Below are 57,671 nucleotides of genomic sequence, written 5' to 3'. Positions count from 1 at the left end.
TGTCTGATGTAAAAACAGCTTTGATTTTATTGATAATTCCTTGTAATACACTAAAAATTGCATCCGAAGAAAATCCTCCAACAAGTGCTAATACACTGCTATTGAAAACGGTTAAACTGTTTCCATCATTATAGGTAGATACGATTTCTGATAAAATTAATCCAGACATAATTCCTAGTACAATCAAACCTACGTAATAGATAGATTGTTCAGGCATTAAGGTTCCTTTTTGAATTCCTTCACTGACACTTTTCAATAAGTAAAAGATAACTCCTAAACCTGAAGTAGCACATAAAAATAGTAAATTTAATAGTAATGGTGTACCATGGTTTGACAATACGCCTTTAGCCAGCGATGCATTGTCTACTTGATTTGACAGTGAAGTTCCTATAAAAAGTGCCAAGAAAAGTAATGCTAATATGATTAAATTTCGAATAATTGGCAATCTGCTAAATATGGTTACACTGTGTTCTTCTGCGTTTAATCGATTTAAATATTTAATTGATTTTGGTGTCGCAGGAGCAATATTTTTTGCAAGAATATTATGCGCATTGATTAAATCGTCTAAATTATCGCTTTCAATCAAAGGATTCAATTCGGTATTGATCACTTTCCCGTTTCGCATCGCAAACGCAAGCATATTCTCTAATTCTTGTTTTATTTGAACCATGAGCTCATTAGAAACACCTTTCGAAATACCTTTTGGCGGTACATTTGCAGTTTCCTTAGGCTTAATTGGCGTTGAAGGTTTTGGTGTTGGATCTGGGTTTGGTTTTGGTGTCGGGTTTGAGGTTGACATAATTAATATGGTTTTGACAGTTTTACCAAACATACAATATTAAACGCGTATTTGAAAGTAGCATAAATACGCATTTTAAAATCAAGTGTTTGTACGTAGTTTTTTATGTTTGATTCATCACTTTTCTTTTTTCTGCTTTTTGATTTTTTTAAAATATCGTTTTAACATCTTGAATTCTTATATTAATTATGAAAAAGAGTGTATAAAAAAAGCCGTTTCAATACGTATTGAAACGGCTTCATTTTTAATTTTATTAGTATGCTTTTTAATGCTTATTTTCTAACAAATCTTTTTGTTACCATCGTGTCTCCTGAAACAAATCTTATAAAGTAAGTTCCGGATGCAAAATTAGAAACATCAATACTTGCATCATTATCAAGTCCTTTAATTTCTTTAACTAACATTCCAAAAGCAGAAAATATTTTTACAGTATCTACTTCTAAACCTGAAGTATTCTTAATGTTAAGAGTTCCTTGCGTTGGATTCGGATAGAGTGTAAAGCCATCCTCTTCTTCAGTACTAAGTTCATGCGTATCTATTGTTGGTTGACGCGTTTCTTTAGTAACACGTTTCGTAGTATTCGCGATACGACTTGTACTTGCATTACCTGTTATCGTTACCGCATCAATATAAACACGATCTCCATTTCCACTGGCGTCACATCTAAATCTAAAACGTGCATTGGAATTCAAGTTGTAGTCTGCTGCGCTTAATGTCACCGTAGATGTATAGAATAAGTCATTTTCAAACTCTGATCCACGCGCCCAAGTAGCCGCTGTTTGCCATCCAGAACCATCGTTGTACTGAAGCCAGAAATCTTCATTATTTTCCATACTATTTGGGAAGAAGAAAAATTCAACACTAACCGAACCATAACTAGACAAATCGAATGTTTCCGATGTCATTGTAGAACTGTTTGTGTTATCTCTTAATCTAATAGAGTAACTTCCTTCATAAGAACGTGTTCCAGCATAGCGGAAACTATCGCTTCCTCCATCAACCCAATTATCCCATCCAGTTTCGAAGAAACCTTCATGAATTACAACAGGTCCTGTAGAACAAGGATCACAGAACGAACCTCCACAGTCAATACCTTCTTCATCTCCATTTTGAATACCATCATCACATGTTGGTCCACCTGTTCCATCTTGTAACACAACTGTATAATCTTCTACTTCACCATAGGTAAAGGTTTCACAAGGTCCTGGTATTCCATTATACTTTAAAGACACACGCATTCTGGTTGCTCCGCTAGTTGCAGAAGAAGGAACTGTAAAGCTACCACTTACAGGTGTATTTGTAGTTGGTGCTTGTGTCCAAACCTGCTCTCCCGAATCTGTAAAATCACCATCTTGATTGTAATCAATCCAAACAGCATATCCTTCACTATAAATAGTTCCTGTCCACGTTGGTGTCACCGTTATTGTATATTGTGAAGCTTTGTCAAGTGTTGTTGAAATACCAGTAAAATCAGTATAGAATTGAGCTCCAGATGAGTTGTCTATCGTATTTAATTGTACACGACCAATAAATTCATCATTGATATTTGTACTTGCAGAATCACAGTAATTTATTTGTACATCTAAAGTTACAACTGTAACTGTATTGCTATTTCCTGAAGTATTTCCTGCTCCATCTTTTGCTACTACATAAAAGTCATAGCTCGTTAATGCTGTTAAGCCAGTTACTGTATATGTTGTTCCAGAAGCTGTTCCGACTAAATTACCATCTTGATAAACATCATATCCAGCAATACCCACATTATCTGTAGAAGCTGTCCATGATAAATTTGTAGTCGTATCTGTTGTATTAGATGCAGACAAGTTTGTTGGTGTCGTTGGCGCTTCTGTATCTGGCGGTCCAACTTCAATTTTAAATGCTGCTACATGACTTTTTCTAACATTATTTGGTCCTTTCATATATTCAGCAATGTGCCAGAAAGTCATATCATCAGTTGGGTCTACAGTTAACTGAGCATAATCTCCATAACGTCCATCTCCTCTATTATTTTGTGCATCTCCATCCACAATATTTTGTTCTGCTATTGTCATTGTCCCTAACGGATCGGATACTTGACGACCTGTATAACGTAATGAAGTGTATACAGTACTACTTACAATAGTATACGCAAGTCCTATATTTCCTTGTGCATCCATACTGATACTACCGCAAAAAGTACTATAGTTTGGTTGCGAATACGTTCCTTCTTGATAAATTGTCCAAGGCTGACCATCGGCAGTTTGTCTTAATTCGTACCATCGAATTCCTGCTTTACTATCATTTCCACTTACATCTACGGCAAAGTTCATCACAGCAGAATTGTAAGAGCCAAAGCGTCTGTAATTTGTCATATACATCATTGTTGCTTGTAGTGCATCAATATCAGGTCCATTTCCTGGTTCGTCTAGATTTTGGAATGATCCATTGTCAAATACAGAATCGTACGGTGCTGTATTGATAATCTGAGGCGATGATATAGAAGAGTTACTTGGCGTATTCCAATCTACACTAACATTCCATATTTTTAAATGATCTTGTGAAATACCTGACCAAGCATCATCTTGTAAATACACTATAGGTTGAGGCGTTCCAACTGGCGGTAAGTTTGGTCCGATACAGTTAAATCCTCCTGGACTATAAAAACCACTAGTTGCTGCGCTTGGAAGCGGAAATCCTACTATTTGAGCATTCGCATTTCCAGCTATCATTTCATCTCTTTCTAGTGCATATATAACATCATTGTTACTAGGATTTCCTGAATCTTTATTTGCCGTGATATAATATCCATCACTCCATACAGACATTTTTTCATAATCAGGAAAAGATCCTGTATTGAAACGATATGTGTACCAGCCATCATTTACTGGGTCTGGTCCTTGACAAACAGCGATTAAGATTCCATTTGGCGTATCACTAAATTGCATGATGATAAAACGATCTGCATAACGATCATATACTACTACAGGATCACCAAGGTCTTCATTAGGAAATAATGTTGCTAGTGAAGCTTCTGGAACTAATACATTCCCTGATCTATCCAAAATACCGAATCCAGAGTTGAATGCATACACATAATGATTTGGTCCAATTGCGCCCGTAGGATCATTAAGGACTGTTCCTGTGTGCGCAGGAAAATCTACTGTTGGTGCTCTACCCGCAGCTTTGGGAACATTTAATTGTTGTTGAATTAATGGATCGCGTCCAATAGGAAGTCCTTTACCTTCAACAAATGTGTTAGTCCCTCTTCGTTTCGGAGGTGCAACATGTTCTTGTCCTTTTGCCGCAATGATGTTATCCATTTTGGACAACGCTGGGACTTCTACCATGTAAGCTGCCTTGGCTGTAGATGTTGCCTTTAAGGAGCCTTGTTTCTGAGCCTGAGCGGTAAAAATACCCATCAAAAACAACAATAATAAATAATTTGTTTTCATAATTTTAGGTTAAATTTGGTTATGGTTAATATTTGGTAACATTTGTTTGTTTTAAAACAAATGCTGCTCTAATTTAAGCATTTTTTAACAGAAAAACTTATTTTTCCCACAATAAAGGTAAGCTCTTCACGTAATTCAATCAACAAAAAACAGCTCGTATCTAAGGTTATTATTACAGAAACTACTATCATTTATATAGAAAATAATAGCTAAAATTTCTTACTCAAAAAAAGTATATACATTTTATTAAAGGAAAGCTTTCCTAAAATATTCGAAAAAGTAAAATCCCACAGGTTTGTGAATGCTTCACAAACCTGTGGGATTTAAATTTTGATTTTGGTATTCAATTTATACTTACTAAACTGCAATTTTTATACAGTGTTCGTATACTTTATTTTTCATTTACCCAATTTAAAAAATCTTTAAAAACATCGTTCCAATGCTCTTCAAACTTTCCAGCTTCTATTTCTTTTCCAAATCCGTGATCTAAGTATGGATAGACTTTGAACGTCAAATTATCTTTTTGTTTCCTTATAAACTCTATCGGGATTAAGTAAGCTGATTCAAGTGCTACAGCTTGATCTTTTGTTCCTATGGCAACAAATATAGGTTTAGAAATCTGTATGAGGTTATCAATTGGCGGTTCTGAAAAAGTACTCCATCGATTGTAACTATTATTTTTACCCGCCCAAAATTTATCTGTCGATTTTGGATCAGCCATTATCTTTTTTAAATCTTCTAAAATTGAATTTATTTCTTTCAATCCTTCTTCTTCGCTAATTTGTCCTTTATCTATTTCCTTTCTTACGAAAGTAATGAAATCAATAAATTGTGTATTTCCTCCGCCAGACAAATACCCAAAGTGCGTAATATCTTTATTTATTGTTCCTAACTTAGCTATTACATCACTTCCTTCCGAATGTCCAAGCGCGATAATTTTCTTAAACTGATTCTTATAGGTATCTGTTAAATTATTAATTACTTGGTCGGCTTGGAAAGTTCGATACTCTAATGTTTGATTTTCATAATATGATTTTGGAATTGAAAACTTTTCATCCCATTTTGTTAAAAAAGGAATTCCTTTTTTTGATATTACTACAAATAAGCAGTCATCAGGTACTAGGTTAAAATCGATTGGAATGATTGTTTTAATATACTTTTTTCCATTTTTTTTAATTGTTTTATAAAGAGATTTAGCTCTTGAACCTTGAACATATAACAAAAGTGTTTTTGTTGAACTGATAGGTTTTTTTGAATAGGTATGATAATTTATTGTATCATTATTTATAATAATAGAATTATGTTTAAATGTTTCTACTTCTTTCATTGTCTGTCCAAAAGAGGAAAAACCAATGGTTAAAAATAGAAGTACGGTGAATAATCTCATGCTCGTTTTATTTACTTTTTTTATTAAAAAAAGGTATGTTATGAATTTTGTGAGGTTTTCGTTTTTTCAAATGTGTGTTAACTAAAAAATACTCTTAGTCACGTTTTCAACACATTATTCGAATTTTAAATATTTGATTAAATCAACTTTAGTGGCATTAAACGCTTTGATACCAACCACTACAAATACTAGAATTAATAGTATGATTGGCGCAACAATAAACGGCCACCAAGGCATGTCTATTCTATATGCGAAGTTGTCTAACCAGTTTTGCATTAAATAGTATGCAATTGGCAATAGAATGATAACTGCAATTCCTGTAATTTTGATGAAACTTTTAACGAGCTGCACTATGATTTCTTTGACAGATGCGCCCAATGTTTTTCTGATAGCAACTTCTTTTAAACGCTGCTGAATGGTAAGTGTTGCCAGAGCAAACAATCCAAGTAATGCGATAAATATGACAACTAATGTTAAAATAAAAAATAGTGTTTGTTGCTTTTTATAAATGTCATGTGTTTTACTGTAGTATTGATCTAAGTAATAAAAAGAAAATGGGTAACCAGGCTCTAATTCGGTAGTCCAAAAACGTTCTATTTCTGCTAAAGCTTCTTGTTTTTTTCCTTCTTTTATTTTGAATTGAACTGTGCTCATGGCGCCACGAACCCAATCGAAACCTGTGTAATACATGAAAAATGCTGGTCTGATTTCTTTGTCTAATCCTGCAATGTGATAATCTTTTACAACTCCTACAACGTTGAACTTTTTCCCATCGATTCCTACTTCTTTGTTCAAAGGGTCATTTGCGATTCCTAAACGTTTGGCTGCCGTTTCATTAAAAATAATACTGTTTATAGTGTCTGAAGCAAAGTCTTTTGAAAAGTAACGTCCTTTGGCAATTTTTGTATTGATCATTTCCAAGTGTCCAAAATCTAAAGGAATGAATTTTACATCAACAACAATGTCTTTATGAGTAACATCTAAAGATATATCATTGTCAGCACCTGGTACTAAAAACGTAGAGGAAATACCTTCTATATTCGGATTGTTTAAAAATACATTTTGAATCAAGTTATATTGTTTGCTTCTACTCGTTTGCGAATCATTAAACTCAACTACCAAAATTTCTTCTCCCGAAAATCCTAAATCTTTGGAACTCATATACTCTACTTGTGCATATACGACCAATCCACCAATAAAGAAGAATCCTGAAATTACAAACTGTAAACCTAGCATTACATTTCGCACCAAAATCATACTTCCGCTTCTTGAAAAGTTTCCTTTTAAAACACTTATTGTTTTAAAATTTGACACATATAATGCTGTAATAAAACCAATAATTGCAGCGATTCCAATAGCTAATAAAATTACTTGTACAATGATGGTTGTATTGTTTAATGTTAAATTTTTATTGATAAATACATTAAAAATTGGCAGCAATAATTCTACAATAATCAAGGCAAGGAAAACGGCTATAATTCCTTGTATTACAATTTCTAAAATAAATTGCATTTGTAATCCAATTTTAGAAACACCTAAGGTTTTCTTTACGCCAACTTCTTTTGCACGTTGACTTGCCGAAGCTATGGATAGATTTATAAAGTTAATACTAGATATGATAATGATCAGTATTGACAAACTCAACATGATAATTAATAATGAGTAATTTCCTTTTCCTTCCAACATACCATCATCACCTTGTCCATGTAATCGTAAGTCCGCTAGCTTTTCTAACATTGGATACGAACCTTGCATAGACACATAATCATCTACTGTAATTCCTTGTGATGCTGCTTCTTTTTGATAATATCTATCTACATATACATCGTAAATTTTCTTTTCAACCAATCCTAGATCAGTTCCTACTGGAATTTTATAAAAAGTATACACTCCGTATCCGCCCCAATTTCTACTTTTCGTAATAGGCTTGTGTATTATCGCGTTTGGCAAATACACAGAAGGCTTTTTCAACTCATATACTCCAGTAACAATGTATTCTTTTTTTCCATATTTGATTGTTTTTCCAACCGACTCTTTATCTCCAAATAATTGTTTTTCAAGATCTGTAGAGAGTACAATAGTATTTTTTGTTGCCAAAATTGTTTCTGGATCTCCTTTTACAATCGTATGTGGAAAAAATTCAAAAAAGTTTGCATTGGCACGTCCAATTTTAGTTTCATAGATCGACTGGTCTTTGTAACGTAATATTTGACTATCATAACTAGAATGCACTGCACAATAATCTGTTACTTCTGGGACAACTTCTTTTACTGTTTTCCCTTCCGGATTTGTTGCGCCGTCATAAATTTGTCCGTCTCCCCATTTGTGTGCTATTTTGTATACAATGTCTTTTTGTGTATTCCACTGATCGTAACTTTTTTCATCGTTATAATACAGCAATACAATAATCAATCCTACCAATCCGAGCGTTAAACCACTGATATTAATTGTAGTATTGAGCCAGTTCTTTTTACTATTTCTAAAGAATAATTTTAGCCAAGTTTTCAACATCTTATTCGAATTTTAAGTATTTGATTAAATCAATTTTTGTGGCATTAACTGCCTTTACTCCTACCACTGTAAACACAAGGATTACTAGTACTATTGGCGTTAAAATGTATGGCCAAATAGGCATATTGATACGATATACAAAGTTCTCTAGCCAGTTTTGCATAAAGTAGTATGCAATAGGAATTAGAATAACAGAAGCGATCACTGTAATTTTTAAAAAGCTTTTTACGAGTTGAAAAATTATTTCTTTGACAGATGCACCAAGCGTTTTACGAATGGCAACTTCTTTTAAACGTTGCTGAATGGTTAATGTAGCCAAAGCAAACAATCCAAGTAATGAAACCATAATTACAATACTTGTTAGTATAAAGAATAAGGTTTGTTGTTTTTCATACTTTTTATAAGTTCTGGCAAATCGCTTATCGACAAATACAGGATTAAAAGGATAGCCTTGTTCTATATTTTCATTCCAATACTCTTCAATAAAGTCTAAGGTTTCTTCTACATTATCAGGTTTTATTTTAAACTGAATTGTCCAGAAGTTTTGTTTCATCCAATCAAAACTATTCCAATGCATAAAGACCGTTGGTGGAATTTTGCCATCTAATCCTGTAATATGATAATCTTTAACCATACCAACTACCTCTAAATTTTTACCGTCATTATTGTCTCCCTGAAAACCTGCGCTCAATTTTTTCCCAATAGGGTCATCGTAAATATGTAATGCTTTGGCTAATGTTTCATTTATTAGCACATTTTTTGTTGTATCGGATGCAATTTCTTCTTTCAATTCTCGCCCTTTTACAAGCTTAATATTCATGACATCTAAGTAATTATAATCTATTGCATTGGCGTTAGTTTGTACCGAAATGTCTTTATAATTAAAGTTTGTTGAGTTAGAACTTCCGCCTCCAATAATAAAAGAGTTACTTGTAACAGTTTCAATATTAGGATGCTTTACCAACTCATTTTTTGCTAGTAAATAGTTTTTGTAACGATCTTTATATTTATTCATAGAAACCATCACAACCTGATCGCCTTTAAAACCAAGATCTTTTTCTATCATATATCCAACTTGCTTGTTGATAATGATTGATCCCGTAAGGAAAAAACCTGAAATCAAAAATTGAATTCCCAGCATAATGTTTCTTGCCAGCACGCCTTTTTTACTTCTTGAAATATTCCCTTTTAAAACTTCTACCGATTTAAATTTTGATAGATATAACGCAGGAATAATTCCGATAAGTAATGAAATCACAATAGCTAACAATGCTACTTTCACCAATAAATCGATCTCTAAAATGGAGATTTCTTTATCCATAAATTCATTAAAATACGGTAAAAGAAGTTCCACAAATAATAAAGAAAGTAGAAAAGCTATAAAGCTTTGCAAAACTATCTCTAAAGCATATTGTCTAACTAAAGTTGCTTTAGATAAGCCAAATGTTTTCTTTACGCCTACTTCTTTGGCTCTTTGCGTTGCTGAAGCTATGGATAGATTGATAAAGTTTACACAAGAAATTATAATTAATAAAACGGACAACGATAACATAATAAGTATCAACTGATAATTTCCGCTTCCTTCTGGTCCAGCATCATCTGAAATTGTTTTTAATCGAATATCTTCTATTGCTTCAAAAACAGGAGTTGTTCCATATTTCTCCATAAATTTTTCTGGAGTAATTCCATCTCTTTTCGAAGAAGGCAATACTTCATTTTCGTACCAAACTGCCAAGGCTTTTTCTTCTAAATCTGCCAAATTTGGATTTTCAACTGTCTTTACAAATAATGCTTTTGAAAAATTTCCCCAACGTATATCTAATGGCTGTTTTTTATATTGAAGTACCATTTCGGGCATGAAATAATGTTTTCCTTCAATCTTATAAACCGTAGTAATAGTGTATATTCTGCCTGATACATCAATCGATTTCCCTATCGCAGATTCCTTTCCAAAAAAGATCTTTGCTTGCTTCTCAGAAAGTGCTGCATTATTTCGTGTTTGCTTGAATGTCTCTGTGTTTCCTTCTACAATTTTAAAAGAAAAGAAATCAAAGAAATTAGGTTCTCCCTTTAGTATATCTCTAGTGTATAATTCTTTGTCACCTACTTTAACTAAGCTATTCTCATACCAACTATCACTTAAATAATAGTCTTTAATCTCTGGAATGTCTTCTTTATATTTTGGTCCTTCTACATTGGTACTCGTTGCCCAAACATCTCCGTCAGACATTTTATGAATTACTCTAAATATTTCGTTTTTATCGGGATTCGTCTTATTGTAACTCAATTCGTCATTGAAATACAATAACACAATAAGCAAACCTGCAAAACCAAGTGTTAATCCCAAGATATTGACTACGACATTGAGCCAATTCTTTTTGCTGTTTCTAAAAAATAATTTTAACCACGTTCGTAACATAAGTGTTGTTCTTTGATTGATGAATGATTGACTTTTGTTACTGAACTAGCACGTCTATGTCACGTGTGTTTGTTTTTTCTGAAATGATTTCGCCATCTTTCATCATCACAATTCTGCTTGAAAATTGCGCATCGTATGAAGAATGCGTCACCATAATAATTGTAGATCCTGAAGCGTGTAATTCTGCTAATAATTCCATTACTTCATTACCATTTTTACTATCCAAGTTTCCTGTTGGCTCATCGGCTAAAATCAACTTCGGATTGGTCACTAAAGCTCTCGCTACCGCAACACGTTGTTGTTGTCCTCCAGATAATTGCAATGGAAAATGTTTAGCTCTGTGTGCAATTCCGATACGTTCCATAATTTCGAAAACTCGTTTTTTGCGTTCGCTTGATGGTACTTTGTTGTAAATTAATGGCAATTCGATGTTTTCATATACAGAAAGTTCATCAATAAGATTGAAATTTTGAAATACAAATCCAATGTTTGCTTTGCGCAATAAGGCACGCTGCTTTTCGCTGTATTTTGCAACTTCTGTTTCTGCAAATAAATAACTTCCTGAAGTTGGTGCATCTAGTAATCCGATGATGTTTAATAAGGTAGATTTTCCACAACCCGAAGTTCCCATAATGGACACAAATTCACCTTCTTTTACGGTTAGGTTCAATTTGTGAATTGCTGTTGTTTCTACTTCTTCTGTTCTGTAAACTTTCGATAAATCTGATAATGTAATCATTGTTCGTTTTTTGTTGATTTGTTGTTTGTTGTTTGTTGTTTGTTGTTTGTTGTTTGTTGTTTGTTGTTTGTTGTTTGTTAAAAAGTATCTTTTTCATTTAAAATTTAGCATTCAACATTTACAATTTTGACTATTTTTCAAAACGTCTCTTCGAGTGATTTTCACTAGAAAATTGTATCGAGAAGTACTTAAATAACTGTTTGGTACTTTAAACTAATTTTTATAAAAATAATGTGACAAGCTTTTCTACTAATATATATACAAATACAAGCATGATTAATTTAAGTTTAATTCTTCCATATCTTTATAATCGTCATAGCTAGAAGTAATCACGCGATCGCCTACTTTTAAGCCTTCCAATACTTCATAGTAGAAAGGATTTTCGCGTCCGATACGTACATTTCGTTTTACTGCTTTATTGTCTGAATCTAATACAAAAACCCATTTTCCGTTTGTACTTTGAAAAAACAATCCTTTTGGTAATAATAGTGCTTCGCTGTTGTTTGATAAAAACATTTTACTTTTTAAAGACATTCCTCTGCGAATTCCTTTTGAAATAGAATCACTTTCAAACTGCAATTCTACTTGAAAACCTCCTTTAACAATCTCAGGATAAATCTTTGAGATACGAATTGGCATTTTCTCTTCGTCTATAGTAACCATTCCGCGAATATCTTCTTGAAGTTTAGAAATATAGTATTCATCAACCTTTGCTGTTAATTTATAACCATCTAACACATCGATTTTTCCAACATTGTCACCTTGATTATAGTTTTGTCCTAACGTCGGATTGAATGATGACAATAAACCATCTTTAGGCGCTTTCACAATAAAATTCTCTTTGTTTTTGCGCAATAACTCTAAGCTTTCTTCCATTTTTTGAACCGAAGCATTGATACGCGCTAACTGCACATTTCGATCACTTTTTTCATTGGAAACTTTTGACTTAATTACCTCGTTTCGTTCTTTTTGAAATTTGTATTCTTGCTCAGATGTTTCAAACTTATTGCGAGCAATCACATCTTTCTTGTATAAACGTTGATCGGTTGCGTACTGACGTTCTGCATTTTTATACGAATTGTCAATACTTAACAACTGCTCATCCAAATTTAATTGTTGATTTTTGATGGTAACACGAATGTTTCGCAAATTATTAATCTGTTCTACAATAGCAGTTTCTTGTGTTAAATAATTCAATTCTGCATTCGGATTGTACACACGTAATAAAGGAGTTCCTTTTTTTACTAGTTGTCCGCTTTCTACAAATACTTCTGAAACCGATCCGCCTTGAATCACATTAATCAATACAGATGTTTTTGGTTCTACCGTACTATTAAATAATAACACATCTTCAAAGTCACCTTTCTCCACTTTTTTAATAGAAATAGTTTCTTTGTCTAAGTTCACTTGTTTTTTACGTGTCGCGCTCATAAATATAATAACAGCTAACACGATTGTTGGAATTCCCCAAAACAACATACGTTTCGTTTTTTTATTTTTTGGTTGAATTTGCTTGTCCATCAGTACTTTAATTTTGTTTGATAGATAGAATGCCATTCTTGCGCCATGAAAAAACAATTACATAAAAAGCTAATAATCAACACTTTAATTAATTAGTCGTTTTTAGAAGTGTTCATTTTCGAACATTTTCTTGTTCATTATCAAACATCTTACTAACTATGTACTATGAGAAAAAAGGAAGCTTCCATATTAATTGTAGATGATGATGACGATATTTTGTTTTCGGCACGAATCAGTTTGAAGAAATATTTTACTGAAATCATCACGACAAACAATCCTAAGAAAATTAGTAATTATATTACTTCACAAACCTTTGATGTAGTGGTGTTGGATATGAATTACCGCATTGGCTTTGAAGATGGAAAAGAAGGTTTGTATTGGTTGCAACATGTGAAGCAAATAAGTCCTGAAACTACCGTAATTCTTATGACAGCTTTTGGAAGCGTGAACTTGGCAGTAGAAGCTATTAAACAAGGAGCAACCGATTTTATCCTGAAACCTTGGAATACCGAAAAGCTATATAGTATAGTAAATGCTGGTGTGGAATTGGCACGTTCAAAACGAAAAACAACACAACTAGAAACGGTACAAAAACAACTCGATAAAGATTTTCATCAACAAACAGAACATATTATTGGAAAGTCGGTTGCTATGAAAAAAGCGATCAATCTAGTTCAAAAAGTAGCTCCAACAGATGCAAATGTGTTGATTTTAGGCGAAAACGGAACTGGAAAATATGTGTTTGCCAAAGAAATTCATTTGCAGTCAGATCGTAAAAATCATCCGTTTATACATGTCGATTTAGGCGCTTTGAATGAAAATTTGTTTGAAAGTGAATTGTTCGGATATGCAAAAGGTGCCTTTACGGATGCGCAAAAAGATACACTCGGACGTTTTGAATTGGCAGCTGGCGGGACTATTTTTTTGGATGAAATTGGAAACTTACCATTACACCTTCAATCCAAATTATTGACGGTGATTCAAAATAGAAAAGTAACGCGTTTGGGCGAAGGAAATGAACGTACTATTGATGCGCGAATTATTTGTGCAACCAACGCACCGATTCATGAAATGGTAAACGAACAAACGTTCCGACAAGATTTATTATTCCGAATTAATACCATCGAATTACAATTGCCGCCTTTGCGTGATCGTACGGAAGATGTGGAAGTATTGGCGAATCACTTCTTAAAAAAGTTGAATCAACGGTATCGAAAACAACTTACTTCTATTTCTAGTAGCGCTATTACAGCATTGAAAAATTACAATTGGCCAGGAAATATTCGCGAACTTGAACATATTATAGAACGCGCCGTTATTATTACAGAAAATACAAGCATCGAAGCCGAAGATTTACACTTTTCTGCACGTAAAGTTGCTACAAATACACCTGTAACGCTTAATTTAGAGGAAACTGAAAAAATATTGATTCAACAAGCATTGGACAAACATCATGGAAATATTTCCAAAGCCGCAAAAGATTTAGGTCTTACACGTGCTGCTTTGTACAGACGACTTGAAAAACACCAACTCTAAATGAGTAAAAAAATATACATACAACTTTGCATTCGTATGTTGCTTATTGCATTGAATGCCGTCTTTATTTATTACTTTTTTCAAAGCGGATTTATCGTCAATGGAATCGGTTTTACATTGTTATTATTTTTTCAAGTGTTTTTGTGTTTTGATTATTTAAAAAAGCTCTTTCTCGATATTGAAAAAACGATAGATTGTTTACTACACGACGATTTCTCGAATAAAATTTCTGCTGAAAAGCAACATAACAATTTACATGCTAAAACAGCAAAACTTCAAGAAAAATACCGAACGCAAAGTCAGCAGCATACATCAGAGCAAGTTATATTCACTAATATTATTGAAAGTTTAACCATTGGCGTGTTAATTCTCCGGAAGGATACAAATGAAAAGATTGAAGTATTTCAGTTGAATAAAGCTTTTGTAGATTTCTTTCAGATTCCGAAGTTTTACAATTGGAACCTTTTGAAAGATAAAATTACGCCTTTGGTGAATATTATTGATGCAACTCCTTGGAAACGTGTAAAACACACCATCTCGTTGACCGTCAACGATCAAGTAGAATCATTTTTCTTAAAAACTTCCTTGACACATACCAACGAATACGAATATTTGATGGTAACGATGGAAACCATTCAACAGTTGATTGATAAGAAAGAAAAAGAATCTTGGTATAAATTAATGACGGTGATGTCGCACGAAATCATCAATACGATCACGCCAATTAGCAGTTTGGCAGAAAACTTAGATTCACTACTTCAAGATGAACCTGATGAAGATACGTTGGAAGAATTATCGCAAGGTTTAAAAATCATCAAAAAGCGTTCGTTACACTTAAACAATTTTGTGAATACCTATCGTCAGTTATCAGAATTGCCATTGCCAGACAAAAAAGAAATCAATCTCACAGAAACTGTACAACAAACACTTGAATTATTTGCGCAGGAATTCAAAGAAAAAAGCATTCAACTCAACTTTCAACATGAAGAAAACATTCAGTTATTAGCTGATAAACAGCAGTTGGAACAAGTTGTTATTAATTTAATTTCAAACTGTTTGTACGCGCTTAAAGAAGCCGAAAATGCTACAATAACAGTGAATTTAAGTACTGATAACAAACGTGTGCACTTAAGCGTTTCTGACAACGGAATTGGAATCTCTCAAAAAATTAAAAACAATATTTTTGTTCCTTATTTTACGACGCGAAAAGACGGTTCAGGAATTGGGTTAACCTTAACCAAAAGTATTGTAGAAGCGCATGACGGAAATATTTTCTTTAAATCTGAAAATGGTTTGACGACGTTTACATTGAGTTTTCAGAATGGCTAATATCTAACACTAAAACATAAGATTAAAATTTTATAACGGATAAGTTTATCTTTTATAAAAAATAGTTTATATCTTTGCCGCATAATACTATGAGTATGTTTTCAAAATCTTGCGAATATGGTTTACGTGCTGTTATTTTTATAGCAGAACAATCAACTTCACAAACGAAGGTTGGACTGAAGACTATTGCAAGTGCTATAAACTCTCCTGAAGCATTCACTGCTAAAATTTTACAAGTACTTACACGAAATCATATTGTTACTTCTATTAAAGGTCCGTATGGCGGATTTATGATTGAAGAACATCGCTTAAAAGAAATTACGTTGAGTGAAATTGTAAACATTTTGGATGGAGACAAAATTTATACAGGTTGTGGTTTAGGATTGAAACAATGTGATGAAAAATCTCCTTGCCCACTTCACTTTAAATTTATAGAGATTAGAAATAATTTAAAGAAAATGTTAGAAGAAAACACCTTACATGATATTTTGTTTACGGATAGTAAAAAGAACATCTTCTGGTTGAAAACATAAAAAAATTTAAAACAATAAAGGATAAAAAGGTCTTTTTATATTTTATAAAACAAAAGCACATTAAAAACAATACATATGAATATTAACAAACACACCTTAGTAAGCGATATTGTTGCTGACAACTATAAAACAGCAGCCGTTTTTAAAAATCATAACATCGATTTTTGCTGTAACGGAAATAGAACGATTACAGAAGTTTCTGCCGAAAAAGAATTGGATTGGGAAAAACTACTATCTGAAATTTTAATGACTGTTACCGATACTTCACATCGAGAAGATTATCAAAATTGGGAACTCGATTTTATGACAGATTATATTTATCAAAATCATCATACGTATGTAGAAAAACAAATTCCTGAGATTCAATTATACCTGAATAAAATTTGTAAAGTACACGGAGAAAAACATCCTGAATTACTAGAAATTCAAACGCTATTCAATGAAAGTGCTGGCGATTTAACCAAGCACATGAAGAAAGAAGAACTTATTCTTTTTCCCTTTATCAAAAAAATTGCAAAAGCAAAGAAAGAGCAAACTGAGCTTGCAAAACCTCCATTTGGAAGTATTGAAAATCCAATAAACATGATGCATCACGAACATGATGATGAAGGCGAACGTTTTAGAAAAATTGCAGCACTTTCAAATAATTATACGCCGCCAAATGATGCCTGTAACTCGTATAAAGTTGCGTTTTCATTACTAAAAGATTTCGAAGAAGATTTACACAAACACATTCACCTAGAAAATAATATTCTCTTTAAAAGAGCCATAGAAACTGAACAAACATTAAATAATAAATAGTAATGAAGAAAATTTGGATAGGATTTATCTCTGTAGTTGTCCTCTCATTTATCGCCTTAATTTGGGTAGGAACAGAAATTTATCAAACACAACCACCAATTCCTGATCTGGTCACCGTAAAAGGTAGCCAGGAAGTTATATTTACGAAAGCAGATATTCAAGAAGGACAAAATATTTGGGAATCCATTGGAGGAATGGAAGTCGGTTCTATTTGGGGACACGGAAGTTATGTGGCGCCCGATTGGTCAGCCGATTGGATTCATAAGGAAGCCGTTTTTTTATTAAATCATTGGTCGCAACAAGATTTCCATCTTCCGTATGATGATTTAGACGAAGAAAAACAAGCGGCAATTAAAGCACGATTGGTCAAAGATGTAAAGACAAACACTTTTGATCCATCAAGCAAAACAATAACGCTGTCAAAAGAACGACAATTAGCTATTGCAAAAAACGCGGCACATTATAGTAACATTTTCTCAGAAGGTCATGAACAATATGCCATTCAAAAAGGAGCACTTACAGACAAAGAGAAGTTACGCAAACTAAATGCTTTTCTATTTTGGACTTCCTGGGCAGCCAGTACCAACAGACCTGATAAAGAGTATACCTATACTTCCAATTGGCCACATGAACCTTTGATTGATAATACAATTACTGCAGATTCTCAAATTTGGTCAGGTTTCTCAGTGATTCTATTAATTCTATTTATCGGAATTTTGACGTATTACTACATTCGTAATCATGAAAAGGGAGAAGCTGTTACCAAAGCGAAATTAGATCCTCTAAAAAATCTAACGCTATTTAGATCACAAAAAGCAGTCTTAAAATATTTCTTAGTCATTACCTTATTGATTGTTTTACAAGTAGTGCTCGGAATCATTACCGTACACTACACTGTTGAAGGACAAGCATTTTTTGGATTTAATCTGTCTGAAATTCTCCCCTATTCCGTTACACGAACTTGGCATACGCAATTAGCCATTTTTTGGATTGCGGCAACTTGGCTGGCTACAGGACTATTTTTAGCACCAATGATTAGCAATAGAGAAATGAAATATCAAGTATTTGGAATTAACTTTCTGTTTGTTGCATTGCTTATTATTGTAGTAGGATCTATGCTTGGAGAATGGTTAGGAATTCATCAATTTTTAGATTTGACTACCAATTTCTTCTTTGGACATCAAGGATATGAGTATATGGATTTAGGTCGTTTCTGGCAAATACTCTTAGGAATTGGATTGGTTTTATGGGTTGTTATGGTTGGAAGACATGTGCTGTATGGAATTCGTAAAAAAGACGAATCTAAACATTTATTGATCATCTTATTAATTGCCGTCGTAGCGATTGGAATGTTTTTCTTTTCAGGATTAATGTATGGCGAAAACAGTTCGCTTCCTGTAATTAATTATTGGCGTTGGTGGCTTGTTCACTTATGGGTAGAAGGTTTCTTTGAAGTCTTTGCTACCGTAATTATTGCCTATATATTTTCACGAATGAAAGTGATTTCTATGAAAACTGCTGGTAAAACGGCAATTGCATCTGCAAGTATCTTTTTAACTGGTGGAATTATAGGAACGTTACACCATTTGTATTACTCTGGAACGCCTGTACAAGCAATTGCATTGGGAGCTACATTTAGTGCCTTGGAAGTAGTTCCGTTGACATTGATGGGATTTGAAATTAGAGAAAACTGGAACCTGCTCAAAGAAAACGAATGGATTCAACGTTACAAATGGCCTATATTTTTCTTTATAGCGGTTGCTTTTTGGAATATGGTTGGCGCAGGTGTATTTGGATTCTTAATCAATCCGCCAATTGCATTGTATTATATTCAAGGATTAAATACAACTGCCGTTCACGCACATACTGCATTGTTTGGTGTATACGGACTGCTTGGAATGGGCTTTATTTTAATCTGTCTACGTTTTTATTCTACAAGGTTGTGGAATGAAAAATTAATTAAAAATGCTTTCTGGTTTTTAAATATTGGGTTGACACTTATGGTTGTTTTAAGTTTATTACCTGTCGGAATCATTCAAGCATATACATCAATTAATGAAGGATATTCGTATGCTAGAGATGCTGAATTATTATATACTCCAACCGTTCAAACTTTAAAATGGTTGCGAATTATTGGTGATGTTGTCTTCTCTGCTGGAATTGTGTGTTTCTCATGGTTTGTAGTGAAAGAAACTTTAAACTGTATGAAAAAGAAGAAATAATCATTACTTTTTTAAGCATGAAACACTGTTCGTTATTCAATGAACAGTGTTTTTTTATGCTGTATTTTTAAGTTGTCAATTTTCGTAAAATCCATTCTAAAGGACCAATTTTTTTATAGTGCATCCAAATTGTAGCAAATACAATACAAACTGCACTAAAAATAATTGCATATACAACCGAAAATGTAATGGAAAAACTTCCGAGACTTGTTGAAGAAATTACTTCCATCAATCCGACACCAATCACAATATGTGCTACATAAAAAGTGAATGCTAATTGCCCTGTGCTTTGTAATGCCTTAATAACTAAACCATGTTGCATTCGCTTAGCAATCCAAATACAACTGCAAATGACACACAGGGCAATACTGCTTGCTGAGAACATATATATTGGTAAAGGTGGCATTGGACTTGTGTCTAATACCTGCGCTAATTCTGTGAGAATAATTTCATTGCCTTCTGATAGAAAAGCTAGCAAAGCCATTGAAAGTAACTTTATTGAAATTGCTATTCCCAAGCAAATAAAAAAGATTCTCTTTATAAATTTTTCATTATTTAAATCTTGTCTTCCAAACCATAAACCGAGCAACATAAAAGCAACCCAAGGAAATACTGGATGAAATCCGTTATAGAATAAGTTTCTAAAAAAACCGCCAAACGTCCAGAAATCTGCATAAGAATAATCGCTAAAATCCCAACCAAGATCATACCATATAAAAAACATTAAAACTGGATATAATACAACAATTCCAACAGCAAATAGCAACGAAATTATTGGTTCTAGTCTGAGAAACAATAGTGTAAACAGCATGTATATTCCGTAGAAATGAAGAATATCTGCGGGCCAAATCATGATGTATGATAATCCGATGACAAATAATAAGATTGCTCTTTTAAAAATTCTTTTTCGCACTTGACGCAATTTAGTCACATCATCATTTTTCACTGCTGAATTGGTCATAAAAGCTATGCCAACTCCGGCTAAGACAACAAACAAAGCCGCTGCTTTCCCTTCAAATAGTGCTGTAAAGTTTTGTAACCAACTTGTTCCTTCTTGTCCAAAAATCATTTTAAAATTCACGAGAATCATCCCAATAATGGCAAGTGCGCGCGCAACATCAATTCCAATGATTCTATCTTTCATTCTAAATATTTTAAGTCAACTTATAATATATCGACAAGAAAATAGTGTGAAGGTTGCATGGAATTAAGAAATCTTTAAAAATATAACCGATTTACTTCTTTTAAATCATTTAGCGCTGCTTCAATTGGTAGAAAATACTGCAATTGCCAAGCCTGTGTTTTTATAGCTTGTTTACTTGTTGGTGTGTCCCAAGATGGATATACACGAATTCCACGTTTTCCATCTTTGGTTACTGTCGCTACAATTCGCTTTTGAATGAGCATTGATTTTGGAAATATAAACTGACCGAATTGTTCCTCCTTTTGAACATTAATTACAATAAAATCAAAAGTATCTAATTCATGAAAAGGCGCAGTGACTCCTTCCGAGTTTCGTTTCCATATCGTAACAAATTGTCCAATCTTTTTAGGAGTAATTTTTGCCGCTCTACAAATTATTTGAGAAGTTTTTAATTGAAATGAACATGCTTCGTATGCTGCACTTTCTTCATCTAAACGAAAGTTTGAAAAATTGAAATTGCAAGGATCGTACAGTTCTTTTTTAACTTTTGCTAAACAGGATGGAAGTTTTTCGAGTGGTGTATTCATAGAAAACTAATCAATCTTCTCATCATATTTCATAAACTGATTTCTGGGTTCTCCACGCAACTTTAATTCGTTCTCAATTTTTGTTTTTGTAGGTTTTTGTAGTAATAAATAGATAATTAATACTCCAGAAATTGCTAAAAAGGCTGCATTACTAGTGCTCATAAACATTACAATACCTATCAATGCTGGACCTTCAATCAATGCATATTTTATAATAGAAGCTGTTTGGTATTGTGTGAGTATTTTTCTTAAATCCTGCGTTTCCTTAGTACTCTCTAATAGTTTTTGAGGAATAATTCGGCTTAGAACTAAGGCAGTAATTGCTAAAACAGGAAGAATAATCAGAAAAGTATCTTCTGTGTTAAAATCAAAATTTATTTCGCCATTACCTAAATAAAGTGAAACTCCCGCAAAGGTTACTAACCCCATAATTAATACAGAATGAATAAGTGTCAGTGTTTTAACAAAAGAATTTGGTGTCATTAGCTATCTAATTTTTAGTGATTTAAAAATAGTATTTCAAATGTAGTGAAAAAATAACCACTTTTTTATTTGGAATGATCGTTCTGTTATTTATATATTTGTATTCGGAACGATCGTTCTAAAATAAATTTTAAACTTAAAAGAGAAATAAAATATGAATACATTACAAGGAAAAACAGCAGTAGTTACAGGTGGAAACAGTGGAATCGGTTATGCTTCTGCTGCAAAATTAAAAGCGCAAGGTGCCAATGTTATCATTACCGGTAGATCGGAAGAACGTGTAGCTAAAGCTGCTTCAGAATTAGGTGTTAGAGGAATTGTCGCTGATGTAACATCATTAGATGCGATAGATAATTTAGTAAATGAAGTAAAAGAATCGCATGGAAATGTAGATGTTCTTTTTGTAAACGCAGGAATTTTTACGCCAGCTCCTGTTGGTCAAATTACAGAAGAAGTGTATGATACACAGTTTGGAATTAACTTTAAAGGTGCCGTGTTTACCACAGAAAAGTTTTTACCAATTTTGAATGATGGTGCATCTATCATTAATTTATCTTCAATTAATGCCTATACAGGAATGCCAAACACAGCGATTTATGCAGCAACAAAAGCTGCTTTAAATTCATATACTAGAACAGCTGCTACAGAATTGGCTCCAAGAAAAATTCGCGTCAACGCTGTAAATCCTGGACCAGTAGAAACTCCTATTTTTGGGAAAACGGGAATGCCAGAAGAACAATTGAACGGTTTAGCACAAGCAATGCAAGAACGTATTCCATTAAAACGATTTGGACAACCTGAAGATGTTGCAAACTTAGTCGCTTTCTTAGCTTCCGATGAAGCTTCATTCATTACAGGAAGTGAATATAACGTTGATGGTGGAATGAATGTGAATCCGTTGTTAAGCTAATGGATAAAGTTAATTAGAAATATGTATTTTTGTAGAGATGGTTTTTACCGTCTCTACAATTTTTTAGTGTATGCCAAGAGTAAAGAAATTTAATGAAGAAGAAACGCTGAACAAAGCGATGTGTTTGTTTTGGCGAAATGGTTTTCACGCGACTTCCATGCAGGATTTGGTGAATTACTTAGGCATCAACCGTGCAAGTATTTATGATACTTATGGTGGAAAAAAAGAATTATTTGATAGTGCTTTTGCGCACTACAGAACTGTGAATAGAAAACAGTTACAAGCATTTTTAGAAAGTCAAGAAAGTGTCAAAGAAGGTTTTCGAAGACTTTTTCAACAAGGTATTTCAGAAGCTGCTTGTGACGCAGAGCGCAAAGGATGCTTTGTAATTAATGTAACAACTGAGTTAGTGCCAAACGATGAGGAAATGCTCATGGTAATTCAGGAAAACAAAGCTTTTATGACTGGTGTTTTTGAAGATTTCTTAAAAAAAGGCGTAAACTCTGGAGAAATCTCAGCAGATAAAAACATCAAAAATATTGCTTCACTCCTACACACTTTTTTAAATGGATTAAAAATCATTTCTAAAACAGATTCCAACGAAGAAGAACTCTTAGCTTCGGTAGATACTGTATTAACCTTACTAGGTTAAAGTACCTAAATTTATATTCATAACTACTTATAAACTGGCGTTGATTAAGATTAAATCTTTCTGGGCAACTTTGACTTTGGGTAAGATTATTGTAGTTTTAGCCATACGTTAAATGTATAGAAAAAAACAGATTAAATCCTCTTTAAAATAATAGGAGTTCCTTTTATACATACGTTGTACATCAGTAAAAAAAAGAATAAGCAACTATGAATCAAGAAACGATACTCATCCCAACCCTAAGTACTTTTATTGAAGATCAATGGGAAATGACAAAAGGAATTACAACTCCTAAATTTTCAGGGATAAACGATTTACTACCAAATCAGGAATTTCAAGCATTAATTTTGCTAGGAAAATATGAAATTAAAGACGGAAAAATCAACTTAAAGATAAATTGTTCTCTCGAAAATAGTAGCACAGGTAAAGTTTTACCAAATTCAATTGATAAAGTTTTACTAGGTGATTTAGAAGAAAAAATCGGTTTTATTCTTTTTCCAGAACTGCTTACATTTAAGTTTACTGAAGAAGATGAAGAAGGTGTTTATAATCTTATTCTTTCTCTAGATGATACCAATTCAGAAGAAGAAAAGATAGTCATTAAGCAAGAACTTACGTTCCTTAAAAGTCAACCGAATTTATTACAAAAACCAACATCCGAATTAGAAGAATGGCGTCAAAATTATTATTTAGACCCAAAACCGACAGCATTAATTTCATATTATTTTAAAGGCTTAGAAGAAAACGATACTCTCAATAGTGACGCAAGTATTTTATTTTATGTTGAAGCACTAAATAATTCTTTATTTCTTGTCAATGAAATTAAGTCGCTTTTAAAAGCAGATAAATTTTCAAGATTACAACGAAATGGATTGATTATTTTACTGGCGCGTTCTAAGTATACAGCTGTAGATACTTTAGGGTTTTCTGAAGAAGAATTAAAAATTCTCCACGAGTTTAGAGACGAATTTTACAATCCATTGGAAAAAGAAATCAGTCATCCTTCAGAATTAGACATGTTATGGAGTTTATTTTTTGCCAATGGGAAATATGAAAATATAGAAAAAATCATTTCAGCACTTTATTATAAAAAGGATATTAGTGAGGAAGAAGCAAAAAAATTACCTCAAGAAGCATTGATAAAATACGCTATTGGAAGTGCTGTTTCATGGTCTTTGGAAACAATTGGAAGATTTCATCCCATGGTGCAAGTTTATATGATTTACACTTTAAATCAACCAAACATTTCAGAATATATACAAGGAGAACTAGGAGCGGTTTTAAATAGAATAAATGAAGAATAGTTGCTAAAATCCCAACACTAAATATATAGGAAAACATCTATTTTTTAAAAGGAATTAAAATCATTTCTAAAACAGACTCCAACGAAGAAGAACTTTTAGCTTCGGTAAATACAGTATTGACTTCATTAGATTAATGAATAAATATTGGCAGCCACATTATCACTTGTAATATGAATGCGATAAATAATGTTAGTTTAGCTTCAGCACTTTTAATGCTAAAAGTAATTCTTACATTTCTTTTTAGTAAAATATAAAAAACGACTATAAAAGAAGTTACTAAAAGCATCAATGAAAGGATAAGACTAGTATCAGCAGTCATAAAATCATCAATCATTTTATTAAACTTATGTATAGATCCAGTCATAGTATGTATAAGTGAAAGAACAAAACTTCCAATTATACACGATATATAAAATGTAGTCAAAACCCAACCAAATTTCATTCGTTTCCAAAATAAAATAGCTCCAATAACTATTGCAAAGATTTCTAGTAGATCTTCTATTGAATACAATCCTATTTCTCCATTGAACATATCTTCAAAATAAAGTCCCATCAATGAAAAATTGTTGTACAACGTATATATTGCCAATGCTATAAAAATCCAACTTAAAATACGAATTTGACGCTCATGTAATTCTAATCCTTTTAGGAAAGGGTTTATCGGATCAAAAAAAGCTTTCATTTCAGCCTTTTGTGCTTTTCTTCGTTGTTGTTGAAACTTTTGTTTTTGCTCAGTTTCTTTTTTATTTTGAACAATCAATTCATCCAATTGATCATCTTGTATTCCACGAGTTAGCAATTCATTTTTGGCTGTTTTAACAGCAATAGGCTGATAACTTGATGCATTTGCTAAGATATCGAGCAATTCTTCATTTGTTAATTCTTTATAACGTTCTGTAAATTCGGTCATATATGAATATAAGTATTCAAAGCTAGTATATTGTTACCAACTACTTTTCTTAGCACGTTGTTTTTCGTGTTCTGTTTGTAAAAATTTTAGGATCGTTTCTACTTGCTTATCTACATTTTTGATGCGTAATACACTAAAAATTAAAGTGCGTTTTCGTCCGTCGGTTAATTTATTAAAAATGGCTTCTCCGTCAGGATCTTGTGCTAAGAACACTTCTAAAACTTCTGGAATAGCTACGCCAAGTGGATTCGGATCGAGTTCTAATTTGTATGAGATTGTTTCACCAGCTTCTTTGCCAATTTCTTTAATATACTTTTTGGCGAGCATAATATAAAAATCACCATTTCCTAAATGATTTAGTCCACATTGCAGCCTAACTTTATCATCAATAGTACAAATCAATCGTGTAGCACGTTTTTTTTCATACTGATTCACAATATCAGCCGAAACAACTAAATGATAATAACTACCACTTTTCTGTAAAGCTTGTGTTCCTTCGTGAATCATTTTATTATTTTTCTTTGCGATAGGTTAATGTACTTCCACGATTCAAATAACTTAATACCATGCTTTCCTCTGAATATTCCAATAATCCATAGACCGATTCTTCACCTGAATCATCCAGTAAATTTAGATACTCTATACCATCTTTTTCAGTCAATCCATAAGAATGAACAGTATTAATGATTTTATCTCCGCTTTTATAAAACATGATAAATTTTCCATCTTTAATCTCTACTCCCGAATTTGCATCGTCTGTACTAATCCAACGTCCGTTATCCAATCTGATTGTTTTCACCTTGCCAATCCTCTCACATACATCACGTGCAGCTTTTTTCAAATTAGTAACCACATCAGCTTTCGATTTCCATTGATCGGTTATGTCTATATTTTGAACTTTAGACATATCTATTTCTCCTGATTTCACAGTTTTTTCTTTTTCCAGAACACGAATCAATTCACCATCATACATATAATAGCGCTTTTCTTTATTAGTAAATGGTCCTCTCATAGAAGCTTCACTGAATTCCTGCTCAAACACAAAAAATAATTTATTGTCTTTAAAGTAGTATGTAGTTATCATAGAACCATGTTCTCCCATTTCAGAATTCTTTACTTTAACTGGAATGTCTGGATTAAAATATCCTTCTAACTCTGTAAATCCGCCTCCAACATCTTCTTTAACTAGTTTTTTATCTAAAGCGGGAACCAGTTTTTCAACCTTTGAAAAGGTTGCTTTAATTGATACAATCTTATCATCAATTGTCAATACTTTTATAACATCTTTATTTATTTCTTTTTCTTCCTCAGTTTCAGTAGAAGTATTTGTTTTCTCTGAAGCATTTGAAGTTGTATCTGCTTTCTTTTCTTTCTGTCCACAGGCAAAAAAAGTAGCAATTACAAATGCGTATATAAATAATCGTGAGTTCATGTGTAGTTATAGTTAGTGTTTTAACAAATATAAATGAATCTCTAAATATTGACTAAATGTGAGCTATTAAACATTCTATTTTAAAAAATAAAACATAAAAAAACACTGGAAATCATAAAATTGGCAACGTTTTTGAAAATATATAACTCTATATTTACAACACCGAATATTTAAATTTTCCCGATGATCACATTTTCACATACGTTAAAACGCTATTGCTTTACGCTACTATTTTGCATAATTTCTATACAAGTATATGCCCAAAATCCTGTTACAAAAGGACAATGGTATATTATTGAAAGTTATCAAAAAAATCATGTATTACAAGTGCAAGCACCGTATGAAAATAATGGTATTGCAATAACTTTGGCTAAGCGAACAAATCAAAACAATCAACTTTTTAGGTTTGAAGAAGTTGGAAATGGTTTTTATATAATTAGATCCAAACAACATAATAAAGTATTTGATATTCGCGGCGGAAGTAGAGAAGATTATTCCATACTACAAGTATGGGATATGGCAAATGTTGAAAATCAAAAATTCAAACTAAATCTTGCCACAGGTAATGGACATTATTATATCAATGCAAAGCACAGCAATAAATCATTGGTTGTAGATGCAGGTTATCCTATTGGAAGTACAATTAAACAAAAAAGTGTTAACGGACTTTCCAATGCGATGTTTAAATTTATTCCACAAAAATCTATAAAACCTACGCCAAGTCCAGTAAACATAACCAAACAACCAAAGTTAATTTCCCCAGTTACAGGACAAGTTATAGAAAATAAAAAAGGAGTTATAATTAAGTTTAGCTGGGAAAAAGTTCCAAATGCTACTCAATATCAATTATATGTAGAGCACAAAAACAAAAAGGACAAACTTTTAAATTCGTTATTCAACGAAAACTATTATAATTTCACCTTGACAAAAGCTATTGATGCGTCGTTGGCAAAAGATGCTTGGGGATGGTGGGTTCGTGCAAAAGTTGGAAATACTTGGGGAAAATGGAGCAAACCGAATACTTTGTATTTTAAAGATTCAAAACCTACGCCTGCAATCGTGACACTAAATTCACCACAAACAAATGCAACCTTAGCAAACGGACAAGAAAATAACAGTACAAAATACAGTTGGAATTTTGATTGGACAGATACTCCAAACGCACAGCAATATGAAATTCTTGTGTCACATCCTTCCAATGCTGGAAAATCATTTCGAAAAACGGTTTCAACATCAGAATATAAATTAGTACAACGAAATCATAGAACAAGTGCCGAATTATTAGGTTGGAGTTGGAAAGTAAGACCCATCGTAAATGGCGCGTATGGACAATGGTCAACTACTAGGAAATTTACTGTAGATCAACCTGGAAAACAAGCAAAACCTACACCAAGTATGGATTTTGTAACGCAAAGTAAAAACAGTTTTTCAAAAGTTTGGAAAAATAAACACTTCGCTAAAATTTCCAATAAAATTAGTTCTAAAAATACGTTAGGCGGATACAACATGAATTCGAAGAAATTTGCAATGAATGCTACCAATACAGATTGGCATGTTCGCTCTATTGGAAACAATACGTTTCTGTTGCAAGTATTCATCAATGGAAAATTTTGGTCGCTTGCTGCTGCAAATGATAATAAAGGAAATGTAATTCTTGCCAACAATAATAAAAATGATACGTTTCAACAATGGGAAATTACACAGCAAACCGATGGCTATTATAAAATAATAAACATAGGTATGAAACAAGAAAAATATAGAATTGATGACACCTTATTTTACGATTCAAAAAATAATGACTTTTTCGTTTCCAAATGGCAAGAAGGAAAAACGGCAAATGGACTTTGGTATTTTGACGCCAAACAACAGATTAAAATCAAAAACGATCCGCTAGAAAATAGAAGCTTTAAAATATCATCTGTAGTGAATAATAAACAAATATGTTTAGGATATGTATGGACTTCTGACGCAACTGGACATAATGAATTAGGGTTTTGCAATAACAACGATAAAAGTACATTATTTAGTTTTCAAAAGACACTACGCAACACCTATCTAATCAAAGTAAGAAAATTATCAAGTAAGGATGAATGGAATTATTTAAAGGGTGATCTTGGAGAACAAGAAATTGAACGTCACAAAGATGCTCCTATCATCAAAGAATATGGTTTCGAATGGAATATTATAAATCGAGGAAACGGGCAATATATGATTGTTAATGTAGATTCAGGAAAGGCCATTGAACTCATACAACGTTCAAATGGGTTTCCAAGAGAATTTATCGAATTTAAAACCGCAACAAATAAAAGAGCTCAATATTTTAGGTTGAACTAAATTTTTTTTAGCTATTAGATAGTAAAAGTTAGGATTACTACGTGATCCTGAGTATGGAGTCGTTGCAAATTTTAAAGTCTTAACTCGCCATGCGAGTTTAGTCCTTTTTTTGTATGCATATATTTTTGAGCAAGCCTAATTATTGCAAATTTTAGGATTACTGCGTGATCCTGAGTATGAGGTCGCTGCAAATGTAAAGTCTTAACTCGCCATGCGAGCTTAGTCCTTTTTTTGTATGCATATATTTTTGAGCAAGCCTAATTATTGCAATTTTTAGGATTACTGCGTGATCCTGAGTATGAGGTCGCTGCAAATTTTAAAGTCTTAACTCGCCATGCGAGCTTAGTCCTTTTTTTGTATGCATATATTTTTGAGCAAGCTCAACATATATGCATACAAAAAAAGTCCTGCCAAAGGCAAGACTTTTTATTTGTCGGGGTGGCAGGATTCGAACCTGCGACCTCCGCGTCCCAAACGCGGCGCGATAACCGGGCTACGCTACACCCCGAATAGGTTATCCAAAATTGGATTGCAAATATAAGGCTTTTATCGAAACACAAAAGCAAAAACTATTTATTTTTAAAAAATAAATTCATTGAATAATTTACTTAATTTTGCAGCATCTAAAAAAACACGAAATATATGCTCATTATAGGTATTGGCGGAGGAACTGGAAGTGGAAAAACCACAGTAGTAAACGAAATTATAAAACAATTACCCGAAAATGAAGTTGGAGTCATCTCACAAGACTCTTACTATAACGATACTTCACACTTAAATTACGAACAGCGTACAAAAATCAACTTCGATCACCCACGGTCTATTGATTTTGATTTATTGTGTGAACATTTAAAAGAATTAAAAAAAGGAAACGAAATAGATCAACCTGTGTATTCGTTTGTAAAACACAATCGTACAGGCGATACCATTCACACATTACCAAGAAAAGTAATGATTGTGGAAGGAATTTTAATTTTAACAAATCCTGAGCTACGTAAAATGTGTGACATCAAAATATTTGTTCATGCAGATTCAGACGAACGTTTAATCCGAAGAATAAAACGAGATATTACACAACGTGGACGCGATATTGACGAAGTATTAGCCAGATATCAAAACACGTTGAAGCCAATGCACGAACAGTTTATTGAGCCTACAAAGGAGTTTGCAGATATCATAATTCCAAACAATCGATACAATACGGTAGCCGTAGATATTGTACGAACAATTATTAGTGAACGATTATCCTAATATTTAGTACATTTACAGTAGTAAAACCCTAGTATCACGCATCTAAGTATGAAATTATCTATATTCAAAAATATATACATCATCATTTCAGCAATATTTATTGTATGGATGCTATTTTTAGATGCAAATTCATGGTTTTTTACACATCGAGAGCTTAACAAGCAAATTGAACTTTTAGAAGAACAAAAAGCAAACTTGCAACAAGCCGCTGGAAAAGATAATAAGAGTATTCTAAAATTTTCAAGCTTTGAAGAACTTGAAAAATTTGCCCGCGAACACTTTTTTATGAAAAGAGAAAATGAAGTCATTTACATTATAGAATACGAGGATAGCCTAAAAACAAACACCAATGAGTAAATCATTATTTCACGAATTTGATGCTGTTTCTGCGGCACAATGGAAACAAAAAATACAAGTCGATTTAAAAGGTGCTGATTATAATCAAACCTTAGTGACAGCAACGCACGAAGGTATAGATATTACACCTTTTTATCACAGTGAAAATTTTGGTGCTACGCAATCTATCGCAACAAAAACAACCAATTGGAAAATTACACAACACATTGTAGTTACAAATGCTATCGAAGCAAATTCTATGATTAAAGATGTGTTGGCAAGAGGTGCAGAAAGTGTTGTTTTACGCATTGCAAACGAGCAAGTTTCTATTTCTGAAATGCTTGTCGATATTGATGTACAAACAGTTCCTATTCACATTGAGATGGACTTTTTATCGGTTTCGTATTGTTCTAGTATTCACGCTTTCGCGAAAGAAAACGCTGCAAACATCACCATTGGAGTTGATTTGATAGGAAACTTAGCTTCCACAGGAAATTGGTTTGACAATCTTACAAAAGATCATGAAGCGTTAGGACAAATCTTAAAGTTTGATGGTTTTAAAAGTGCATTGACTATTCGCATAGATATTTATCAAAATGCTGGCGCAACAATGGTGCAACAACTTGCATACGCACTCGCACATGCCAATGAATACTTAAATCATTTTGGTACAAACATTACAAATACAATCACGTTTAACGTAACGGTTGGTACACATTATTTCTTTGAAATTGCCAAACTAAGAGCACTACGTCATTTATGGAGTGTGTTGGCAAAAGAATACAATGTAAACCAAGATTGCATTGTGATTGCTTCGCCTTCAAAACGTAACAAAACATTGTATGATTATAATGTAAACATGTTACGAACAACGACAGAATGTATGAGCGCCGTTTTAGGTGGTGCAGATTTTGTGTACAATCTTCCGTACGATGCATTGTATCATACTGCAAATGAATTTGGCGATCGTATTTCAAGAAATCAGTTACGTATTTTAAAAGACGAAAGTTATTTTGACAAAACAGACAATCCTACAGAAGGATCGTATTATATAGAAAGTATCACACAGCAATTAGCCGAAAAAGCCTTGATTCTTTTCAAAGATATTGAAGCCAATGGCGGATTTCTACATCAGCTAAAAGCAGACACCATCCGACGTAAAATCAAAGAAAGTGACGCCAAAGAGCAAGCATTATTTGACGAAGGAAAAGAAGTACTGCTAGGAACTAATAAATATCCAAATCCAGAAGATCGTATGAAACACGATTTGGAAATTACACCTTTTTCAAAAGATGAAGTTCAAAAGGTAGTAGTCATTCCAATTGGTGTAAGACGCTTGGCAACTAAAATAGAAAAAGAACGACTTAAGAATGAATAGAGCTATCTACATTATCATACTCAGTTTTTTCTTCATTCAATGTGGAAACGACAAAGGCAAATCAGTATCTTACACAGATGTACCTGGAAAATATATTCACTTAGAAACTGAAAATATTTATCTTTTTGTACCAGAAAAAGTAAAACTATTTTCCATTAATGAATACAAGGAATTTATCAATACTATTGAAGATTCTAGAATTCGAGAAGCGGAACGTGCTCGCTATTTAAACATGAAATATGGTATTGAAAACACCTATGTCATGCGAAGTGAAGATCTAGAACTCGATATTACGTATATGTCAATTCCATACATTAGAATTGATCAATCAGTTTCACAAATGTTGCTTAAACTACTCAACAGACAACACAAAGCAAATGGGCGAATATTAGGTTTAGAAAGTTCTTTTAGCCGAGCAGGAATTATAAAAAAAGGACATGATCGAATTTTTAGAGCCATCTTTTTATATAAAGGAACCGACTTATTAACTGGCGAAGACGCACAATTTTACACCTACTTTTATGTGATAAACAGAAACGGGAAAACATTTGTACTAGGCTTCAATTCGAAAAAAGCGTATGATTTTGATTCGTACGTTCAAAAAATCAGATTATAAAATGAGCAGAAAAAATCTTCAACATATCACACTTGACAGCGTTACGAAAACGTTTGAAAAATCAGAAGCTTCTGCCCCATTTACTACAGCAGAAGATATTGAAGTAAAAACTTCGTATAGCAAAGAAGACATTCAAAATATAGAGCACCTTGATTTTGTTGCTGGAATTGCGCCAAATCTTCGCGGTCCATATTCAACAATGTACGTTCGCAGACCTTGGACCATTCGGCAATACGCAGGATTTTCTACCGCTGAAGAGAGCAATGCCTTTTACAGAAGAAACTTAGCAGCAGGACAAAAAGGATTATCGGTTGCATTCGATTTAGCAACACATCGTGGCTATGACAGCGATCATGAACGTGTTGTTGGTGATGTTGGAAAAGCAGGAGTTGCTATTGATTCGGTAGAAGATATGAAGATTCTTTTCGATCAAATCCCATTAGATAAAATGTCTGTTTCCATGACAATGAATGGCGCCGTTTTACCAATTATGGCATTTTATATTGTGGCTGCTGAAGAACAAGGTGTATTGCCTGAAAAATTAGCTGGAACAATTCAGAATGACATTCTAAAAGAATTCATGGTGCGTAATACCTATATTTATCCGCCAACACCATCGATGAAAATTATCTCTGATATTTTTGAATATACATCGGCAAACATGCCAAAATTCAACAGTATCAGTATTTCTGGATATCACATGCAAGAAGCTGGCGCAACCTGCGATATTGAGCTTGCATATACCTTAGCAGATGGTTTGGAATACATTCGAAAAGGACTTGCAGCAGGAATGGATATTGACACCTTTGCTCCTCGCCTTTCTTTTTTCTGGGCAATTGGAATGAATCATTTTATGGAAATTGCCAAAATGAGAGCCGCAAGAATGTTGTGGGCAAAATTGGTAAAACAATTCAATCCAAAGAATTCAAAATCATTATCCTTGCGTACGCATTGTCAAACAAGTGGTTGGAGTTTAACGGAACAAGATCCGTTTAATAACGTTGCAAGAACCTGTATTGAAGCGGCAGCGGCTGCTTTTGGCGGCACACAAAGTTTACATACCAATGCCTTGGATGAAGCCATTGCGTTACCAACTGACTTTTCTGCACGAATTGCACGTAATACACAAATTTACTTGCAAGAAGAAACCAAAATCACCAAAACGGTTGATCCTTGGGCAGGAAGTTATTATGTGGAGAAATTGACGCATGAAATCGCGAATAAAGCAATGCAACTTATTGAAGAAGTAGAAGAACTTGGTGGAATGACCAAAGCTATTGAAGCTGGAATTCCTAAGATGCGCATTGAAGAAGCTGCGGCACGTAAACAAGCACGAATTGACTCTGGACAAGATGTAATTGTTGGTGTCAATAAATACAGATTAGAAAAAGAAGATCCTTTACATATATTAGAAGTAGATAATCAAACCGTTCGAAATGCGCAATTGGCACGTTTGGACGAATTGAAAAAGAACCGAAATGCTTCAGAAGTTACAGAAGCATTAAACAAACTAACTGCAGCTGGAAAATCCGGAGAAGAAAACTTATTAGCTTTAGCAGTTGATGCAGCTCGTAAACGTGCAACTCTGGGGGAAATCTCGGATGCACTAGAAACCATTTTCGGAAGATACAAAGCACAAATCAAATCATTTTCAGGTGTGTATAGCAAAGAAATTAAAGACGATAGTTCGTTTCAGAAAGCAAAAGAATTGGCCGCAAAATTTGCAGAGTTAGAAGGTCGTCAACCGCGAATTATGATCGCAAAGATGGGACAAGACGGACACGATCGTGGTGCAAAAGTAGTTGCCACAGGATATGCGGATGTTGGTTTTGATGTAGATATTGGACCATTGTTTCAAACACCTGCCGAAGCTGCCAAACAAGCTATGGAAAACGATGTTCACATTTTAGGTGTTTCTTCTTTAGCTGCTGGACATAAAACCTTGGTTCCGCAAGTAATTGCCGAATTAAAGAAATACGGTCGTGAAGATATTATGGTTATTGTTGGTGGTGTAATTCCACATCAAGATTATGATTTCTTATTTGAAGCTGGTGCAGTTGCCGTTTTCGGTCCTGGAACCAAAATTAGCGAAGCTGCCATTCAGTTGTTAGAGATTTTAATCGACGAATAATTCACACAAAAAAGACTGCCTTAAACTATTTTAAGACAGTCTCTTTTTAATTCCATTTTCAGGAATCAGTTCACGGGTATTTTTATTTTGAATTAGAATACGCCTACTGCTACTGCATCAGTATTACTAATATCTGTTTTAGTACATTCCCCTCCATTTGCACAAGGAGAACAATATGGTAAATCGTGGTTATCACGATCATATTTCACCGCACACCCTGTAGATTCATGGGAACAATCGGTAGTTGTACAGGTTATTTTACGTGAAGCTACGATTGCATGCGAAGCTCCTGACGCCAATTTCCCGGGTGATTTTATGATTTTTGCATAAAATGAGGTACGATATGTTTCCCCTTCAAACATTAAATTATAATCCTCACCAATAGCTGCAACATACACACTTGTATACTTTTCGTTGATATTGGCATGTTTTTTCATGTTTCCGCTGAGTGTATTCAACGCTTTTTTGGTATCGAAAGTTAGGTATGGCATTCCATCTTTTATGTATCCAATTTCTACCCAATCGGCATCTATTGTAGGTAACTTAAATTTTGCTGTATTTTCATCATCTGAATTTGTTGCTGTTTGATCACTGGTGCAGCCAGTTAGCAAAAAGGCTAACGCAAGAACAATCACTGGTAAGTTTTTTATTATTTTTTTCATGGTTTTTTGGTTATTTTCTATCCTTTAGATAGAACGAGGTTGGCATCCAACTCACTACGCAGTTACAGAATATAATTAAAGCTCGGAATGTATTTTTTAGTTTTACTTGGTGTTTAAAATTCAATTCACCATTTTTCATAATTGTGAGGTGTCAACACACGTTTCAAATGACATTTATAACGATTTACGTGCGATACAGGAAGAGAGTTTTCTATTTTAAACACAATCAAATCTCGGGAATCTTAAAATCTGATTACTTCTAAAAGTACAAAAAAATACACTAATAATCAAATACTTACAAATGAATTCACAGTCAGAAACTTAAAATAAAACGATTTTTTTATTTTGAAAATGTTGCTTTTAGTGAAGATATTAAGACGTTTTCTGCATTAAAATTTCAGATCAGAAATATGAAGTTTATATTTTGAACCTGTTTGCAAATTATTTGGGGTTTTGATTATTTCCCATACCAATCTATTTCAAATTCTTTTAAAATAGAATCGATTGGTTTGTTTGTATGAAGTGTTTTGAATAATTCGGTTTCATGTCTACTTTGCTTTCCTCCACCAACTCGTATCAAGGCATCTATATAGCGAACAAAATCTTCAGATTCGTCTCCAAATCGATTTCCAATGATAATTTTCTTCTTTACAGGATATACGCCACTTCGTACACGTAACGCTTGCTTTGCTGAAAAACCAACCGTTACAAAACCGAATTTATCAGCCAATTCATATGCAATTTTAGGAACACCAGAATTTGTATAACCACTTACAATTTCAATAGTTACATCTGCATGTTCTTCTTTTATTTTCTGAAATTCGTCTTGTAAAATCTTATACGCAGCTTTTTCGTCAAATTGATTTCTGCTAAATCCTACAATTCCATATTTTAGTATTGGCTTCACTTTTTATATTATTTATTTAGCGTCAAAATTACACAAATAATTTTCATAAGCAAATTTGATTGTGAAATTTAGTAGAAACCCAACATAGACATGTCTATTATAAACTAAACATTAATATTTTAGCAAAAAATGTCGAATCGAGCGCAGTCGAGATTAAATAAAAACAAAATAATTTCAAAGCTTCTCGACTGCGCTCGAAGTGACAACTGTTAATTTTATTAGATTCAATAGTTATACTTAGCAATTTCTTACATCGAACTCACAATTATTTATCATTTTACATTGCTAACAGTAGTTTCTTTGTTTGTTTTTATATTTTCGTTCGACTGAATCTTATATCTTAAAACCAATCCGATGAAAAAAATACTTGTGATTACCGTTTTTATGTTGAGTTTCAGTTGGCTATCTGCACAAAATATGGACAATACCAAACTAGGAAAATTGTTAACAAAACATGCTGATACCATTCAAGGACAAGCAGGAAATTGGCGCTTTGCAATTAATGATAAATTGTTTATTTGTTTGACCGATTCAACCAATAACCGAATGCGCATCATTTCGCCAATCACAGAAGTTTCAAATGTAGACGAGAAGATGCTTAGAAATTGTTTAACAGCAAACTTCCACACAGCTTTAGATGTGAAATACGCCATTTCTGATGATGTTCTTTGGTCTGTGTTCATTCATCCTTTAAAAGAACTTTCAGATGCACAAGTAATTGATGCCATCGCACAAGTATACAATGCCAATTACACCTTTGGAACTATATATTCAAGTACTAATTTATCGTTTCCAGGCGCTATTGGACAGGAAAAAGAGAAACCGAAAGAAATTAAACTTAAAAAAAGAAAAATATAATTCATGAGTTGGATACACATTATTCCGTTTGACAAAGCTACAGGAAAACTTAAATCGATTTACAACAAAATAAAAGGTCCAAACAATCAGATTGATAATGTTTTGGGAATTCACAGTTTGCGTCCGCACACGCTGACGGGACACATGAGTTTATACAAAAATACGTTACACCATTCCAACAATACATTTCCAAATTGGTTTTTAGAATTATTAGGCACCTACACGAGTTTCATCAATAAATGTGATTATTGTTATGAACATCATTTTGCAGGCATGAAACGTTTTTTAAACGATGATGCAAAGGCAGACGCAATCAAACAACATATTGAAAATAACACGTTGGCTAGTATTTTATCTGAAAAAGAAATGTCGTTAGTAAATTATGCTCAAAAGTTAACGTTCGCTGCCGCAGATTTGACACGCGATGATATTGATATACTTCGCAGTTTCGGTTATGACGATGGCGAAATATTGGAAGTCAACCAAGTAGTTGCTTACTTTAATTATGCTAACAGAACTGTGTTAGGTTTAGGCGTAACTACTGCTGGCGAAGTTTTAGGTTTATCACCAAGTAATAAAGATGATGAAGCTTCTTGGGATCATCGTTAAGCTTTATAGCCAAAACTTTTTTCAGGAACTTTTCCAACAACACCTTCAAAAAACTTATAGATATAAGCGAAGTCCGCTTTCATATCGTCTGTTGGGTAAAATAACTTATCAATTTTGATTTCCTTTCTTCCAAAATCAAAGGCTACCAATGTGATAGGAACTTTAGCTTCTTTCGCGATGTAATAAAAACCTGTACGAAGTTCGTTCACAAGTTTGCGCGTTCCTTCTGGTGCTAGCGCAAGTCTAAACTCTTCTTTTCCTTTAAATACGGCTGCTATAGCTTGTACTTTGTTTTGACCTGGTGTTCTGTCTATTGGTGCGCCACCTGTCCAACGAAAATACCATCCAAACGGAAAACGAAATAGCGCTTTTTTTGCTACATAATTAATTTTTGTTTTGGTAATACTGCGAATCATTAAACCAACGTAGAAATCATGCCAACTTGTATGTGGAGCAACTGCAATGACTTGCTTTTTCACTTCTTTGGAAAATGAACCATTAACCTTCCAACCCATAAGTTTGAAGTAAATGAATTTATATATTGCTCGCATCATTTGGGGAAACTTTTTAAATTATTATAGCTTATCAATAGGTTTGTAAAGTTAATGAAGTTTCAAGAATTGAACTATTTAATTGCAACTTTATCTATTTTTTCGATTAATAACATATACACTCGTTTGCTCATTCAAAAGGTGTGTTTACTTATTCTTTGTTTTTTACAGCATTTGTAATGACTAGTTTTAGCTTGCAAAAAACTCTTAGATGCACGACCAAAGAATACTATTCAGTAGCTTTTCTTTTTTCTTCGATAGCGTTTCAGTTATATTTGCAGCAAACCGATAACCAATAATTCATGAAATATAAAATAGTACTACTTTTTGCTATTACACTTCTCTTTCAAAGTTGTTACACATATAAAACTGCAAGTGTTGATACTTTGGAAGTAAAAAAAAGATACTTGATCCAATTAAAACGTGGCGGAAAAGAAGTTGATGGTAAATATGTATCACGCACCAAAGATTCTGTCAAGTTTAGAGTTAATAAAACAAATACTAATTTTCCTGTAAGCGGAATTAAATCTATCAGAAGAAAAAAAGTATCCACAATTATGATTGTAGGAACTGCAACTGCTGTTGCGGTAGGAACTATACTTTTGATTGATAGTTCGAATGACGAAGATGGTGATATTGATGCTATTCCAACTCCAAATAATTAGACAATCTCAAAAATAATGTAACATTTTTCAACTATATGTTACACATAAAAAAAACACTTGTAACTTATTAAAACCACTTTTCTTTTATGAAAAATCAATTACTCACCATTTTAATTTCATTTATTAGTCTTCAAACTTTCGCTCAAATTTCCTTTGAAAAAGGATATTACATCGACAATTCGGGAGCAAAAATTGAAGGTTATATTAAAAACGTTGATTGGAAAAATAACCCAACCGAATTCCAATACAAACAATCAGAAAATTCAGAAAAACAAACCATTACTATTGAAAACGTAAAAGCATTCGAAATTTTCAATGCTGCCAAGTATGAAAGACATACGGTAAATATTGATACTTCTACCCAAAACATCAAAGACTTAGAAAGTACAGATCAGCCGAAATGGGAATTAAAACAACTTTTTTTAAAGGTTCTTATTGACGGAAAAGCTTCGCTGTATTCACATATCAATGGAAATTTAAGAAAGTATTTCTTTAAAAAAGATAATTCAGAAGTTGAGCAACTTGTGTACAAGAAATACATGGCTACCTCAACACGTATTGGAGAAAATACATTGTTTAGAAAGCAACTTTGGGATGCTTTTAAATGTGGTGATATTCCGAAAAAAATTAAAAATGTTTCATACAACAGAAGAAGTTTAACAAAAATATTTCAATCATACAATGCATGTGAAGGTACTGATATTGTTGATTATGAAGCAAGAGTTAAAAGAGATCGATTTAATATATCTGTAAAACCAGGAATTAACTTTTCTTCAGTTGAAATTGGCAATTCAGGAATTCCTAATTACAACTTTGATTTTGAAAATCAAATCGGATTTCAATTAGGTGTTGAAGCAGAATTCATTTTAAACTTCAATAGAAACAAATGGGCACTTTTAGTAGAACCAACGTATGTTTCGTATGCAGCCGAACAAGATTTTATTTACATTCAAACGCTTACAGAAACACGTGAAACAAAAGTAGTACTTGATTATTCAGCTATTGAAATTCCAATAGGATTTAGACATTATTCTTTTATTAGTGATTCTTCTAAGCTATTTATAAATGCATTCTATATGTTTAATATTACATTGAATGATGAACTATATGCAGAACGAAGAGAACTGCTTCAGGCTAAAATAACACCTACAGGAAATTTTGCAATTGGAGTTGGTTATAAATACGATAATAAATACAGTGTTGAGTTTAGATACAAAACACCAAGAAAACTATTTCCTGCAAATTCAATTTGGGGAACTTATGACTATAATAGCGTTGCAGTTATTTTTGGTTATACATTGTTTTAAAAAAATTATACTACATAATAATAGTACAAAGAATATGTTTACTCACTCAAAAGGTGTGTTTACATATTCTTTGTTTTTTATAGCATTTGCAATGGCTAATTTTAGCTTGTAAATAACTTTTTGATGAACAACCTAAAAATAGTATTCAGTAGTTTTCTTTTCACTCTTTTTTTCTGTGTGATGATGAACGCACAACATGTAGTGAAAATTCCGAATATAGATTTGATTGCTTACGATCATGAATCTTTTATGCTTTATGAAAAAGTTGGCGAAGATGCATTTAAAGCAGTTGATATAGATTTTAGCAGTCACAATCGTGGTTTTAGCAAAGTGCATATTGATCGTGATGATTATACATATACACAAGCGGAACTTAACCATGAACATAAAAACTTTGTTACTGTTAATCAATTGAAATCGAATGGTTTTGATGATTTAAAACATACAGAATGGGATATTAAAGCAGAAGATATTGACGAAGATGAAGGCATTATTTTAAAATTTTCTGACACCAATTTTGTTGCTTATTATGATTTAGAAGCAGTAAAAAGAAACGAATATCACGAACAATCGCAATGGAACGTTTTTTATTCTTTCTGGTATCAACCAGTTATTTTAGATTTTGGAAATAATAAACAAATCATTTTATTAAATGATAATGGCAATATCGATTTTACAATAATACCTATAAACAACGGACTGAATCCACTTGTTCTTTCTGAAGATGAAAAAATTCAAGAAATCATTCCTATTCAAAAAAATCAATACTTCATTACACATAAAGATGAATTTCAAGATTTTCATTTCTATCATCTTTATGAAAAAATAAAAGATGGAAAACAATTTCGACTTTTTGATATTTATGGTAATGATCTTTTAGGTAAAGCTTTTGACACCATCATTGACAACGAATATTATATTGTTTGCAAAAAAAATGATGAATACACTGTATATACAAATCTGTTGAAAAAAATAGAGATTCCGAATCTAAAGAAAGTCTATTTACACAATGATGAATTAGAAATACTTACTACTGAAGGTCCAGCGTATTACAATCATTTAGGAGAAAACTCAGGAACTACGCATTTTAAAAGTATAGTATGTGGAACAGTAAATAGTATTCAATACGAGTTACTTCATAATACCGACAATAAATACAAGCATAGTGTTCAAATAACACATGGTGGACTCGCACGTGAATATCATGAATCTAGGGAATTTGTATTTACAAATATTAAAAACAAAAGTAATGTCACTTTTTTAGACAATACAACACATAAATATTGGGATGAAAATAAAGGAAAACAATCTAAATATCCTGAATATGCAAAAGTGCAAATCAATGATAAATATGGTTTATTTTCTTATGATTATGAAATGGACGATAAAAATTCTATTCGAGATACAATTACAAACGGAATACAGAAAAAGATCGTTCACAAAACACCAAAACTGATTAGTACGACGAAAGAATTACCTATAAAATATGATGATATTAAAATTTACGAGACTAAAATTCTTTTCTATAAAAACAATAAGGTTGGTATTTTTCCGCATCACAAAAAACCAAGATATGAATTGCTTGAAGCAGATACTGGAATTTTCTTTAAAATCATTAAAAATGGAAAATCGGGTTGGTTGGATATTGTGACTATGGAAGAATTTTTCTTTTGATTGTTTGTTGTTTGGTGTTTGTTGTTTGTTTTTTTCGAAGTACTTCTCGATACAATTTTTCTTCATTTTATTACGAAAAATCACTCGAAGTGACGCTTGGAAATGCTAAATTATAAATGTTGAATTTTAAATATAAAAGTATTTAAAAGACACCTGAAGCGATCCACATTTCGACTCCGCTCAATGTTCGTATGTTTCCAAAAGCGCTTGCACTGGGCCTGTCGAAGCGAAGCGACCCAAAAGCAGCAAGTTTAACAATCTAAGAGCTAAGCAAGTCTAAAAACGATAGCGCATCCAAAAAGGTAACTGAGCGAACTTGAAGCTACATTTTCTTATACATAGTCTTCAACTTCTCACGTGTAATGATTTCTTGCCAGTTTTTACCCAATGCATTTTCCCAAAGTGGAACTAACATTAAGGCGATATCGATCATTTTATCAAATTCTTTATCGGTCAAATCTTTACAAACTCCTTTTGGAATGTCAATATCATGCTTGCGAACCATTTTTTTGAATTCTGAAACTCCTTGTGGATAAAATTCTTCTAAATGATTGAATACAATACAGTTTCCAATTCCGTGTTTTGTTCCAAGTAAGTATGAAAGTCCATAACTCATGGCGTGTGCTACACCAACTTGCGAATATGCAATACTCATTCCTCCATGCCAAGAAGCCATCATCAGTTTGTCTTCAGAGTCTTCATCACGCACATTTTTTTCTAAGAATACATTGCGACATAGTTCCAATGCCTTTTCACCATAACTCTGACTAAACGCATTTAAATACGTTCCTGTGAGCGATTCTATACAGTGAATATAACAGTCCATTCCTGTGTAAAACCATTGATTTTGAGGAACACCACGTGTCAATTCAGGATCTAACACAACTTGATCAAAAGGTGTATAATCTGAATTAATTCCGAGTTTCTTTTCTGGACCAGTTAATACCGTAGTTCGTGAAACTTCGGCTCCAGTTCCTGAGATTGTCGGAATTCCTACATGATACACAGCTTCTGTACTTACCAAATCCCAACCTTGATAATCGGCCGCACTACCTTCATTCGTTAACATAATAGCTACAGCTTTTGCCATATCGAGTAACGTTCCACCACCAATTCCGATAATTCCAGAAGGATTTTCAGTGAAGCGCGACTTCAATTCTTCCACCAATGCATCTACTTGAGATGTTTTGGGTTCTTCTTCTGCCGAAACAAATATGATTTGATCTAAAAAACGAAGTGGAATTCTATCAATCAACCACGGATTATTTTCAAAAACATCATCTACCAAAAAGATAAATGGCGCTTTGGTATTTACACGCTTTGGTGTTAAAATTTCCTGTATCTGGTTAAAACTTCCTCTTCCGAAGATTACTCTGGGAACCATTGGAAAGTTTCTGTACTGCATAATTAGTTAGTTTAATAGTGTAAATATAAATATTACATTAGGTTATTTAGTGTTTCAATAAATATTCTTGAAACTTTTCGGTAAACTGTCCAACATGATAGCCATCCATCAATGCATGATTTACCGATACTGCAACCGTTATTATTTTTTTATCATTCTGTTCTTCCATTTTACTGAAAGCTATTCTTGGAACCGATTCTTTTTTTCCGTGAAATGGCTCTTTGTGTCCTGTAAAGTTTACCCAAGGTAATGCTGAACAAAACACACAATCTTCTGAGTTTTTTGGCGGAAATAGTTCATCTGAATTAAATATCCGCTCTTTTTCTTTTTCTAAATTTTGCTTGAACTTTTCAAAATTGACATCATAGTCAATAAAGGAAAATCCAAAGGTATTATCGGGTCGCATAATCGTCGCTGACGCGTGAATAGCTTCATGTATAACAACTTCATTTTCATTTTCAATACGATAGCGAAATGCTTCCACAGCGTTGATTGCTTTCATACAATCGTGCAAATACACTGCAAAAAAGCTATTTCCTGATTCTTTTGCAAATGCATACGCTTTGGTTACATCCATTGGCGCTGTAACTCCAAAAAACGGATCTTGGAACGTATTGAAAAACTCAAAGTGTTTTCTGCGATTCCACGTTTGTACATTAAGCTTCTTCACTACAAATAATTTAACACTTCAACAATGCTTTTTACGACATCGTATTCATCAGATTCTTCATGCGGCAAAACAGTTTCATGTTGCCAAGTTGTGTGAAATGGTACATGAATTGCCTTTCCTCCTATGTTGATAATTGGCAACACATCCGATTTTAATGAGTTTCCGATCATTAAAAATTCGTTTACATCAACTTCAAGATGTTCTAATAAATCGCTGTAATTTTTCTCTTTTTTATCGCTCATCACTTCAACATGATGAAAATATTTGGTCAAGCCAGATTTTTCTAATTTTCGTTCTTGGTCAAGCAAATCGCCTTTCGTTAAGACTAGTAATCTGTATTTTTTGCTCAATCTTTCTAAAACTTCTTCAATTCCATCAAGCAATTCTACGGGCATGGAAATCATTTCTTTTCCTATTTCTAGAATTTCAGCCAGCACTTTGTTTGAAATTTTCCCGTTAGAGAGTTCAATGGCACTTTCAACCATAGACAATACAAAGCCTTTTATTCCGTATCCGTAAATAGAAAGGTTTTTCATTTCCATTTTAAACAATTCTTGATCGATGGTATTTTCCGTTTCATACGCAGACAAGAGTTTTGCAAACTTATGTTCTGCTTCTCTAAAATAGGTTTCATTTACCCAAAGTGTATCATCAGCATCAAAAGCAATGACCTTTATAGTGTCGTACTTCATTACTTCCATACTTTTTTTGCGCGTTCCAAATCTTCTGGCGTGTCAATTTCTACACCTTCAACCGTTGTTGTCACCATTTTTATTTTTTTACCAAATTCTAAATAGCGAATACATTCAATTTTTTCGGTAGCTTCTAACATTTGCATTGGCAATGCTGCGAAATCTAACAAAGCTTGTTTTCGAAATGCATAGATTCCTTTGTGTTTATAATACGTTGCGCCTGCATTTTTATCTCTTGGAAATGGAATTGGCGAACGTGAAAAGTACAATGCAAAACTGCGTTGATCTACAATTACTTTTACTGTATTTGGATTGTTGATTTCGTCCCAATCTTTAATTTCTACCATTAACGAAGCGAGATCAATTTCTTTCTCAGGATCTTCATAAAACACATTAATTACCTTTTCTAAACTAGCTTTTTCGGTAAAAGGTTCGTCACCTTGCACATTAATTACAATATCTGCTTCTACATCTTGAACGGCTTCTGCAATACGATCGCTTCCTGATTCGTGTGCTGTTTTACTCATAATGACTTTTCCGCCATTATTGCTAACTTCTTCTCGAATGATTTCACTATCGGTTACCACAAATACTTCTTCAAAAAGTCCTGTAGCCACAGTAGCTTCATACGTTCGAGTAATTACGGTTTTTCCGTGTAAATCTTGCATGAGCTTTCCCGGAAATCGAGAAGCTGCATATCGTGCGGGAATCATGGCTATTATTTTCAAAAGGAAGAAATTTTAAAGTGTTACATCCAAATTATACAATAGAAAACGATTATATAATTCGGGTTAAAAATACAATTATTTTAAATCATGCTTTATTGATGATGCAGATTATTTATAAAATAACGAGCTTTTATTCACTTTTTACGATTGGCACTTCTATAGAGCTACCAATTTTGGCAATAAGTTGTGTTCCTACATCTTTTGGAATACGTATAAAATTGATCAAAACTTTTTCATCAAAACTTAGTTCACCTTTTTTATTAATATGCTCTTTCATATTACTTACAGTGAGATAAAACTCTTTGCCATGTGTTCTTTTTTTGTTGTGATATAATGTGAAAATTGCATGTGATTTTTCCTGATCGTTTTCAGCAGGTAACATTGCCAATAATGGTTCGTAGTTTTTAGCTTCTAGTTGTTTTTTTAGCGTTTCTTTGTCTGTAATCAACTCAAAAGGACCAATTTTGGTTGTGTCTGCCCAATTATCATCTTCTTCTAAATACGGTTCGTTTGCTTTTGAGAATGCAAAAAATATAGGAGTTCCTATAAAGGCAATAGCTTCTATAATCCAAACAGTCGTTAACATTTTTCCAGAAATATTTGCATTGGCACTTCTTCCAACTCCCCAAGTTCCTTGCTCGTTAATTTTCCAAATTACATCCCAAAGTGCTTCAGGACTTTGCATTAATTCTAAATGAGATACATCTACAAAGGCAGAAGCATTTAAATGATCGTATATCCAAATTACCCAACTAAAGTATAAACCTGCTACTCCAACTATCAATCCAAATAGAATCGCTATCCATTGATTTCGCACTTTTCCCAATCCGACAACAAAATTTGCTACAAAGCCTAAACCGAAAGCAATTCCTATCACACAAAGAATGTTTAAATAGATAATAGGAATGTACAAAATTGCATATGTATACGCTAAAGCTAAAATTGGAGCTGCAATGAAAATTGCTAGTATGAGATATAAAAAACTAATTGAATTTGTTTTACCTGATGGTTTGTAATATAAAGTATGCATATAGTTTTGGTTGTTGGTTGTTGATTGTTGGTTAAAAACGTAAACTTGTAAACACTTAAATTAGTTAGTGCTCATTTTTTAAAAATAAGAAAATTTTAATTACTGCCTTATTGTTGAATATTTCGCAACTAAAAACTTTTTTGCTACGAAACAAAGAAATCATCTGAAAAACCTATGAGATATAGCTTTTCTTGGGCACGTGTCATCGCCGTATACAACCAACGCATATACTCTTTTCCAACACCATTTGGTAGATATGGCTGCTCAATAAAAACTGTTTTCCATTGTCCACCTTGCGATTTGTGACATGTAATGGCATAACTAAATTTTACTTGCAGTGCATTGAAATATTTATTGGCTTTTACTTTTAGAAATTTCTTGTATTTGGAAGTTTCATCTGCGTAATCGTTCATGACTTCTTGGTACAACCGATTTCCATCTTCATAAGGTAACGCTGGAGTTTCTGCATGAATGGTATCTAAAAGCAATACGGTTTCTAGTGGTTTCTGATTTGGATAATCGACCATACGTATGTTTACTTCCGCAAAGCGAAAACCATACAATTCTTTAATCGCAAAAATTTCTAACACTTCAATAATATCACCATTAGCAATGAATCCTGCTTCTGAAGATGCTGGCAACCAAAAGTAATTATTCTTCACTACCATGAGATAATCACCTGAAGACAACTCATGCTCATTAAACAAGATACGGTTACGTATTTGCTGATTATAGATATTCGCTCTTTTGTTGGAACGAACAATGATTGCCATTTCTTCTTTTCCATCATCAGAATACGCATCGCTGATGGCATCTTGAATTTCATAGCCATCAATTAAACGAACAATGTCTGGAAAGTTGTCCAATTGAAATTTATACTCGGCATAAAATTGATCGTGTAATTGTTCTCGTAAATTCGTGGCATTCACTAGAATTCCTGAATCAGAATCTTGTCGCACTACCTCATCTAGTTCAATTAGGGTTACGTTTTTATCATAATTCAGTTCTAAAGTACGTTCATCTAGCGCTGGACTTATGTCAAGTTTTACAGGTGGTAACTGCGCTGTATCTCCAATTAAAATCAATTTGCATTTATGACCAGCGTACACATACGACATTAAATCATCTAACAGAGAACCATTTTCAAACAATTTAGAGTCACTTGGCGAATCGGGAATCATAGAAGCTTCATCTACTATAAAAAGTGTATCACGATGCTTATTTGGCTGCAATACAAAGCTTACGCCACCTCCTTTATCTTTTTTAGGAAAATATATTTTTCGATGAATGGTATGTGCTTGTCGCTTGGCATAGTTGCTTATTACTTTTGCCGCACGTCCTGTTGGTGCTAGTAACACTGATTTTTTCTTAGTATGCCACAAATGTGTTACTAAGGTTCCTATAGTCGTTGTTTTTCCAGTTCCTGCATATCCTTTTAATAAAAATAATGCATCGTCATCATCTCCATAAATAAATTCGCAAAGTTTGTGTAAAACTACATCTTGTTTGAAAGTAACTTCGTGTGGAAATTTACTTTTCAATAATTTATAAAATGTAGTTGCATCCATAAGTATAGAAGTTATTGTCTTTTCGCAGAATCTTGTGGGCGAAAATAGAAAAGTAAATTGAATGATTGCTTATCATTTGATTTTTTATAAATATAACATGCTTTTTTTAGACAAATACTTTTACCATTAAAAAAAAATTGTAGATTTGCGTATATTGACGTTCTTAAAACCAAACTATTCTTAATAGAGATGAAACACGCAAAACAAAAATTCAATTTAGTCTTATCATTCGTAATCGCTTTCTTACTCGTTCCAGCATTAGCTGTAGCTCAAGATAGTAAAGTGGTGGAACCAGGTTCATTCGAAGCATTGAAAACACCAATTATTTTAGTTGTAGCACTTATAGTAGCTATTGGACTTTTATTTTTAATTGAGAAGGTGATTCCTAGAAAATTAAGATCTATTTTTTCTATTGTATTTTTGGCTGCTTCGGTATTTTTCGGGTATCAAATTTACGCCTCAATTATGGCTCCAGTTAAATTCAAGAAAGAAAAGATTGCCCGTTACTCGGAAGTTATTAATAACTTGAAAGATATTAGAAACGCACAATCTGCACATAAAACAATTACAGGTGGGCAGTATGCTAAAAACTTTGCTGAATTAGAAAATTTTATTGAAACTGCTGAATTTGCAATTGTTGAGAAAAGAGATTCAAGTTTCGTATATTTCGACAAAACATATAAAATTGACAAACAAAGAGATACTGTTATCATAGATACGCTTGGTTTTAGACCTGTGAAAGATTCACTTTTCAAAAATTCTACTCGCTATAAGACTATGAAATATGTTCCTTTTGCGAAAAGTGATAAAGAAACTTTTAAAATGGAAGTTATTGATTCGGTAGTAATCAATAAGTATACTGCATCAGTATTTAAAGTTTCTGTTGCAAAAGACGTCATTTTACATGATTTAGATAAAGATTTACTAAAACAAGAAAAGAGAGTTATTTCTGTTGATGAAGTTGATGGATCTCACATCTTTGTTGGATCACTTGATAAAGTAAGTGATAGTGGTAACTGGCCAACAAGCTATGAAATTGGAAACAAAAAGAAATAATATAGATCATACAAATTTTAAAAAATTGTCCATTCAGGTATCACTGAATGGACTTTCTTTTTGTATTTTAAATACAATTGCTAATGAAATTATAGCATTGCGTCATTTTCAATTTGAAGAAGTGACGAATCCATTACAATTAGAAAAAGAAATTAATGCTATTTTTGAGAAAGAGACTGCACTACTCAATCAATCATTTGAAACAGTTACGGTAAGTCATATCAATTCACTTTCTACATTTGTACCTAAACCTTTATTTTCAGATAAAAACTTAGCAGATTATCTAAAATACAATAACAAAATTTTACCTATTGACTACATGACCTTTGATGTCATTACGAATAATGACATGGTTAATGTGTATATTCCGTATGTGAATATAAATAACTTGTTTTTTGAGAAATATGGCGCGTTTCATTACAAACATTTTGCTACTATTTTGTTAGAAAATATATTCCAATTATCTACTTCAGACGAGGAACCTACAGTATATGTACATGTGCAAAAAACACATTTTGAAATTGTAGTGATTCAGCAAAAGAAATTATTATTTTACAATTCTTTTGAATACACTTCTTCCGAAGATTTTATTTATTATCTATTGTTTACAATTGAACAGTTAAAGTTAAATACCAATACGCTTCAATTATACTTTTTGGGTGCTATTGATAAAAGCGATGTTCTATACACAGTAGCGTATACTTATGTTCGTCATGTTGACCTTTTAGACAAACAATATGATTTTAGCTTTGATACAGCTATAGAAAAACCAAAAAGTCATCATAACTTTACCTTGCTAACGAATTTTTAGATGCGAATTATTTCAGGAAAACATAAAGGAAGACGCATACAAGCACCGAAAAAATTGCCTGTACGTCCTACAACAGATTTAGCCAAAGAATCACTTTTTAATATTTTAAACAATCACTATTACTTCCATGAAATTAGTGTGTTAGATTTGTTTGCTGGAACTGGAAATATCAGCTATGAATTTGCTTCTCGTGGTACAGAAAATATTACTGCTGTAGATGGAGATTACGGCTGTGTAAGTTTTATAAAAAAGACGTCTGCTCAATTGGCAATTGATATCACTGCGATTAAAAGTGATGTATATAAGTTTCTAGATAAAACACATCTGAAATCAGACATCATCTTTGCAGATCCACCATATGCGTTTACAACTGAACAATTTGAAAGAATTGCAACCATTGTTTTTGAAAGAGGTTTACTTTTGGAAGATGGCTATTTAATTATTGAACATGCCAAAGAAACTAAATTAGAACATGTAGCTAATTTTAGCTTTTCGAAAAACTATGGCAGTTCAATATTTAGCTTTTTTGAGCTTCCAGAAACTTCTAGTGAAGAAGAATAAATTTTACACAGTTTTTTACAAACTTTATTTAAAAAAAAGACTACCTAAAACAGGTAGCCTTCTTCACTAATAAAAACCTAAAAAAACTTATTTTATTATAACTTTAATCACATTCCCAATATCATTTTTTCCAAGCTTAACTTTCATTAAGTATAAACCAGGAGACAATTTTTCAGGTATTGCAAATGATTTTACAAGTTCACTTCCTTTGTTTCCTTTTAATTCAAAAACTTTAACGCCTTCAATATTGTAAGTTTCAATTAAAACTTCGCCCTTTTCAGAAGAGTTGAAATTGATATTTACTTCATTTCCTTCAAGTGGATTTGGAAATATATGTATGCTATATGGCGAATCATTATTTTCTACAAAAGGCATAGCATCAGTAGCACTATCTCTAGATGCAAGAGTTGAAGAAATATTTAGCGTATAATCTTCTACTTCTCCGTACGTCCTTGCACCACAAGGAACATTTGAATTTGCATAATACGCTACTCGAATACGCATTCTGGTAGTTCCGGAAGCAATGTTTTGCGGAACACTAACTAAAGCACGTCCAGCAGTGTTTGATGTTTTATCTAATTGTAAATACTCGTTTGCATCTTCAAAATCTCCATCTTTGTTCCAATCAAACCATGCATATATTTCATCATTTACGCCGCCTTGATATCCTTCAATAGTTACATATAAGTAATAATTAGTGCCACTATTTAAATTTGACACTTTATCGGTAAAATCCTCATAACCAGACGGATTTCTTCCCGAAGAATTATTGATTCCTCCAAACAGTCGTACATTCGTAATAGCTTCAGGTCCAGCATTGCCACTTGCTGCACAATAATCTACATCTACTGGCGGAGAAGTTGTGACTGCAATATTTACTGCTTCTGAAATTGTAGATGCTCCATCATCGTCTGTTGCTTTAACTGTGATGGTATAATTTCCAGCTACTAGGTTAGCCCAATTGTAGCTATAAGGAGCCGTTGTATCTTCTCCAAGTAAAGAATTTCCGTTAAAGAATTCAACTTTAGTAACACTTCCATCACTATCAGTAGCATTCGCATTTATTGAAACTGTACTACCTGCATTAAAAGATGCATTGTTAGTAGGTGACGTAATACTAGCTGTTGGCGGATTGTTAGGAGTTGATATTCCTCCTACGTTAATCGTATAATCTTCTACTTCTCCATAGCGCGTAGTTCCACATGGCACATTGGAAGTAGCATCATAAGCAACTCGAATACGCATTCGTGTTTCGCCGCTTAATGCATCTTGAGGCACCACAATAGTAGCTTGTCCTACCAAACCAGAAGTTTTATTTAAGAGCACATATTCGCCTGCATCTGTAAAATCTCCATTTTGATTCCAATCGAACCAAGCATATACTTCATCGGCAGATCCACCATTGTATCCAATAATATCAACGACTAGCGGATAACTTACTCCTCTACTAACATTGCCTGTTATATTCGTAAAATCTTCATAACCGCTTGAATTTCTTTCAGACGAATTGTTAATATCTGAAAAGGTAACTTTCGAAATAGCTTCAGGACCTCCAGTACCATTTGCTGCACAATATTGTCCTTCAATAGGCGCTGAATCGAGTGTTCCTGCATAAATTCCTGCTTCGGGAGTTCCGTTCACTCCAAATTTCAAAAATTCAAAGATTTGACCAGCACTACTTACTCTAAACTCTATCCATGCGTAATGAAATCTTCCAGAGCGTCTAAATCGTACTCCAATATATTTTGTTTGACCTCTCCATGCTGTATAATTTGGACCATCAATGAGATGTTGTCCACTTCCTGAATTGTATTGGCGACCATTTTTCCAGTTACTATTAGGTCCTATTAATTCTCCTGCGTTAATTGGAGTTAATTCATAATTATCATTCGCTACAGCATCTTTTCTCCAAGAGATAAATTTTATACCTGGATATTCTTGTCCTATTTGCTCTTGATATTCTTGTAATTGATAATTCATGATTTGCCCACTTACATTTTGAAAGTTCGCTATCATATAGAAAGAACCTGATTGTGGTTCAGAGTCATTAATATTTAAACTCTTGTTTGTCAAAACTTGCTCAAATGAATCTCCCATAAATTCTAGCTTAGGCTCAAATTCTGTAAACTCTATTGCTGCGGCATTATTATTTGAAAATGCAGCATTTAAGAATTTTAACTTAATATCTCTTCTGTACGTATCCCATCCGTTATAATCTGAATTCCCTGTCTGGCTTAATACTCCAGTTAAGGCTAATTTTGCAGTAGTAGCACTCGTAGCAGTAACTTGAAAAGCAACACCAGCGGGAACTCCTTCAATAGTATAATGTGTACCAGCAGTTAATAGTCCTGTTGCTGTAAAAGAAACGTTTCCATTTAGTGTAACATCAATTGTATTTCCAACTGTTTTATCATCTGCATCAGATTCTAAAAATCGATCTGTTGAATAGTTTATGTATGGTCTAGATATAGATGCAGTTACAGCGTTTCCAATATCTGGGTTTACGCCAATATTATCTACATAGGCTAATGTTCCATCTTGAGAAACCGTTGTTTTTAGCCATGAGTATAAGTATTCACCATTAATAGCTTTTGTACGTATACCTATGTATCCTGTTTGACCTCTCCATGCGGTATAAGATTCACTACTTAACACTGGTGTCGGAGTTGCCACTAACGTTTTAGTTACCCAATTTCCAGACGCTCCTATAGAACCTCCTTCTGGCACAAACTTTACGTTTCTTGAATTATTATCACACAATACATCGAAATCATTGCTAAAATTGTCAACATTTATTGTGTTTCCATCATAATTTGAAAGCGTTGCTGTTATTGATCCTCCAATTCCAACTGAATAGAAATTTGAACTTGGGTGCTGAATTGTATTTTCAACAGAATATCCAATTGTCATGAATGGAGATAGTTGCTCGTAATAGTCTTCGTATGTATCTAAAAAATCTAAGCTATATGTTCCTGTAGCAGAATGAATGGATGTTACGCCACCAGTAACTGCAGGATTTAAAAGAGTAACCTTTATTTTTCTAGAATGAACCGCTTCATGAGTTGTAGCATTTCCTTCTAAAGAAATTTCAGCAGTTGTAGTATCAATTACATTTATTTTTACATTTAATCCTGCTGGAATGTTTTCAGTAGTATAATGCACTCCTTCTTGCAAGTCGCCTAAAGCAGCAAATGTAGCGCCATCAACAGCTTTTATTTTTCTTTTGTTTAGTATGGATCCATCATTTTCAAAACTTTCTATTAAGTTCATAAACTTGTAGAAATCACTATCATTTCTATCTTGATATGTAAAAAGAACTCTTGAACCTAAGTCTGTATTAATCCCAGTATCAACCAAATTCTGATCTTGCCATAAAGTAATACGTGCTGGATGGTTCATAAAAGATTCCATTCTAGTCACTTGTCCTGCTGTAAACATAGATTCGCACGGATTGTAGTCCATGTGGTTTTGATAATTTATGTATTCCCCAAAACAATTCTGCGCATCTGTACTACATGTATCTGGTCCAGTAGATGCAGCTCCTGAAGTTGTAGGTGGTGTATCTCCAACTTTATCTCCGTTATCTGCTCCAGAAACACATCCACCTGCAAAGGTGTGATCTAATCCAAAAAAATGACCAAATTCATGTGTCAAAGAAGACGCTGGTGGATCATAAATAATATAACGTCCATTATATACAACTCTTGCAGTTCCTTCATCAGACATACTTTCATTAGGAAACCATGCAATCCCAGAATTGGATCTGCTTCCACTTTTGAGAATTATTTGAAGGTGTACATTAAAGTATTTATAATTGTCCCAAGCATATCTAGCAATTTCATCATCATTTGTTCCGTTTAAACCAAATCCTTCTCTATATTCATGATAAATAATTCCGGAAGTAGTATTACCATCAGGATCGACTTGGGCTAGTCTAAACTCAATATCCATAGAGCCTTCAATGTTTGCAAACCTGTTATCGACTGCATCATTAAAGCCTTTAAAATCTTCATTGATTTTCTGCAATGCCTCTTTTACCCTTTCATCTGTTACAGGAGTTTGCGGCACACCAGCACTATTGTTCCAATCAGTTCCATATACATGAAAAACTACTGGAACTATATATTTTTCTCCAGCCATTTGAACATTCATATTCTTCAATCGAGCTTCAGACTTTACTCTCTCTTCAAATTTTAAAGCTGCATTTAAAGCTTTTGGGTTCTGTTTATAATACTCTTTTTGACTTTCTTCAAAAGAACAGCTTTGCGTATTTTCTTGTGCATGCACTATGACTATAGTCATCCACATAAATAATAAAGTTACTATTGGTTTCATGGTTAAATTGGCTTAAGTAATTGTTAATTAATTAATTTGCCGTAAAACTATTTCAAACCGATTTCAAGAAGTGACTCAATATTATCCAAAGTATATACTATATTATCACATATTGCCACTTTTTCAATTAATCAGTTAAAATTTTAAATAATTCAAACTTAAAGCAATTGATTATTTCCAAAAACATAAATTATTTGCCAAATTTTAAACATAATGAAATTCTCACAGCTGATTATTATTCTTAAAGTATTTTATTTTGGAAAGTTTATGGTACAAAAAAACCGCTGTAGAATTAATCTACAACGGTTTTATATTTTTTATAATTTCTTACTTAGAACTTTCGCAAAGCCGCCATTTTAATAGCAGCTACGGCAGCTTCTACACCTTTATTTCCGTGTTTTCCTCCAGAACGATCAATTGCTTGTTGCAACGTATTATCTGTTAATACGCAAAAGATTACAGGAATATCTGAGTTTACATTTAAATCTTTAATTCCTTGTGCTGTAGCACTGCATACAAAATCAAAATGTTTTGTTTCACCTTGTATCACACTTCCAATAGCAATAATTGCATCTACTTGTTGTGTTTTTTGCATGTGTTTAGCTCCATACACCAATTCGTAGCTTCCTGGAACGTTCCATCGGATAATATTGTCTTCTGTTACTCCATTAGCTGTTAAAGCGGAAATAGCGCCTTCACACAAACCTTCGGTAATGTTCTCATTCCATTCAGAAACAACAATCCCAAATCGAAAATCTTTCGCATTTGGGATTGTTGTCTTATCGTATGTAGATAAATTTTTATTTACTGTAGCCATAATTAGTTATTCAAAGCTTCTGCTTTTCCTATATAAACATCTAGCAATTTTCCATCAGCAGTAGTTTTAAAAGAAGCATATTCATCTTCAATTCTATTAAAGTACTCTAATGCTTTTGCTGGTTGTGGTGTATCTAAACTTAAGGCTGTAATTCCTGCTTTTAATAAATAAATAGGCGTTGTTGCATCATTTGAACTATGTTTAAATGCTTCTTCATAATATCCTAAAGCATCATCCAATTTATTTAATTGAACAAAAGCATCACCAATTGCTCCTTTTGCTTTTGCACCAATAATGATATCATCTGATTCAAAATCTTGTAAGTGCGTTACCGCTTCTACATATTTATTTAAGTTTAAATATGCAATCCCAGCACTATAGTTAGCTAAGTTAGCAGCGTCTGTTCCTCCGTATTCAGAGATAATTTTTAAATATCCATATTTTCCTTCTCCTCCATTCAATGCTAAATTGAATAAAGAATCTCTTGTAGCCAATCCATTTACCATATTTTGGCTTAAATCGATATTAACCGCTTGGTTAAAATATGAATTTGCTTGATACACTTCATTTGCAGCTTCAACTTGTTTTGGTGCAGCAAATACTTTAGTATAGATTAAATATCCTAAAAGTACTACGGCAATCGCTCCTATACCTATAAAGATATACTTTTGATTTCCAGCTACCCATTCTTCAGTTTTGGATGCAGTTTCATCTAAAGTATTAAAAACTTCTGCTGTTGTACTTTCAATTTCTTCAGCAGAAACTTCTTTTTCTTTCTCTACTTTAGTTTTTACTTTATATCCTCTTTTCTTGTAAGTTGCCATAATTGTATATTAATGTGCGCAAAAATAAAATTTTTAAGTAGAATTAAAAGCTTATTTATTTGATATTTTTCAATAATTTGCATTTTTATTGTAATGACGCGCCTATTTTCATGTTTCTAAAGAAATTATCACTGATCAATTACAAGAATTTTGAAACGAATTCTTTTGATTTTAACCAAAAAATAAATTGTCTTGTCGGAAATAACGGCGTTGGTAAAACCAATGTCCTCGACGCTATTTATCATTTATCGTTTGGAAAAAGCTATTTTAATCCTGTTGCATCACAAAATATTAGACACGGAGAAGATTTTTTTGTGGTTGATGGTATGTATGAAAAAGAAACTAGGGACGAAAATATTATCTGTTCGCTGAAAAGAGGTCAAAAAAAAATGGTGAAACGCAACGGAAAGCCTTATGATAAACTTTCTGAACATATTGGTTTTTTGCCACTTGTCATAATTTCACCTGCCGATCGCGATTTAATTATTGAAGGAAGTGACACACGAAGAAAGTTTATGGATAGTGTAATTTCGCAATCGGATAAACGCTATTTAAAAAACCTCATCAATTATAATAAAGTACTTTCGCAACGAAACTCATTATTAAAGTATTTTGCGCTAAACAGTACATTTGACGCGGATACTTTAAGTATTTACAACGATCAATTGCATGAACTTGGTTCACTAATTTATGCTGAACGCAGAAAGTTTCTTGAAGCATTTTTGCCGATTTTTATGACGCGCTACAATGCAATCTCTAACGAAAAAGAAATTGTTAATATCAGTTATAAAAGTCAATTACATGAAAAAGATTTTCGATCTTTGCTAGAAGAGAGTCTAGCGAAAGATAGAGTATTGCAATATACAAGCGTAGGAGTACATAAAGACGATTTGTTGTTTACCATTGAAACGTATCCAATCAAAAAATTTGGAAGTCAGGGACAGCAAAAATCATTCTTAATTGCATTAAAATTAGCGCAATTTGATTTTATTAAAAATCTAGCGAATGTCACTCCTATTCTATTGTTAGATGATATTTTTGACAAGTTAGATGAACAACGTGTAGCACAAATCATGTCTTTAGTAAATCGTGATGATTTCGGACAAATATTCATTAGTGACACACATGTAGAACGTACAGAAAGTATTGTAAAAGAAATTCATCAATCGTACGAGATTTTTAAATTATAATTTATTTTGAAAAGAAGACACACAGAACATAGAACCATTAGCGAAGTATTAAAAGATT

At 33.0% G+C, this 57,671-nt stretch carries 49 protein-coding genes and 1 tRNA gene (2 of these 50 cut by a window edge); 24 read left to right on the top strand and 26 right to left on the bottom strand.

What is annotated here, in order from left to right:
- The 7 genes from ACRBBL_RS12680 to ACRBBL_RS12650 all read right to left on the bottom strand — a co-directional run.
- Positions 1–799, bottom strand: partial view of a hypothetical protein gene (locus ACRBBL_RS12680; protein ID WP_431369429.1) — the 5' portion only. The gene continues 8 nt to the left of window position 1, outside the view; only the first 799 of its 807 coding nucleotides appear in the window; its start codon is at positions 797–799; its stop codon lies beyond the left edge, outside the window.
- 272 nt (positions 800–1,071) lie between these two features.
- Complete coding sequence (locus ACRBBL_RS12675; protein ID WP_431369428.1) at positions 1,072–4,230, bottom strand: GEVED domain-containing protein; 3,159 nt, start codon at positions 4,228–4,230, stop codon at positions 1,072–1,074.
- 391 nt (positions 4,231–4,621) lie between these two features.
- On the bottom strand, positions 4,622–5,617 hold the full coding sequence (locus tag ACRBBL_RS12670; RefSeq protein ID WP_431369427.1) for a dienelactone hydrolase family protein: 996 nt from the start codon (positions 5,615–5,617) through the stop codon (positions 4,622–4,624).
- 114 nt (positions 5,618–5,731) lie between these two features.
- On the bottom strand, positions 5,732–8,128 hold the full coding sequence (locus ACRBBL_RS12665) for an ABC transporter permease (protein WP_431369426.1): 2,397 nt from the start codon (positions 8,126–8,128) through the stop codon (positions 5,732–5,734).
- 1 nt (position 8,129) lies between these two features.
- Positions 8,130–10,547 carry an ABC transporter permease gene (locus tag ACRBBL_RS12660; RefSeq protein ID WP_431369425.1) on the bottom strand — a complete coding sequence of 806 codons (2,418 nt, stop codon included), beginning with the start codon at positions 10,545–10,547 and terminating at the stop codon, positions 8,130–8,132.
- Between the two features lie 37 nt (positions 10,548–10,584).
- Entirely contained in the window at positions 10,585–11,286 is a 702-nt protein-coding gene (locus ACRBBL_RS12655; RefSeq protein ID WP_431369424.1) for an ABC transporter ATP-binding protein, read from the bottom strand.
- Between the two features lie 276 nt (positions 11,287–11,562).
- Entirely contained in the window at positions 11,563–12,807 is a 1,245-nt protein-coding gene (locus tag ACRBBL_RS12650; protein WP_431369423.1) for an efflux RND transporter periplasmic adaptor subunit, read from the bottom strand.
- A 165-nt stretch (positions 12,808–12,972) separates the two neighbouring features.
- Between ACRBBL_RS12650 and ACRBBL_RS12645 the strand changes: the two genes are divergently transcribed.
- The 5 genes from ACRBBL_RS12645 to ACRBBL_RS12625 all read left to right on the top strand — a co-directional run bounded on the left by ACRBBL_RS12645 (position 12,973) and on the right by ACRBBL_RS12625 (position 19,228).
- Positions 12,973–14,343 carry a sigma-54-dependent transcriptional regulator gene (locus ACRBBL_RS12645; protein WP_431369422.1) on the top strand — a complete coding sequence of 457 codons (1,371 nt, stop codon included), beginning with the start codon at positions 12,973–12,975 and terminating at the stop codon, positions 14,341–14,343.
- The gene (locus tag ACRBBL_RS12640; RefSeq protein WP_431369421.1) at positions 14,344–15,672 is read left to right on the top strand and encodes a sensor histidine kinase; all 1,329 of its coding nucleotides are present in this window, start codon (positions 14,344–14,346) and stop codon (positions 15,670–15,672) included.
- Positions 15,673–15,767: 95 nt separating this feature from the next.
- Positions 15,768–16,205 (top strand): RrF2 family transcriptional regulator, encoded by a 438-nt coding sequence (locus ACRBBL_RS12635; protein WP_431369420.1) that lies wholly within the window; start codon positions 15,768–15,770, stop codon positions 16,203–16,205.
- 75 nt (positions 16,206–16,280) lie between these two features.
- Positions 16,281–17,006 carry an iron-sulfur cluster repair di-iron protein gene (ric, locus tag ACRBBL_RS12630; RefSeq protein ID WP_431369419.1) on the top strand — a complete coding sequence of 242 codons (726 nt, stop codon included), beginning with the start codon at positions 16,281–16,283 and terminating at the stop codon, positions 17,004–17,006.
- Positions 17,007–17,008: 2 nt separating this feature from the next.
- Entirely contained in the window at positions 17,009–19,228 is a 2,220-nt protein-coding gene (locus ACRBBL_RS12625; protein ID WP_431369418.1) for a nitric-oxide reductase large subunit, read from the top strand.
- A gap of 67 nt (positions 19,229–19,295) precedes the next feature.
- Here ACRBBL_RS12625 and ACRBBL_RS12620 read toward each other — a convergent pair whose 3' ends face one another.
- The 3 genes from ACRBBL_RS12620 to ACRBBL_RS12610 form a co-directional block, all read right to left on the bottom strand.
- Complete coding sequence (locus ACRBBL_RS12620; protein WP_431369417.1) at positions 19,296–20,372, bottom strand: DUF418 domain-containing protein; 1,077 nt, start codon at positions 20,370–20,372, stop codon at positions 19,296–19,298.
- Between the two features lie 74 nt (positions 20,373–20,446).
- Complete coding sequence (locus ACRBBL_RS12615; RefSeq protein WP_431369416.1) at positions 20,447–20,959, bottom strand: MepB family protein; 513 nt, start codon at positions 20,957–20,959, stop codon at positions 20,447–20,449.
- Positions 20,960–20,965: 6 nt separating this feature from the next.
- Positions 20,966–21,442: a hypothetical protein gene (locus tag ACRBBL_RS12610; protein ID WP_431369415.1), complete on the bottom strand. Its 477-nt coding sequence runs from the start codon at positions 21,440–21,442 to the stop codon at positions 20,966–20,968.
- A 154-nt stretch (positions 21,443–21,596) separates the two neighbouring features.
- On the opposite strand from ACRBBL_RS12610, the gene ACRBBL_RS12605 reads away from it, so the two are divergent.
- The 3 genes from ACRBBL_RS12605 (at position 21,597) to ACRBBL_RS12595 (ending at position 24,305) form a co-directional block, all read left to right on the top strand.
- On the top strand, positions 21,597–22,352 hold the full coding sequence (locus ACRBBL_RS12605; RefSeq protein WP_431369414.1) for an SDR family NAD(P)-dependent oxidoreductase: 756 nt from the start codon (positions 21,597–21,599) through the stop codon (positions 22,350–22,352).
- Positions 22,353–22,422: 70 nt separating this feature from the next.
- Positions 22,423–23,004, top strand: a complete 582-nt coding sequence (locus ACRBBL_RS12600; protein WP_431369413.1) for a TetR/AcrR family transcriptional regulator — start codon at positions 22,423–22,425, stop codon at positions 23,002–23,004.
- 206 nt (positions 23,005–23,210) lie between these two features.
- Positions 23,211–24,305 carry a hypothetical protein gene (locus ACRBBL_RS12595; protein WP_431369412.1) on the top strand — a complete coding sequence of 365 codons (1,095 nt, stop codon included), beginning with the start codon at positions 23,211–23,213 and terminating at the stop codon, positions 24,303–24,305.
- Positions 24,306–24,435: 130 nt separating this feature from the next.
- On the opposite strand, the gene ACRBBL_RS12590 is transcribed toward ACRBBL_RS12595, so the two are convergent.
- The 3 genes from ACRBBL_RS12590 to ACRBBL_RS12580 are packed head-to-tail and all read right to left on the bottom strand — an operon-like array spanning position 24,436 to position 26,647.
- Entirely contained in the window at positions 24,436–25,215 is a 780-nt protein-coding gene (locus ACRBBL_RS12590) for a hypothetical protein (protein WP_431369411.1), read from the bottom strand.
- A 33-nt stretch (positions 25,216–25,248) separates the two neighbouring features.
- Complete coding sequence (locus tag ACRBBL_RS12585) at positions 25,249–25,722, bottom strand: DUF1905 domain-containing protein (protein WP_431369410.1); 474 nt, start codon at positions 25,720–25,722, stop codon at positions 25,249–25,251.
- 4 nt (positions 25,723–25,726) lie between these two features.
- The gene (locus ACRBBL_RS12580) at positions 25,727–26,647 is read right to left on the bottom strand and encodes a hypothetical protein (protein ID WP_431369409.1); all 921 of its coding nucleotides are present in this window, start codon (positions 26,645–26,647) and stop codon (positions 25,727–25,729) included.
- A 183-nt stretch (positions 26,648–26,830) separates the two neighbouring features.
- Between ACRBBL_RS12580 and ACRBBL_RS12575 the strand changes: the two genes are divergently transcribed.
- On the top strand, positions 26,831–28,981 hold the full coding sequence (locus tag ACRBBL_RS12575) for an RICIN domain-containing protein (protein WP_431369408.1): 2,151 nt from the start codon (positions 26,831–26,833) through the stop codon (positions 28,979–28,981).
- Between the two features lie 433 nt (positions 28,982–29,414).
- Here the strand turns inward: ACRBBL_RS12575 and ACRBBL_RS12570 are convergent.
- Positions 29,415–29,489, bottom strand: a tRNA-Pro gene (locus ACRBBL_RS12570).
- A gap of 134 nt (positions 29,490–29,623) precedes the next feature.
- Between ACRBBL_RS12570 and udk the strand changes: the two genes are divergently transcribed.
- From udk to scpA, 5 genes are read left to right on the top strand one after another with little or no spacing between them, the layout of a single operon-like run.
- The gene (gene udk, locus ACRBBL_RS12565; protein WP_431369407.1) at positions 29,624–30,232 is read left to right on the top strand and encodes a uridine kinase; all 609 of its coding nucleotides are present in this window, start codon (positions 29,624–29,626) and stop codon (positions 30,230–30,232) included.
- Positions 30,233–30,280: 48 nt separating this feature from the next.
- Positions 30,281–30,589, top strand: coding sequence for an FtsB family cell division protein (locus tag ACRBBL_RS12560; protein ID WP_431369406.1), 309 nt, complete (start codon positions 30,281–30,283; stop codon positions 30,587–30,589).
- Positions 30,582–31,946: a methylmalonyl-CoA mutase subunit beta gene (locus ACRBBL_RS12555; RefSeq protein ID WP_431369405.1), complete on the top strand. Its 1,365-nt coding sequence runs from the start codon at positions 30,582–30,584 to the stop codon at positions 31,944–31,946. The genes ACRBBL_RS12560 and ACRBBL_RS12555 overlap by 8 nt, the downstream gene beginning before the upstream one ends.
- On the top strand, positions 31,939–32,562 hold the full coding sequence (locus ACRBBL_RS12550) for a hypothetical protein (protein ID WP_431369404.1): 624 nt from the start codon (positions 31,939–31,941) through the stop codon (positions 32,560–32,562). The genes ACRBBL_RS12555 and ACRBBL_RS12550 overlap by 8 nt, the downstream gene beginning before the upstream one ends.
- A gap of 1 nt (position 32,563) precedes the next feature.
- Positions 32,564–34,693, top strand: a complete 2,130-nt coding sequence (gene scpA / locus ACRBBL_RS12545; protein ID WP_431369403.1) for a methylmalonyl-CoA mutase — start codon at positions 32,564–32,566, stop codon at positions 34,691–34,693.
- 92 nt (positions 34,694–34,785) lie between these two features.
- Here the strand turns inward: scpA and ACRBBL_RS12540 are convergent, their stop codons facing one another.
- Positions 34,786–35,355: a hypothetical protein gene (locus tag ACRBBL_RS12540; protein ID WP_431369402.1), complete on the bottom strand. Its 570-nt coding sequence runs from the start codon at positions 35,353–35,355 to the stop codon at positions 34,786–34,788.
- A 457-nt stretch (positions 35,356–35,812) separates the two neighbouring features.
- Positions 35,813–36,262 (bottom strand): hypothetical protein, encoded by a 450-nt coding sequence (locus tag ACRBBL_RS12535; RefSeq protein ID WP_431369401.1) that lies wholly within the window; start codon positions 36,260–36,262, stop codon positions 35,813–35,815.
- A 354-nt stretch (positions 36,263–36,616) separates the two neighbouring features.
- Here ACRBBL_RS12535 and ACRBBL_RS12530 point away from each other — a divergent pair, with 354 nt between their 5' ends.
- Positions 36,617–37,120, top strand: a complete 504-nt coding sequence (locus tag ACRBBL_RS12530; protein ID WP_431369400.1) for a hypothetical protein — start codon at positions 36,617–36,619, stop codon at positions 37,118–37,120.
- Positions 37,121–37,123: 3 nt separating this feature from the next.
- Complete coding sequence (locus ACRBBL_RS12525) at positions 37,124–37,729, top strand: peroxidase-related enzyme (RefSeq protein ID WP_431369399.1); 606 nt, start codon at positions 37,124–37,126, stop codon at positions 37,727–37,729.
- Here the strand turns inward: ACRBBL_RS12525 and ACRBBL_RS12520 are convergent.
- The gene (locus tag ACRBBL_RS12520; RefSeq protein ID WP_431369487.1) at positions 37,726–38,280 is read right to left on the bottom strand and encodes a 1-acyl-sn-glycerol-3-phosphate acyltransferase; all 555 of its coding nucleotides are present in this window, start codon (positions 38,278–38,280) and stop codon (positions 37,726–37,728) included. The two genes, ACRBBL_RS12525 and ACRBBL_RS12520, sit on opposite strands and share 4 nt — an antisense overlap.
- A gap of 302 nt (positions 38,281–38,582) precedes the next feature.
- Between ACRBBL_RS12520 and ACRBBL_RS12515 the strand changes: the two genes are divergently transcribed.
- The 3 genes from ACRBBL_RS12515 (at position 38,583) to ACRBBL_RS12505 (ending at position 41,926) form a co-directional block, all read left to right on the top strand.
- Entirely contained in the window at positions 38,583–38,945 is a 363-nt protein-coding gene (locus ACRBBL_RS12515) for a hypothetical protein (protein ID WP_431369398.1), read from the top strand.
- Positions 38,946–39,031: 86 nt separating this feature from the next.
- Positions 39,032–40,252: a porin family protein gene (locus ACRBBL_RS12510; RefSeq protein ID WP_431369397.1), complete on the top strand. Its 1,221-nt coding sequence runs from the start codon at positions 39,032–39,034 to the stop codon at positions 40,250–40,252.
- A 123-nt stretch (positions 40,253–40,375) separates the two neighbouring features.
- Entirely contained in the window at positions 40,376–41,926 is a 1,551-nt protein-coding gene (locus ACRBBL_RS12505) for a hypothetical protein (protein ID WP_431369396.1), read from the top strand.
- Positions 41,927–42,248: 322 nt separating this feature from the next.
- Here the strand turns inward: ACRBBL_RS12505 and ACRBBL_RS12500 are convergent, their stop codons facing one another.
- The 6 genes from ACRBBL_RS12500 to ACRBBL_RS12475 form a co-directional block, all read right to left on the bottom strand.
- On the bottom strand, positions 42,249–43,331 hold the full coding sequence (locus ACRBBL_RS12500) for an iron-containing alcohol dehydrogenase family protein (protein WP_431369395.1): 1,083 nt from the start codon (positions 43,329–43,331) through the stop codon (positions 42,249–42,251).
- A gap of 46 nt (positions 43,332–43,377) precedes the next feature.
- Complete coding sequence (locus ACRBBL_RS12495) at positions 43,378–44,001, bottom strand: CatA-like O-acetyltransferase (protein ID WP_431369394.1); 624 nt, start codon at positions 43,999–44,001, stop codon at positions 43,378–43,380.
- Positions 44,001–44,702, bottom strand: a complete 702-nt coding sequence (locus tag ACRBBL_RS12490) for an HAD family hydrolase (protein ID WP_431369393.1) — start codon at positions 44,700–44,702, stop codon at positions 44,001–44,003. The genes ACRBBL_RS12495 and ACRBBL_RS12490 overlap by 1 nt, the downstream gene beginning before the upstream one ends.
- Entirely contained in the window at positions 44,693–45,406 is a 714-nt protein-coding gene (gene kdsB, locus ACRBBL_RS12485; RefSeq protein ID WP_431369486.1) for a 3-deoxy-manno-octulosonate cytidylyltransferase, read from the bottom strand. Before kdsB ends, ACRBBL_RS12490 begins: the two co-directional genes overlap by 10 nt.
- A gap of 145 nt (positions 45,407–45,551) precedes the next feature.
- Complete coding sequence (locus ACRBBL_RS12480; protein ID WP_431369392.1) at positions 45,552–46,451, bottom strand: hypothetical protein; 900 nt, start codon at positions 46,449–46,451, stop codon at positions 45,552–45,554.
- A 143-nt stretch (positions 46,452–46,594) separates the two neighbouring features.
- Entirely contained in the window at positions 46,595–48,019 is a 1,425-nt protein-coding gene (locus tag ACRBBL_RS12475; protein ID WP_431369391.1) for an ATP-dependent DNA helicase, read from the bottom strand.
- Positions 48,020–48,208: 189 nt separating this feature from the next.
- Between ACRBBL_RS12475 and ACRBBL_RS12470 the strand changes: the two genes are divergently transcribed.
- From ACRBBL_RS12470 to ACRBBL_RS12460, 3 genes are read left to right on the top strand one after another with little or no spacing between them, the layout of a single operon-like run.
- Positions 48,209–49,075: a hypothetical protein gene (locus tag ACRBBL_RS12470; RefSeq protein WP_431369390.1), complete on the top strand. Its 867-nt coding sequence runs from the start codon at positions 48,209–48,211 to the stop codon at positions 49,073–49,075.
- Entirely contained in the window at positions 49,056–49,886 is an 831-nt protein-coding gene (locus ACRBBL_RS12465; protein ID WP_431369389.1) for a DUF3822 family protein, read from the top strand. The genes ACRBBL_RS12470 and ACRBBL_RS12465 overlap by 20 nt, the downstream gene beginning before the upstream one ends.
- Complete coding sequence (locus ACRBBL_RS12460) at positions 49,887–50,447, top strand: RsmD family RNA methyltransferase (protein WP_431369388.1); 561 nt, start codon at positions 49,887–49,889, stop codon at positions 50,445–50,447. It begins immediately after the preceding gene.
- An 87-nt stretch (positions 50,448–50,534) separates the two neighbouring features.
- Here the strand turns inward: ACRBBL_RS12460 and ACRBBL_RS12455 are convergent, their stop codons facing one another.
- The 3 genes from ACRBBL_RS12455 to ACRBBL_RS12445 all read right to left on the bottom strand — a co-directional run bounded on the left by ACRBBL_RS12455 (position 50,535) and on the right by ACRBBL_RS12445 (position 56,423).
- The gene (locus ACRBBL_RS12455) at positions 50,535–54,782 is read right to left on the bottom strand and encodes a M43 family zinc metalloprotease (RefSeq protein WP_431369387.1); all 4,248 of its coding nucleotides are present in this window, start codon (positions 54,780–54,782) and stop codon (positions 50,535–50,537) included.
- Between the two features lie 331 nt (positions 54,783–55,113).
- Complete coding sequence (gene ribH, locus ACRBBL_RS12450; RefSeq protein WP_431369386.1) at positions 55,114–55,599, bottom strand: 6,7-dimethyl-8-ribityllumazine synthase; 486 nt, start codon at positions 55,597–55,599, stop codon at positions 55,114–55,116.
- Between the two features lie 2 nt (positions 55,600–55,601).
- Positions 55,602–56,423: a hypothetical protein gene (locus ACRBBL_RS12445; RefSeq protein WP_431369385.1), complete on the bottom strand. Its 822-nt coding sequence runs from the start codon at positions 56,421–56,423 to the stop codon at positions 55,602–55,604.
- Positions 56,424–56,533: 110 nt separating this feature from the next.
- Between ACRBBL_RS12445 and recF the strand changes: the two genes are divergently transcribed.
- Both recF and ACRBBL_RS12435 read left to right on the top strand, forming a co-directional pair.
- Entirely contained in the window at positions 56,534–57,613 is a 1,080-nt protein-coding gene (gene recF / locus ACRBBL_RS12440; protein ID WP_431369384.1) for a DNA replication/repair protein RecF, read from the top strand.
- 6 nt (positions 57,614–57,619) lie between these two features.
- Positions 57,620–57,671, top strand: the 5' portion of a protein-coding gene (locus ACRBBL_RS12435) for a DUF721 domain-containing protein (protein ID WP_431369383.1). It continues 245 nt past the right edge of the window; only the first 52 of its 297 coding nucleotides appear in the window; it begins with the start codon at positions 57,620–57,622; its stop codon lies off the right edge, out of view.

The organism is Kordia sp. (genome assembly GCF_050633145.1).
GTDB lineage: Bacteria > Bacteroidota > Bacteroidia > Flavobacteriales > Flavobacteriaceae > Kordia.
Note: the sequence above shows the minus strand (reverse complement) of the source record. Positions and strands in the feature narration are given on the sequence as shown.

Bases quoted from the DNA above. Each gene is read 5' to 3' on its own strand.
- ACRBBL_RS12675 (WP_431369428.1), bottom strand. From the start codon at position 4,230: ATGAAAACAAATTATTTATTATTGTTGTTTTTGATGGGTATTTTTACC.
- ACRBBL_RS12670 (WP_431369427.1), bottom strand. From the start codon at position 5,617: ATGAGATTATTCACCGTACTTCTATTTTTAACCATTGGTTTTTCCTCT.
- ACRBBL_RS12665 (WP_431369426.1), bottom strand. From the start codon at position 8,128: ATGTTGAAAACTTGGCTAAAATTATTCTTTAGAAATAGTAAAAAGAAC.
- ACRBBL_RS12660 (WP_431369425.1), bottom strand. From the start codon at position 10,547: ATGTTACGAACGTGGTTAAAATTATTTTTTAGAAACAGCAAAAAGAAT.
- ACRBBL_RS12655 (WP_431369424.1), bottom strand. From the start codon at position 11,286: ATGATTACATTATCAGATTTATCGAAAGTTTACAGAACAGAAGAAGTA.
- ACRBBL_RS12650 (WP_431369423.1), bottom strand. From the start codon at position 12,807: ATGGACAAGCAAATTCAACCAAAAAATAAAAAAACGAAACGTATGTTG.
- ACRBBL_RS12645 (WP_431369422.1), top strand. From the start codon at position 12,973: ATGAGAAAAAAGGAAGCTTCCATATTAATTGTAGATGATGATGACGAT.
- ACRBBL_RS12640 (WP_431369421.1), top strand. From the start codon at position 14,344: ATGAGTAAAAAAATATACATACAACTTTGCATTCGTATGTTGCTTATT.
- ACRBBL_RS12635 (WP_431369420.1), top strand. From the start codon at position 15,768: ATGTTTTCAAAATCTTGCGAATATGGTTTACGTGCTGTTATTTTTATA.
- ric (WP_431369419.1), top strand. From the start codon at position 16,281: ATGAATATTAACAAACACACCTTAGTAAGCGATATTGTTGCTGACAAC.
- ACRBBL_RS12625 (WP_431369418.1), top strand. From the start codon at position 17,009: ATGAAGAAAATTTGGATAGGATTTATCTCTGTAGTTGTCCTCTCATTT.
- ACRBBL_RS12620 (WP_431369417.1), bottom strand. From the start codon at position 20,372: ATGAAAGATAGAATCATTGGAATTGATGTTGCGCGCGCACTTGCCATT.
- ACRBBL_RS12615 (WP_431369416.1), bottom strand. From the start codon at position 20,959: ATGAATACACCACTCGAAAAACTTCCATCCTGTTTAGCAAAAGTTAAA.
- ACRBBL_RS12610 (WP_431369415.1), bottom strand. From the start codon at position 21,442: ATGACACCAAATTCTTTTGTTAAAACACTGACACTTATTCATTCTGTA.
- ACRBBL_RS12605 (WP_431369414.1), top strand. From the start codon at position 21,597: ATGAATACATTACAAGGAAAAACAGCAGTAGTTACAGGTGGAAACAGT.
- ACRBBL_RS12600 (WP_431369413.1), top strand. From the start codon at position 22,423: ATGCCAAGAGTAAAGAAATTTAATGAAGAAGAAACGCTGAACAAAGCG.
- ACRBBL_RS12595 (WP_431369412.1), top strand. From the start codon at position 23,211: ATGAATCAAGAAACGATACTCATCCCAACCCTAAGTACTTTTATTGAA.
- ACRBBL_RS12590 (WP_431369411.1), bottom strand. From the start codon at position 25,215: ATGACCGAATTTACAGAACGTTATAAAGAATTAACAAATGAAGAATTG.
- ACRBBL_RS12585 (WP_431369410.1), bottom strand. From the start codon at position 25,722: ATGATTCACGAAGGAACACAAGCTTTACAGAAAAGTGGTAGTTATTAT.
- ACRBBL_RS12580 (WP_431369409.1), bottom strand. From the start codon at position 26,647: ATGAACTCACGATTATTTATATACGCATTTGTAATTGCTACTTTTTTT.
- ACRBBL_RS12575 (WP_431369408.1), top strand. From the start codon at position 26,831: ATGATCACATTTTCACATACGTTAAAACGCTATTGCTTTACGCTACTA.
- udk (WP_431369407.1), top strand. From the start codon at position 29,624: ATGCTCATTATAGGTATTGGCGGAGGAACTGGAAGTGGAAAAACCACA.
- ACRBBL_RS12560 (WP_431369406.1), top strand. From the start codon at position 30,281: ATGAAATTATCTATATTCAAAAATATATACATCATCATTTCAGCAATA.
- ACRBBL_RS12555 (WP_431369405.1), top strand. From the start codon at position 30,582: ATGAGTAAATCATTATTTCACGAATTTGATGCTGTTTCTGCGGCACAA.
- ACRBBL_RS12550 (WP_431369404.1), top strand. From the start codon at position 31,939: ATGAATAGAGCTATCTACATTATCATACTCAGTTTTTTCTTCATTCAA.
- scpA (WP_431369403.1), top strand. From the start codon at position 32,564: ATGAGCAGAAAAAATCTTCAACATATCACACTTGACAGCGTTACGAAA.
- ACRBBL_RS12540 (WP_431369402.1), bottom strand. From the start codon at position 35,355: ATGAAAAAAATAATAAAAAACTTACCAGTGATTGTTCTTGCGTTAGCC.
- ACRBBL_RS12530 (WP_431369400.1), top strand. From the start codon at position 36,617: ATGAAAAAAATACTTGTGATTACCGTTTTTATGTTGAGTTTCAGTTGG.
- ACRBBL_RS12525 (WP_431369399.1), top strand. From the start codon at position 37,124: ATGAGTTGGATACACATTATTCCGTTTGACAAAGCTACAGGAAAACTT.
- ACRBBL_RS12520 (WP_431369487.1), bottom strand. From the start codon at position 38,280: ATGCGAGCAATATATAAATTCATTTACTTCAAACTTATGGGTTGGAAG.
- ACRBBL_RS12515 (WP_431369398.1), top strand. From the start codon at position 38,583: ATGAAATATAAAATAGTACTACTTTTTGCTATTACACTTCTCTTTCAA.
- ACRBBL_RS12510 (WP_431369397.1), top strand. From the start codon at position 39,032: ATGAAAAATCAATTACTCACCATTTTAATTTCATTTATTAGTCTTCAA.
- ACRBBL_RS12505 (WP_431369396.1), top strand. From the start codon at position 40,376: ATGAACAACCTAAAAATAGTATTCAGTAGTTTTCTTTTCACTCTTTTT.
- ACRBBL_RS12500 (WP_431369395.1), bottom strand. From the start codon at position 43,331: ATGCAGTACAGAAACTTTCCAATGGTTCCCAGAGTAATCTTCGGAAGA.
- ACRBBL_RS12490 (WP_431369393.1), bottom strand. From the start codon at position 44,702: ATGGAAGTAATGAAGTACGACACTATAAAGGTCATTGCTTTTGATGCT.
- kdsB (WP_431369486.1), bottom strand. From the start codon at position 45,406: ATGATTCCCGCACGATATGCAGCTTCTCGATTTCCGGGAAAGCTCATG.
- ACRBBL_RS12480 (WP_431369392.1), bottom strand. From the start codon at position 46,451: ATGCATACTTTATATTACAAACCATCAGGTAAAACAAATTCAATTAGT.
- ACRBBL_RS12475 (WP_431369391.1), bottom strand. From the start codon at position 48,019: ATGGATGCAACTACATTTTATAAATTATTGAAAAGTAAATTTCCACAC.
- ACRBBL_RS12470 (WP_431369390.1), top strand. From the start codon at position 48,209: ATGAAACACGCAAAACAAAAATTCAATTTAGTCTTATCATTCGTAATC.
- ACRBBL_RS12460 (WP_431369388.1), top strand. From the start codon at position 49,887: ATGCGAATTATTTCAGGAAAACATAAAGGAAGACGCATACAAGCACCG.
- ACRBBL_RS12455 (WP_431369387.1), bottom strand. From the start codon at position 54,782: ATGAAACCAATAGTAACTTTATTATTTATGTGGATGACTATAGTCATA.
- ribH (WP_431369386.1), bottom strand. From the start codon at position 55,599: ATGGCTACAGTAAATAAAAATTTATCTACATACGATAAGACAACAATC.
- ACRBBL_RS12445 (WP_431369385.1), bottom strand. From the start codon at position 56,423: ATGGCAACTTACAAGAAAAGAGGATATAAAGTAAAAACTAAAGTAGAG.
- recF (WP_431369384.1), top strand. From the start codon at position 56,534: ATGTTTCTAAAGAAATTATCACTGATCAATTACAAGAATTTTGAAACG.